Source organism: Zestomonas ipomoeae, from assembly GCF_057128665.1.
The window spans coordinates 1-57,671 of record NZ_JBSKHQ010000015.1 but is presented as its reverse complement, the minus strand read 5'-3'; the positions used below and the strand labels follow the sequence as shown (position 1 = coordinate 57,671).

Below are 57,671 nucleotides of genomic sequence, written 5' to 3'. Positions count from 1 at the left end.
TCCCGTCCGGTCCTGCTGGCTGGGGGCCGAGCATCCGGGCGTAAGCCTGACGGAAGCGCCGAGTATAACAGAGCCATCGGCTTGTGCTGCGGTTCCTTGCTCAATGGTGTGAGCCGGCGTTCCGCGCGTTCATCTGAACGCAGCAGGGGGCGCAAGTTCACCGGCCACGGCAGGGCGACCGGCCCGGCGCGGCCCCGCCCGATGCCGGCAAGGCCGGCCAGCTCGTCGCTTTGACGCTTTCGGCAATTCCCCGGTCGTTTTTGCACCCAGGCAGAACGGTGCCCGGGACTAAGCTGGCCCCGAAGCGTTAACCGAATCCGAGGGACAACCCGTGAGCCCAGCCGAACTGCACGCCGACAGCATCGTCATCGACGGTCTGATCATCGCCAAATGGAACCGAGAACTGTTCGAGGACATGCGCAAGGGCGGCCTGACCGCGGCCAACTGCACCGTGTCCGTCTGGGAGGGCTTCCAGGCCACGGTGAACAACATCGTCGCCAGCAACAATCTGATCCGCGAGAACGGCGACCTGGTGATCCCGGTGCGCAGCACCGCCGATATCCGCAAGGCCAAGCAACTGGGCAAGACCGGCATCCTCTATGGCTTCCAGAACGCCCATGCGTTCGAGGATCAGCTCGGCTACGTCGAGGTGTTCAAGCAGCTCGGCGTGGGCATCGTGCAGATGTGCTACAACACCCAGAACCTGGTCGGCACCGGCTGCTACGAGCGCGACGGCGGGCTGTCGGGTTTCGGTCATGAGGTCGTCGCCGAGATGAACCGCGTCGGCATCATGTGCGACCTGTCCCATGTCGGCTCCAAGACTTCCGAGGAGGTCATCCTCGCCTCGAAGAAGCCGGTCTGCTACTCCCACTGCCTGCCGTCGGGGCTGAAAGAGCACCCGCGCAACAAGTCCGACGCAGAGCTGAAGTTCATCGCCGACCACGGCGGTTTCGTCGGCGTGACCATGTTCGCGCCCTTTCTGGCCAAGGGCATCGACTCGACCATCGACGACTACGCCGAGGCCATCGAGTACGTGATGAATATCGTCGGCGAAGACGCCATCGGCATCGGCACCGACTTCACCCAGGGCCACGGTAAGGACTTCTTCGAGTGGCTGACCCACGACAAGGGTTACGCCCGCCGCCTGACCAACTTCGGCAAGATCGTCAACCCGCTGGGCATCCGCACCGTGGGCGAGTTCCCCAACCTCACCGAGACCCTGCTGGGGCGCGGCATGCCCGAGCGCACCGTGCGCAAGGTGATGGGCGAGAACTGGGTGCGCGTGCTCGCAGACGTCTGGGGCGAATGAGCCAAACACCGACGTAGGGTGGGTTAGCCGCGCAGCGGCGTAACCCACCATTGCTATCAGGCCAATAGATCGCTCGGTGGGTTACGCCTTCGGCTAACCCACCCTACACAAGCGCCAAGCGCACACACGAATTCCGGAGTCTGAACCCATGGCCACACACGCCCCCGAAATGCCCATCCTGGTCGACGACGAAACCGGCGTCTGGACCACCGACGCGCTGCCGATGCTCTACGTGCCGCGGCACTTCTTCGTCAATAACCATATCGGTATCGAGGAAGTCCTGGGCGCCGAGGCCTACGCCGAGATTCTCTACAAGGCCGGCTACAAGTCCGCCTGGCACTGGTGCGAGAAGGAAGCCGAATGCCACGGACTGGTCGGCGTCGAGGTGTTCGAGCACTACATGAAGCGCCTGTCGCAGCGCGGCTGGGGCCTGTTCAAGATCGAGGCGATCGACCTCGATGCCGGTACCTGCCGGGTGCGCCTGGATCACTCGGCCTTCGTCTACGTCTACGGCAAGTGCGGGCGGCCGGTGGATTACATGTTCACCGGCTGGTTCGCCGGCGCCATGGACCAGATTCTCGCCGCCAAGGGCAGCCCGATCCGTACCGTTGCCGAGCAGGTCTACGGCGCCTCGGAAGAAGGCCGCGACCACGGCCTGTTCGTCGTCAAACCGTTGTAGTCGGAGCAGGTAAAAATGGCCTTCGAAGCTATGTTCCAGCCGATCCAGATCGGCAAGCTGACCATCCGTAACCGCGTGCTCTCCACCGCGCACGCCGAGGTCTACGCCACCGACGGCGGCATGACCACCGAGCGCTACGTGAAGTACTACGAGGAGAAGGCCAAGGGCGGTATCGGCCTGGCCATCTGCGGCGGTTCCTCCACCGTGGCCATCGACAGCCCGCAGGGCTGGTGGAAGTCGGTGAACCTGTCCACCGACAAGATCATCCCGCACTTCCAGAACCTGGCCGACGCCATGCACAAGCACGGCGCCAAGATCATGATCCAGATTACCCACATGGGCCGCCGGTCCAGGTGGGATGGGGAGCACTGGCCGACCCTGATGTCGCCGTCCGGCATTCGCGAGCCGGTGCACCGCGCCACCTGCAAGACCATCGAGCCGGAAGAGATCTGGCGGGTGATCGGCAACTACGCCAGCGCCGCGCGTCGGGCGAAGGAGGGCGGGTTGGATGGCGTCGAGCTGTCCGCCGTGCACCAGCACATGATCGACCAGTTCTGGAGCCCGCGGGTCAACAAGCGCGACGACGAGTGGGGCGGCAGCTTCGAGAATCGCATGCGCTTCGGCCTGGAAGTGCTCAAGGCGGTGCGTGCCGAGGTCGGCAACGACTTCTGCGTCGGCATGCGCATCTGCGGCGACGAGTTCCACCCGGACGGTCTGACCCATGACGACATGAAGCAGATCGCCAAGTACTACAGCGACACCGGCATGATCGACTTCATCGGCGTCGTCGGTTCCGGTTGCGACACCCACAACACCCTGGCCAACGTCATCCCGAACATGACCTATCCGCCGGAGCCGTTCCTGCACCTGGCGGCGGGCATCAAGGAAGTGGTCAGCGTGCCGGTGCTGCACGCGCAGAACATCAAGGACCCGAACCAGGCCACGCGCATCCTCGAAGGCGGCTATGTGGACATGGTCGGCATGACCCGCGCGCACATCGCCGACCCGCACCTGATCGCCAAGATCAAGATGGGCCAGGTCGACCAGATCAAGCAGTGCGTCGGCGCCAACTACTGCATCGACCGCCAGTACCAGGGCCTCGACGTGTTGTGCATCCAGAACGCCGCGACGTCCCGCGAGTACATGGGCGTGCCGCATATCATCGAGAAGACCACCGGCGTGAAGCGCAAGGTGGTGGTGGTCGGCGGCGGCCCGGCCGGCATGGAGGCGGCGCGCGTCGCCGCCGAGCGCGGCCACGACGTGACCCTGTTCGAGAAGAAGGACCAGCTGGGCGGCCAGATCACCACCGCCTCGAAAGCCCCGCAGCGCGACCAGATCGCCGGCATCACCCGCTGGTTCCAGCTGGAACTGGCGCGGCTGAACGTCGACCTGCGGCTGGGTACCCCGGCGGATGCCGAGACCATTCTCGACCTCAAGCCGGACGTCATCGTGCTGGCCAACGGCGGCCATCCGTTCCTCGAGCAGAACGAGCACTGGGGCGCGGCCGAGGGGTTGGTGGTGAGCAGTTGGGACATCCTCGACGGCAAGGTGGCGCCCGGCAAGAACGTGCTGGTCTACGACACCATCTGCGAGTTCACCGGCATGTCGGTGGCGGACTACCTCGCCGACAAGGGCGCCCAGGTGGAGATCGTCACCGACGACATCAAGCCCGGCGTGGCCATCGGCGGCACGACCTTCCCGACCTACTACCGCAGCATGTACCCGAAGGAAGTGATCATGACCGGCGACCTGATGCTGGAGAAGGTCTACCGCGAGGGCGACAAGCTGGTGGCGGTGTTGGAGAACGAATACACCGGCGCCAAGGAGGAGCGGGTGGTCGACCAGGTCGTGGTGGAGAACGGCGTGCGTCCGGACGAAACGCTCTACTACGCGCTCAAGCAGGGTTCGCGCAACAAGGGGCAGATCGACGTGGAGGCGCTGTTCGCCATCCAGCCGCAGCCGTGCCTTTCCCAGGGCGGCGACGGCTACCTGCTGTTCCGCATCGGCGACTGCGTGGCCCAGCGCAACACCCACGCGGCGATCTATGACGCGTTGCGGTTGTGCAAGGACTTCTAGCTTGTCTCCCCTCTCCCACCGGGAGAGGGGCCGGGGGTGAGGGTTACGTCGGTCGACTCGGACTCGGCGTTCTCCTCTCCCCAACCCTCTCCCGGAGGGAGAGGGGGCTGTCCTATGCCGCTTTCAGGTCCCGTGAGGAGACCAAACGATGTTGAATATCCTTCTGCCCATCCTGCTGTTCGCCGCCCTGGCCCTGGCCGTGCTCGGCGCCGCGAAGCGCTTCCTCATGTGGCGACGCGGCCGGTCGTCGAAGGTCGACTGGATCGGCGGCCTGCTGAAGATGCCGCGCCGCTACCTGGTGGACCTGCACCATGTGGTCGAGCGCGACAAGTACATGTCCAAGACCCACGTCGCCACGGCTGGCGGCTTCGTCCTGGCGGCGCTGCTGGCGATCGTCGTGCATGGCTTCGGCCTGCACAACCGCATCCTCGGCTTCGCCCTGCTGGCAGCCACACTGCTGATGTTCGTCGGCGCCCTGTTCGTCGCCAAGCGTCGCCTCGATCCCCCGAGCCGCTTGTCGAAGGGCCCGTGGATGCGCCTGCCGAAGAGCCTGCTGATGTTCGCGGCGAGCTTCTTCATTGCCACCCTGCCGGTGGCCGGCATCCTGCCGCAAGGCTTCGGCGGCTGGTTCCTGGCCGGTCTGCTGGCGATTGGCGTGGCTTGGGGCGTGTCCGAGTTGTTCCTCGGCATGACCTGGGGCGGGCCGATGAAGCACGCCTTCGCCGGTGCCCTGCACCTGGCCTGGCACCGCCGCGCCGAGCGCTTCGGCGGCGGCCGTTCGACGGGGCTGAAAGCCCTCGATCTGGACGATCCGCAGGCGCCGCTGGGCGTGGAAAAGCCCACCGACTTCACCTGGAACCAGTTGCTCGGCTTCGACGCCTGCGTGCAGTGCGGCAAGTGCGAGGCGGCCTGCCCGGCCTTCGCCGCCGGCCAGCCGCTGAACCCGAAGAAGCTGATCCAGGACATGGTCATCGGCCTGGCCGGTGGCAGTGACGCTCAGTTCGCCGGCTCTCCTTACCCCGGCATCCCGCTCGGCGAACACGGCGGCGGACCGCACCAGCCCATCGTCGTGCAAGGCGGCAAGGGCCTGGTGGAGGCGGATACCCTGTGGTCCTGCACCACCTGCCGCGCCTGCGTCGAGGAATGCCCGATGATGATCGAGCACGTCGATGCCATCGTCGACATGCGCCGTCATCTCACCCTGGAAAAGGGCTCGACGCCGAACAAGGGCGCCGAGGTGCTGGACAACCTGATCGCCACCGACAACCCTGGCGGTTTCGCCCCCGGCGGTCGTCTGAACTGGGCCGCCGACCTCAACCTGCCGCTGATGAGCGAGAAGGGCGAGGCCGAGGTGCTGTTCTGGGTCGGCGACGGTGCCTTCGACATGCGCAACCAGCGCACCCTGCGCGCCTTCGTGAAGATCCTCAAGGCGGCCCAGGTGGACTTCGCCGTGCTCGGCCTGGAAGAGCGCGACAGCGGTGACGTGGCGCGCCGGCTGGGCGACGAGGCGACCTTCCAGAGCCTGGCCACGCGCAACATTGCCACCCTGGCCCAGTACCGTTTCCAGCGCATCGTCACCTGCGACCCCCACAGCTTCCACGTACTGAAGAATGAGTACGGCGAACTGGGCGGTCGCTACCAAGTGCTGCACCACAGCACCTACATCGCCACCCTGATCGCCCGCGAGCGGCTGGACCTCGGCCGGCACCCTCTTTCTCAACAGCATGGCGGCGGCGTGACCTACCACGATCCCTGCTACCTGGGGCGCTACAACGGCGAGTACGAAGCACCGCGCGCCGTGCTCAAGGCCATCGGCATCGAAGTCAAGGAGATGCAACGCTCCGGCTTCCGTTCGCGCTGCTGCGGCGGTGGCGGCGGCGCACCGATCACCGACATCCCTGGCAAGCAGCGCATCCCCGACATGCGCATGGTCGACATCAAGGAAACCGGCGCCGAGCTGGTGGCCGTGGGCTGCCCGCAGTGCACCGCCATGCTCGAAGGCGTGGTGGCGCCGCGGCCGGAGATCAAGGACATCGCCGAGCTGGTGGCCGAGGTGCTGATCGAGGAAGCGGTGAACGTAAAAAAGCCGTCGGCGGCTAAGACTGCCGAGGAGGTGGCGTGATGACTCGAAGTCCGCATGCTTTCCTCCCCTCGCCCTCTGGGAGAGGGGCCGGGGGTGAGGGAAGCCTCAGGCCACGCGCAATCACCTGCCACCCTCTCCCGCAGGGAGAGGGCGTTGTCCGTGCAGCCCTGGAGACCACGCCATGAGCGACCTTATCCGCCGCGACCCGCGCGCCGAATGGATCGCGCGCAACCGCCTGCACCCGTTGCACGGCAAGCTGCAGCAGGCCGAGGCCCGCTGGATGGGGCCCAACGGCGTGGTCCGCAAGAATCCCCATGCCGTGGGCTTCATCGGGCCCAACGGCATCAAGCGCATCGACCGCTCCGGCGCCCAGCAGGGCGGTAGCGCACGCCAGCGTTCCGCTGCGGTAGAAACCGCGCAGCTGCCGCTGCACATCGTCGCCCAGCCAGCGCACTACATCTGCGTGGTGCCGGACATGGTCGGCGGACGTCTGTCCAGCCACGACAAGGACCTGCTCGGCCTCGCCCGCCAGCTCGCCGGCAGCGGTGGCGCGGTGCTGGCGGTGGTGTTCGGCGAGCACAAGGAAAGCGCTTTCGACACCGCCGGCGTGGACCGCCTGCTGCTGGTCCAGGGCGAGGAATACGAAGGCTACGCGCCGGAGCAACGCATCCAGGCCCTGGCGGCGGTTGAGCGGCAATTCGCGCCGCGCCACTGGCTGCTGCCCGACAGCCGCATGGGCGGCGCCGAGCTGGGTCGCCGGCTGGCCGCCAAGCTGGGCGAGCGCCCGGCCACGCGGGTCTGGCAGGTCGATGGCGAGCGCTGCGTCGGCCGTGCCGGCGCCGGTCGCGAAGACCTGCACCGTGCCTTGCCGCGACTCATCCTGGCCGCTGCCGAATGCGCCGAACCGGTGGGCGAAACCCGCCACGAGGCGTTGCCGCTGGCCCTGGACGCTAGCGTCGCCCGCAGCCTGCCGCGCATCGAGGACCTCGGCCCGGTGGCCGTGGACCCGGCGCAGATTCCCATGGCCGAGGCCGAGTTCATTCTCTCCGGCGGCAACGGCGTGAAGAACTGGGAGCAGTTCCACCGGGCTGCCCAGGTCCTCGGCGCCACCGAGGGTGCCTCCCGCGTGGCGGTGGACGACGGTTTCATGCCGCGCAATCGCCAGGTCGGCGCCACCGGCACCTGGGTTACCGCACGGGTCTACCTGGCGGTGGGCATTTCCGGGGCGATCCAGCATCTGCAGGGCATCGGTGCCTGCGACAAGGTGGTGGCGATCAACCTCGACCCCGGCTGCGACATGATCAAGCGCGCCGACCTGTCGGTGATCGGCGACTCGGCGGCGATCCTCCAGGCACTGATCGAGAAGGTCAGCGCCTGGCGAAAGGGAGGCGCGCGCGATGCGGCCTGACGTAGGGTGGATGCCGCTCCGTGCGTCCACCGTCACCGAGCCTCGGTGGATCGCTAAAGCGCGATCCACCCTACGGGAGTCGTTCCATGTCTGATCTCAACATCGTCACCCTGGTATCGGTGGGCGCCCACCCGACCTCCGGTCGCGCGCGTCGTGCCGAGCAGGACGCCCGTGCGGTGGAGCTGGGTCTGCGCCTGGCCGGCGACAGCCTGCGCGTGGTGCACGCCGGCGCTCCCGACGAGGATGCACTGCGCGCCTACCTCGGCATGGGCCTGCCGGAACTCACCGTGTTGGAGCAGCCGGCCGGCGCCGACGCATTGCCGGTGCTGGCCGATTTCCTGGCGGGAGCCGGTGCCCAGTTGGTGCTCAGCGGCGGCCAGGCGGAGACCGGCGAGGGCTCCGGCATGCTGCCGTACCTGTTGGCCGAGCGGCTTGGCTGGCCGTTGGTGGTGGGCCTGGCCGCTGTGGAAAAGGTGGAGAACGGCCACGCCGAGGTGCTGCAGGCGCTGCCGCGTGGGCAGCGGCGCCGCTTGCGGGTGCGCCTGCCGTTCCTCGCCAGTGTCGACAGCGCCGCCCCGGCGGCGCGCCAGAGCGCCTTCGGTCCTGCCCGCCGCGGGCTGGTCGAGACGCAGCCGGTGGCAGCGGTCGAGGATGCGCTGCTCGTGGCGGCCGATCTACAGCCGGCCAAGCCGAGGCCCAAGCGGCTCAAGGTGATCAAGGCGAAGACCGCCGCCGACCGGTTCAAGGCGGCCACCGCCAAGGCATCCGGCGACGGAGGGCAGGTACTGCGCGACCTGAGCCCAGAGGCCGGCGCCGAGGCGATCTTCAAGCTACTGGTGGAAGAGGGTGTGCTGCGCTAGGGAGTCCTGCGCAGCGGGTAGGAGCGAACTGATTCGCCGGTAGGCAGCGCCAGGCGAATAGATTCGCCCCTGCGGTCCACCGCTCGGAAAGGCGCCCCGTGCCCGTTACGCCCCCTGGCCCCAGTTCATCTCCAGCCCGCCGTCGATGACGAAGCTTTGCCCGGTGACGTAGTCCGCTGACGGACTGACCAGGTACAGCGCCAACTCGGCGACCTCTTCCGGCTGGCCGGGACGCTTCCAGGGAATGCGCGGCAGCTCCTTCTCGCGCGTGTCCCGGTCATCCAGGCGCGACTGGGTCATGGGTGTCTGGATCAACCCCGGAGCAATGGCGTTGACGTTGATCTTCAGCGGTGCCAGCTCCAGCGCCAGGCTGCGGGTGAGTGCCAGCAGGCCGCCCTTGGCCGCGCCGTAGGGGGTATTGCCGGGGCTGGGAATGGAGTCGTGCACGGAGGTGATATTGACGATCTTGCCGCCGCCGCCCTTGGCCTGACGTCGGCGCACGAACTCCTGGGCGCAGTAGAACGGCCCGTGCAGGTCGGTGCGCACGATCCTGTCGAAGTCTTCCGGGCCGATGTCGGTCAACGGTCCGCCGCCACCGACGCCGGCGTTGTTGATCAGGATGTCGGCGCAACCGAGTTCCGCATCCACCGTCTTGAACAGCTCGGCGACGCTGGCCGGCTCGGTGACATCGAGCTGCCTCACCAGGCCCTGGCCACCGGCCTGTCTGATCTTTTCCAGAGCGGCCTGCGCGCCGTCCTGGTCGGTGTGATAGGTCACCGCGACCGCGGCCCCTTCGCGGGCGAAGGCGACGGCCATGGCGTGGCCCATGCCCGAGTCCGATCCGGTGATCACCGCGACTTTACCGCTGAGCGTGCCCATAGGTTTTCTCCGCTGCTTGAATGCCTGACCTTTGGTCTGGTCATCGCACGCGGCGGAAGTTTCCGAGGACTGATGAGCGCGTTGCGCTTGGCGGGGCAGGCTGAAGCGTCGGCGCCCAGCCATTGGCGAAGACCGCTGCTCCGGCAGACGGCCAAAGAAAAGGGTGGCGCCCGGCCGGTACGCCACCCTTCTGTCGTGCACCGCACGGCCCGGCGGGCCATGCGGCTGTTCGCCGCGTGCTTAGTCGCGCGGCGGGCGGGCCAGGCTGGCGCTCGGGTCGAGGCTGCGCTGGCGGGCGGTGGCGTGCTGGTGGCCGTCGTCGCCGTCCATCGGCAGCGCCGCTTGCAGGCTGGCGGCGGTGCGCGGACGGTTCTTCCAGTCGGCGATCAGCTGGTCGCGCCAGGCCGGGTAAAGCGCGCCGTGTACCTGGTTCAGCTCGCCCAGTGCACGCCGGTAGCCGTCCACGTCGTTGCGCTTGAGGTAGCCGGCCAGGGCCAGGTGGCGCTGCGGGTCGCGCTCCTGCAGGTAGCGGTGCAGGGTGTAGGACCAGTGGTAGACCATGCTGCTGCCGCTCTCGTAGGAGAGGTTGGCGATGGCATTGAGGCTCGGCCGCTGGTTCTGCGCCACGTTGCTGATGTCGTTCATGCCGCGCTCGAAGTAGCTGCCCCAGGCCAGGTACTCGGCCAGGCCCTCGGCCCACCAGGTGGTGATGTTCAGCGGGTAGTGGCCGAACGGGCCGTACTGGTTGAAGCGGCCATCGAGGTAGTGCACATACTCGTGGTTGAGGTTCCACACCTGCCAGGTCGGCGTTGCACGCTCGTAGGCGAAGAAGCGCGCCTGGTTGCCCTGGCGATCCGGGCTGCCCTCGATGTACATGCCGCCGTTGTCGGTGCTGATGCCGAACAGCAGGCCGGCGTACTTCTTGTACTGCTCGCTGCTGGAGAACACCACCAGCTCCAGGCTGGTGTTGTTGTCGTCGGCCACCGGCTGCCAGTTGGTCTGCATGATGCGGTGGAAATCCTTCTCCTGGCGCGCCAGGGTCGAGCAGATCTCGCTGAAGCGGTTGCTGGCCAGGGCCTGCGAGCGCACCTTCAGGGTTGGGCCGCAGGTATAGGTCTGCGGCAGCACCTCGTTCACTTCGTAGCGGAAGCAGAGGCCGGGGAAGGTGGTGGCGCAGGTCTCGTCGACCTTGCCTTGGTAGGCGAAGTCCACGTAGTACTCGCGGAAGTTGCTCTTCAGCTCCTGGTCGTCCAGTTTGCCGCGGCCGAGGTGGGCGCTCATGATCCTGCGCACTGCCGCGTCGCCGCGCACGCGCCAGGTGCCGCTGCTGGCCAGGCGTTCCAGCTTGCCCAGGGCTTCGATGGCGTTGTAGACGATGAAGCCGTCATTGTTGCGCCACAGCGCGTTCTTGCCGCTGCCCAGCTCGGCGATCATGTCGAGGAAGCGGGTGTCGCCGAGCAGTGCGCTGCGCAGATTGCCTTCGGCCCAGCCGAAGCGGTCGAACAGGTTGAGCAACTGGAACACGGCGTCGCCGTAGGTGCTCTCCGCACTCAACTGCGGCGTGGTGTTGAAGTGATGCAGGATGTCGATCAGCTTGGGCAGGTGGCGGACCACCAGGGCGCTGCTGTCCTTGCCGGAGGCCAGCCCGCCGAGGGCCACCACGTAGCCTTCGATGATCTTGCCCGAGGCTTTCTGGTAGACCAGCAGGTCCTTCATGCCGGCGACGCGGAACAGCGCGCGCTCGACCATCGCCTGCTGGGCGGCGGTGGTCTTGCCCAGGCCCTGGTAGTAGTTGTAGGCGCGCAGGTAGTAGAGCAGGGTGTCCAGGTCCTTGTCCTGGATGTTCTGCTGGCGGGCGAGGAAGTCCACCGCCGCGGCCACCGCTTCCAGTCGGCCGGCCTTGGCATGGTCGAAATGCTCGACGAAGAACTCGTTGCCGAGCACTTCCTTCACCAGCGGCGAGAAGTCCGCCTTGCTGCGCAGGTTCGGGTCCAGCGGGGCGTCGCCCGGCGGGGTCACCGGCGGCTGTACCGGGGTGGTCGGGTCGGTCGGCGTGGTAGTGCCGCCGACGCGCAGGTCCAGCTTGACCCAGGCGATGGTGGAATTGGCACGGCCGTCGCTGACGCGGTAGCTGAACTGGTCGCTGGCGTTCTCCTTGCGGTAGGGGCGGTAGCTGTACTTGCCGGTCCTGGCGTCCAGTTGCAGCTGGCCCAGGCGCGGCCAGTCGATGATGGTGAAGGTCAGCGCATTGCCGTCGGCATCCTTGCCCCACAGCTGGCCGTTGGCGGTGCTGCCGGCATCGATGCGCAGGCTCTGGTTGGCGGCTTCCGGCGCGCGGTTGCCGCTGCTGCCGTCGGCGGCCAGCATGTTCAGCTGCACGGTGGCCGGAACCGACCAGCCCTTGCTGTCGGTGGCGCGGTATTCGAACTCGTCGTACTTGGCGACCTGGGTGGGCAGGTATTCGAAGCGGCCGGTATTCCAGTCCAGCTTGATGGTGCCGTACTTGGGCTGGCGGGTGATGGCGAAGCTGATGCGGTCGCCTTCGGCATCGCGGGCCCAGATCCAGCTGGCGTAGGGCTTGCCGGCGGCGATGGTCTCGCTATGGCCGCGTACTTCCGGCACCTGGTTGGCTTGGGCGGTGGCGATCGCCAGCGGGCTCAGGGCCAGCAGCAGAGCGGCCTGGGCGAAGGGTAGAGCGGGTTTTCCAGTAGGCATGGGGTTCATTCCCTGGGGTGCGTGAAAGCCGCGCACGGTAGGGGATGCGTTCGTCATGGGCCGCGACTGGCCGCACGTTTAGCGGGTATCTGGCGAGTTTTTGTCCAGGCCGTGGCCTCGGTCGCAGGCGTGGGGAGCAGGGCTGCGCACTAGGGTCGTGATCGAGTTCCGCAACCGTTCGGCGGGTGATGGCGGCGGGCGCCGGATCGGGAACGAAACCTGCACCTACCGCACAATCGCGCCCGCGAGCGCCAACTTATTGATTCAAGCCAGTAAATGCTGGCGAGGTGCCAGGTACTATGCAGTCATCCAGAAGAGGCCAGCGGCGCTCAGTCCATGGCGAAGCCCAGTTGCCGCCAGCCTTCATAGACCGCCACCGCCACGGTGTTGGACAGGTTGAGGCTGCGGCAGCCGGGCCGCATCGGCAGGCGCAGGCGGCGCTCGGCGGGAATCTGCTCCAGCACCTCGGGCGGCAGGCCGCGGCTCTCCGGGCCGAACAGCAGCACGTCGTCAGGCTGGAAGCGGTGTTCGGCGAAATTGCGACTACCCTTAGTGGTAAACGCCAAGATTCTGTCGCTGCCGATTTCTGTGATACAGTCCGACAAGCTATGGTGGCGTTTTAATATCGCGTATTCATGGTAATCCAGCCCTGCACGGCGCAGGCGCTTGTCGTCCAACTCGAACCCCAGGGGTTCGATCAGGTGCAACTGGCACCCGCTGTTGGCGCACAGGCGAATGATATTGCCGGTGTTCGGGGGTATCTCGGGCTGGAACAGGACGACGTGGAACATGACAACAAGGCTCTGCACGGAGGCGGGCGGCACGGCATTCTACAGCCTGCCGACGCGAAGTGCGCCGCCAAGGCGGTAAAGAGCGAGTCGCTGGGCCAGGGGGTAGTGGTTGGCTTTGTTCGCGAGAAAGACATCCTCGGTGGCCGGGCTGGTAGGCATCGAAACCGGGCCGGAAGGCATCGCCCTGGCGCAGGTCACCCGCGAGCCGGGGCAGGCGCCGGAGCTGCAGCACTGCCTGTTCCGCGAGGCTCCGCCCGCCGAGCAACCGGGGCTGCTCAAGACCCTGGCGCACGAACTTGGCCTGGCCGGTGCGCCGGTCAACCTGGTGCTGCACCCTGCCGCCTACCAGATGATGCTGCTCGACTGCCCCGATGTGGCCGGCGACGAGCTGCGCGACGCCATGCGCTGGCGGGTCAAGGACCTGATCAGCGATCCCCTCGACCAGGTGGTGGTGGACGCCTTCGCGTTGCCGCCGGACGCCTATCGCGGCCGTTCGCGCATGGCCTACTGCGCGGTGCTGAACAAGGCCCGCATGCAGGACTGGGCGCAGCAGATGCGCCAGGCCGAGCTGCGCCTGCGCAGCATCGATGTCACCGAAATGGCGTTTCGCAACCTCGGCCTGCTGGCCGGCGCCGAGGGCGTCAACCTGGCGCTGCTGCGGCTGCGTTCCAGCGAAGGGCTGATCTGCGTGCAGCACGGTCCCGACCTGTATATGGCGCGGCGCATCGAACACGGCCTGGACGGCGCTGGCGACCTCGGCGACCTGCAGTTGGAAATCCAACGCTCGCTCGACTATTTCGAAAGCCAGCTCGGCAAGGGCTACATCAATCGCCTGCTGCTGCTGCCGATGAAGCGCGACGGCGAGCAGGTGATGCAGACCCTGGCCGCCGGCCTGGCGGTCAACCTGCAGCGGCTCGATCTGCGGGAACTGTTGCCCGGCCCGGTGAGTGCCGCCCTCTCCGAACGCGAGCAGGCCTATTGCGTCGCGGCGGTGGGCGCGGCGCTGCGTCAGGAGAGCCTCTGATGCAGAACCTCAACCTGTTCCAGCCCGAACGCCGCCAACAAGGCGGTCCGCGCCGCCGCCACATGCTGCTGGGGCTCGCCGGCTTGATCGCGGTGCTGCTGGTGCACGGCACCTGGCAGGGCTGGCAGCTCTATCGCAGCCAGCAGCGGGTGGACCTGATCGAGCAGCGGGTCGCGCTCCAGGAAGCCGAACTGGCCAGCGTGCAGGCCAGTTTCGTCGAGCCGATGCTGGACCCGACGCTGGCACCGCAGCTCGCCGAGCAGGAGGCCGGCAACCGCCAGTTGCGGCGTTTGTCCGATTATCTGACGCAGCTCGACCGCCAGCGCCGCCTCGGTTTTGTCGCGCCGCTCCAGGCCCTGGCCGAGCGCCACCCGCCGAGCGGCCTGTGGCTCACCGCCATTCTGCTCGACGAAGGCGGCGCGCAGGTGCGCCTGGAAGGCTTGAGCCAGACACAGGAACTGCTGCCGCAGTACCTGCAGAGCCTGGGGTTGAGCCCGAGCTTCGCCGGCCGCCGCTTCGCCCGTTTCGAGGTGGAGCGCCAGGACAGCGGCCTGCTGAGCTTCCGTCTCGCCTCGCGTCTCAGCGACCTGGAGAAGGCCGATGAATAGCTTGCTGCAACGCTGGCGCGCGCTGGCCCCGCGCGAACAATGGCTGGGCTACGTGATCGGCCTGGCCGTGCTCGCCGCCCTTTACCTGCTACTGATCGGCGATCCGCTGGCCAGCCGTCGGCAGCGTCTGGAGGCCCAGCACCAGGCCCTGGAAAGCCGCCGGCAGATCGCCGCCGAGGCGTTGGCCGCCCTGGCGGCCCGCCAAGCGGCTGACCCTAACCTGCAATACCGCAGTGCCTTGCAGCTGACCGCCGCCGAGCGCGAGCGGCTGCTGGAAGGCATCGACAACGGCACCGCCGGCCTGGTGCCACCTGAGGCGATGCGCGGCCTGCTGCAAGACCTGCTGCATGACCAGCCGCGCTTGCGCCTGCTCGGCCTGGAGAGCTTCAGTGCCCCCCTGCAGCTGCCCGGCGAGACCGCCGAAGGCGCCGACGGGGCGGCCAAGTCGGCGCCGGTGCTGCTCTATCGCCATGGCCTGCAACTGACCCTGGAGGGCGGCTATTTCGACCTGCTGGCCTACCTGCAGGCGATCCAGAACAGCGAGCGCAAGCTGCACTGGGAACGCCTCGACTACCAGGTCGGCGAGGGCGGCCCGGGCCAGGCGCGCATTGTGCTGGTGCTCTATACCTTGAGTCGCGACGCGGGGTGGATCGGTGTCTAGGTACTGGCTCTTCTGCCTGCTCATGCTGCTGGGCAGCGCCCATGCCGAGCGCGACCCGACGCTGCCGTCGCCGGGCTTCCAGGCCGACGCGCCCGCCGCGGCGACGGCCCAGCCCCTTGCCCTGCAAGCCATCGTGCGCCGCGCCGGCTACCAGCGCGCCATTGTCAATGGCGAGTCCCTGGCGGTCGGCGAGACGCTGGAGGGCGCCACGCTGCTGGCCATCCATGCCCGCTCCGTCGTGATGCAACGCGAGGGTCGACAGGAATACCTGTACCTCGCGCCACCCATAGTGAAACCGAGCCGATGAGGCCCCCGATGTCGAGAATCCTGCCCCGCTTCGGCGTGCTGTGCCTGCTGTGCCTCACTGCCGCCTGCCAGACCTTCGAGGACGGCGACCGGCAACTCTACGAGCAGAGCAATCGGCTGCTGCAAGAGAGCCTCGAGCAAAGCCAGGCCAAGGTCGCTCCCCCTGCCTCGGTGCAAGCCGCCTTGATTCCGCCCCTGGATTTGCAGCGCAGCGCCGTTGCCGGCGGCCCACGCTTCGACGTGGCGGCCAACGACATGCCGGCCCGCGAGTTCTTCCTCAGCCTGATGGATGGGGCCGGACAGAACCTGGTGGTGCATCCGCAGGTCACCGGCAGCATCACCTTCAGCCTGCGCAACGTTACCCTCGAGGAAGTGCTGGCCGCGGTGCGCGACAGCTACGGCTTCGAATACCGGCGCACCAGCTATGGCTACCAGATCCTGCCGAACCAACTGATCACCCGCACCTACGATCTCAACTACCTGAACGTCAGCCGCCACGGCCAGGCCGACACCCGCGTCAGCTCCGGCCAGGTGGTCAGCAACGAGAGCAGCCAGGGCGCCAGCACCACCGGCAATACCGCTACCAACACGTCGGTGAGCACGCTCAACGCCAGCCAGGTGACTACCACCAGCGATGTCGACTTCTGGAAGGAAGTCGGCAACGTGGTGCAGATGATCGTCGGCAACGAGCAGGGCAACAGCGTGGTGGTCAACCCGCAGGCCGGCCTGCTGGTGGTGCGCGCCAACAGCGCCGACCAGCAGAACATCGAGGCCTTCCTCAAGCAGGCGCAGCGCAACCTGCAGCGCCAGGTGATCCTGGAAACCAAGATCCTCGAAGTGGAACTGTCCGACGGCTTCCAGGCCGGGGTCAACTGGAGCTACCTGCAAGGGCAGAAGGGCATCGGACTCGGCGGTTTCACCACCACGGCCAGCGGCCTGAACGTGCCGAACATTCCGTTGAGCGGGCCGACCGGCGTCGGCGGGGTATTCGGCATGACCTTCGACTTCGGCAACTTCGAAGGGGTGATCCAGTTGCTGGAAACCCAGGGCGAGGTGCGCGTGCTGTCCAGCCCGCGCATTTCCACGCTGAACAACCAGAAGGCGGTGATCAAGGTCGGCACCGACGAGTTCTTCGTCACCGACGTGTCCTCCAGCACCACTACGACAACCGCCGCCGGCGTCACCGAGCCGAGCCAGGACATCACCTTGACGCCGTTCTTCTCCGGCATCTCGCTGGATGTCACCCCGCAGATCGACGAGAACGAAACCGTGACCCTGCACGTGCGGCCGACGGTCAGCCGCGTGCGTGATCAGAACAAGACCATCACCCTCGGCGAAGACAACGTCTTCAACCTGCCGCTGGCGCTGTCCACCACCCGCCAGTCCGACTCCATCGTGCGGGCCCGCAGCGGCCAGGTGGTGGTCATAGGCGGGCTGATGCAGAACAGCAACGAGAACACCGACGCCGACCTGCCCTGGGCGTCCCGGCTGCCGATCGTTGGCAACCTGTTCAAGCAGCAGCGCAAGGCGCTGTCGCAGAGCGAGCTGGTGATCCTGTTGCGGCCGCAGGTGGTCAGCGACGAGGTGTGGATCGATGAACTGCACAAGAGCGCGGAAAGCTTCCGCGAGCTGAGGTAAGGATGTACGAGGCGTTCTTCGGCCTGCGCGAGAAGCCCTTCTCGCTGACGCCGAACACCGGTTTCCTGGTGCAGCTGGCCCCCTACCAGGCCTGCCTCAACCTGCTGCGCGTGGCGCTGGACCAGGGCGAGGGCTTCATCAAGGTCACCGGCGAGGTCGGCACCGGCAAGACCCTGCTGTGCCGCACCCTGCTCAACCAGCTGGACACCGATTTCTACCAGCTGGCCTACCTGCCCAATCCGGAGCTGACCCCGCTCGGCCTGCGCCAGGCATTGGCGCGCGAACTGTATATCGGCGGCTGCGAATCGATGGACCCGCAAGCGCTCTTGGAGGCGCTGCATCGCCGGCTGATCGCCCTGTCTCGCGCCGGCAAGAGCATCGTGGTGCTGATCGACGAGGCCCAGGCCCTGCCGGCCGATACCCTCGAGGCGCTGCGCCTGCTGACCAATCTGGAGACCGAGCGGGTCAAGTTGCTGCAGGTGGTGCTGTTCGGCCAGCCGGAGCTGGACGCCACCCTGGAGCGCCACGAATTCCGCCAGTTGCGCCAGCGCATCACCTTCTCCTATCGCCTGCGCCCGCTGGATGTGACCGACACCGCGCGCTACCTGCAGGAGCGCCTGGCGGTGGCCGGCTACCGTGGCGAACCGCTGTTCGCACCCGCCTCTGTGCGCCTGCTGGCGCGGGGCAGCGGCGGCATTCCGCGACTGCTCAACATCCTCGCCAACAAGTCGTTGATGGCTGCCTTCGGCGAAGGTCGGCGCCAGGTCCGTCCGGGCCATGTGCGGCGGGCCCTGGCCGACACCGAGGGCGCCCGGCCGTTCTTGCGCCGCGCGCCACGCTGGCTGGGCCTTGGCCTGGCCGCCGCCGGCCTGTCGCTGGTCCTGCTGATCGGCGCCTGGCCCTGGTGGGGCGAGCTGCTGGAGGCGTTGCCATGAGCCTGGTCAACGACATGCTGCGCGACCTCGAGTCGCGCCGCGCCGCGCCCGCCGACTGGCAGCGGCTGGAAGGGCTGCAGGCGGTCGACGAAGAGGCCATGCGTCGACGCGAACGCTACCTGCGTTTGCGCCGGGGCTTCACCTGGTTGGGCGCGGTGATTCTGCTCGGCCTGCTGGTCGGCCTGATGATCGGCCGCGTGGTACGTGACGAACCGCCGCGGCTGTTTTCCAAGCCAACCGTCGCGCCGACGCCAGCGTCGGTGCAACTGCTCGATGTGCTGCCCCAGGAAGAGCCACAGCGGTTCGTCCTGCAATTGCTGCTGGAGCGTGCCGTGCCCTATCGGCGGGTCGAGCAGAACGGCGCGGTCAGCCTGCTGCTGCCGGGCGTGAGCCTGCCCGGCGAGGTGCGCCAGGGCCGCGTGCAGCGCGGCGGGCGCAGTCTGTCCTGGCGCATCGAGGCGCAGCCCGATGGCTTGCAGGTGCTGTTGGTCGGCCTGGGCGCGGGGCTGGAGGTGCGTGACCGTCTGGAGCCGGCTGGCGACCGCGCGCTGCTCTGGCTGGAAGTGCCCTTCGCCGCCCCGGTCGAGCCCGCGTCCGTGCCGCTGGAGGAACCTCTGCCGGTGGCCGAGCCGGAGGAAACGTCGTTGCCGGCATGGATGACCGAACCGGTGCCAGCTGCCGATTCGCTGCCCGCGCCGCCTGTGGCACCGGTCGAGCCGCCGTCTCTGCCGGTCGAGCCGAGCGGCCCGGCCGAGGTGAAGATATCCAGTCACCGGCCGGACCCGCTGAGCCTGGCCCGCCAGGCCCTGCTGGCCGAAGACTATCCACGCGCCATCGCCGAGCTGGAGGCCCTGCATGGGCAGCACCCGAACGATGCCGAAACCTTGCGCTGGCTGGCCCGTGCCTACCTCGCCGGTGGCCGTCAGGAGCGCCTGCTGGCCTGGTTGCCCGAGCAACTGGCACGGCACCCGCGGGACAGCGAGCTGGCCCTGCTGCTGGCCCGTGCGCAGTTGCAGACCGGCGACAGCGCCGCCGCCGTGGCCAGCCTGACGCGCAACCCGCCGCCGCTGGATCGCGAGCCGGCCTATCACGCCCTGCTCGCCGCCAGCTACCAGCAGACCGACCAGTGGCGCGAGAGCGCGGCGCTCTACGGGCAACTGATCAAGCTGCGGCCGAGCCAGGCCACCTGGCAACTCGGCCTGGCAATCGCCCTGGAGCAACTGGATCAGCCGGCCGCCGCGGCTGGCCATTACCGCCTGGCCCTGCAAGGTCAGGGACTCGACGACAACAGCCGGCGTTTCGCCGCCGAGCGCGCCGCCATCTTGCGAGGTCAGCCATGAACCAGGACGACGCCCGACAGCGCAAACTGCGCCTGGGGGACCTGCTGGTCCAGGCCGGTCTGATCAGCGATGCCCAGCTGCAGTTGGCCTTGCAGGAGCAGAAGCGCACCGGCTCCAAGCTCGGTCGCACCGTGGTCGACCTCGGTTTCGTCGCCGAGGCGCGGCTGCTCAGCGCGCTCTCCGAGCAGTTGAAAATCCCGTTCATCGAGCTGAAGCACTTCAAGTTCGACAACCAACTGGTGCAGAGCCTGCCGGAAGCCGTGGCGCGGCGCTTCCGCGTCATCGTGCTGTCCCGCGAGGGCGGCGGCCTACTGGTGGGCATGGCCGACCCGCTCGACCTGTTCGCCCTCGACGAAATGGAGCGCCTGCTCAAGACCCGCGTGCGGCCGGCGGTGGTGCGCGAGGGCGAGCTGCTGGCCACCCTCGACATGGTGTACCGGCGCACCAGCGAGATCGCCTCGATCGCCGGCGAGCTGGAAGGCGAGCTGCAGGAGAGCGACTTCGACCTTTCGCGCCTGGGCGCCGACAGCAACACCGATGCGCCGGTGGTGCGCCTGCTGCAGACGCTGTTCGAAGACGCGGTGCAGATGAAGGCCTCGGACATCCATATCGAGCCCGACGAAGGCCTGGTGCGCATTCGCCAGCGCATCGACGGCGTGCTCAACGAACAGGTGATGAAGGAGGCACGGGTCGCCTCGGCACTGGTCATGCGCCTGAAGATCATGTCCGGCCTGGATATCTCCGAGAAGCGCCTGCCGCAGGACGGTCGCTTCAATATCCGGGTGAAGAACCGCAGCCTCGACGTACGGGTCTCGACCATGCCGGTGCAATTCGGCGAGTCGGTGGTGATGCGCCTGCTCGACCAGAGCGCCGGGGTCTTCAACCTCAACGGCACCGGCATGCCGCCGGACCTGCTGGAGCGCTTCCGCCGCCTGCTCAACCGCCCCTACGGCATGGTGCTGGTCACCGGCCCCACTGGCTCGGGCAAGACCACCACGCTGTACGCCGGTCTCGCCGAGCTGAACAGCCCGGAAAAGAAGATCATCACCGTCGAGGACCCGGTGGAATACCGCCTGCCGCGCATCAACCAGGTGCAGGTCAACAGCAAGATCGAACTGACCTTCGGCCGCGTGCTGCGCGCCGCCCTGCGCCAGGACCCGGACATCGTGCTGGTGGGCGAGATGCGTGACCAGGAAACCGCCGAGATCGGCCTGCGCGCCGCGCTCACCGGCCACCTGGTGCTGTCCACCCTGCACACCAACGATGCACTGACCTCCGCCATGCGCCTGATCGACATGGGCGCCGAGCCGTTCCTGGTCGCCACCGCGCTCAACGCCGTGCTGGCCCAGCGGCTGGTGCGGCGGGTCTGCGAGAACTGCATGGAAGACGACACGGTGCAGCCGCAGCAACTGCTCTGGCTGGAGAAGCTGCACGGCGCCAGCCTGGCCGGGCGCGCCTTCAAGCGTGGCGCCGGCTGCCACCACTGCCACAACAGCGGCTACCAGGGGCGTATCGGCGTCTACGAGCTGCTGGAACTGGACGAACCGCTGGTGGCCGCGCTGCGCCGCAACGACCCGCAGGAATTCGCCGAGGCGGCCAAGCGCCAGGCCAGCTACCGCCCCCTGGCCGCCTGTGCGCTGGACTACGCCCTGGCCGGGGTGACCAGCGTGGAAGAAGTGCTCAAGGTCTGCGCCACCCTCAGCGACGAGGGGCCGGTATGAGCGGGCGTAGCCTGTCCTCCAGGGGCGACTTCATTCGCCAGACGATGCCGCGCAGGCGAATGAATTCGCCCCTACAGCGGCACGCGCCAGACAGAAGGCGCTGCCCATGACCACCTTCCTCTATACCGGTCGCGACGCCCAGGGCACCAAGGTCAGCGGCAGCGTCGAAGGCGCCCATGCCGACGCGGTGGCCGACGAGCTGCTGGCCCGGCGCATCACCCCGCTGACCATCGAGGCCCAGGCCGAGGAGCAGGGCAGCGACTGGTTCGCCGCGCTGAACGAGCGGTTGCGGCGCAAGCGTGTCGCGCTGGACGAACTGATCATCTTCTGCCGGCAGATGTACAGCCTGAGCAAGGCCGGCGTGCCGATCATCCGCGCCATCGGCGGCCTCGCCGAGTCCAACCGCAACCTGTACTTCCAGGAAGTGCTGCAGGAGGTGCGCAGCGACCTGGAGAGCGGCCTGAGCATGGCGGTGGCGCTGCACGCCCATCCGCGGGTGTTCAGCACGCTATTCATCAGCATGGTCAGCGTCGGCGAGAACACCGGCCAGCTCGACCAGGCGTTCCGCCAACTGTCCAGCTACCTGGAACTTGAGCGCGAGACGCGCAAGCGCATCAAGCAGGCCACCCGCTACCCGCTGTTCGTGCTCAGCGCCATGGGCGTGGCGCTGGTGGTGATCAACCTGCTGGTGATCCCGGCGTTCGCCAAGGTCTTCGAACAGTTCCGCGCCGAACTGCCCTGGGCCACCCGCGTGCTGATCGGTACCTCGCAGTTCTTCCAGCACTACTGGTGGTTGCTGGCGATCGTGCTGGTCGGCGGCATCTATGGCTTTCTCAAGTGGACCAAGACCGAGCCCGGCGCCCTGGCCTGGGATCGCATCAAGTTGCGCCTGCCGATCGTCGGCGGGGTGTTCGAGCGCATCGCCCTGGCGCGCTTCACCCGCACCTTCGCGATGATGTACCGGGCCGGCGTGCCACTGCTGCAAACCCTGTCGATCAACAGCGCCAGCGTCGGCAACCGGTATATCGGCCAGGCCATCCTCGGCATGCGCGATGGCGTCGAGCGTGGCGAGGCGCTGACCCGCACCGCCTCGGCCAGCGGCCTGTTCACCCCGCTGGTGCTGCAGATGATGGCGGTGGGCGAGGAGACCGGCGCGCTGGACGACCTGTTCGTCGAGGTGGCCGACTTCTACGAGCAGGAAGTGGACTACGACCTCAAGCAACTGGCCGACGCCATCGAGCCAATCCTCATCGTCGCCATGGGCGTGATGGTGCTGATCCTTGCGCTCGGCGTGTTCCTGCCGATGTGGGAGCTGGCCTCGGCGGCGAAAGGGCACGCGTGAGGGACGAGTACGACAGCATCCACACCGTGCGCCGCGCGCGGCGCTGGGGCTGGGCGCTGGGTGGGGTCCTGTTTCTGGGCACGGTTCTGGCGCTGGGTCGCACCATTGCCGAGGTCAGCGAACGGCGCGCCATGCAGGCGACCCGCGAATACCTGGCCGCCAGCCTGAACGGGCTGGTGGCCGAGCGAACCGCCGCCGGGCAGGCACTGGCCCCGGACTGGCGGACGCGCAACCCGTTCGTCCTGCTGCGTTGGCGGCAGGACAACTACTGCGGCGAACTCGCCGCAGGTGAACAGCCACGGAGCGGCTGCTGGTACTGGCTCCCGGCTCAGGCCTGGGTGCTGTACCGACCGCGCTTCGGCGACGGATGGACAAGGCAGGGGAGTGAAGTGCATGCCTACCGGCTGTTGGCGGTTCCGGAAAAACCGTTAACTGGATCACGCTCGGTAAGCACTGTCTTCGCTCTCGAACTCGAAGAAGTATCCAGCACGGAACTCACCGCGCTGGGGTGGTTTGGCAACGAGGGAGACTTATGAAAAAGAACCAAGGCTTTACCCTGATCGAGCTGGTGGTGGTGATCGCCATTCTCGGCATTCTCGCGGCGGTGGCGTTGCCGCGGTTCATGGAAGCGACTCGCGATGCCCATCGCTCGGCATTCAACGGTGCGGCAGGCGCCTATGCCTCTGCGGTGCTGCTGGTGCGGGCGCAGCAGGAAATCAATCGCAATGGCGGTGTACAGGGATGCACAGGCAACAACTGCTTCGTCAATGTGGCTGGCTTCGGTAATGGGACTGTCGATGTGAATGCGAACTTCTGGCCGGCGGGCACCGGTTTGGCGGGTAACCCGCCGGCGGTTGGTACGCCTAGCGTTGCGGAATGCCAGAACCTGTGGACGGCCTTGCTGCAGGGTTCCGCTCCGACGGTCACTGGCGCAAACCCCGACTACGTGGCCACCGCAGCTCCAGCAAACAGTTGCACTTATACCTACCAGCGAGATGGTGGCAACGACACCATTATCTACAACGCCTCCACTGGCGACGTAGTGCGTAACTTCAACTGATCGAAATGGGAAGTTCATTTATGAAGAAGCAACAGAGCGGTTTCACCCTGATCGAGCTGATCATGGTGATTGTGATTCTTGGGATTCTGGCGGCGTTTGCGCTGCCGCGGTTTGTCAATCTGGGCGGGGATGCGCGCCGTGCAACCATTCAAGGCGTTGAAGCTTCCATGAAGTCCGCTTCGGCTATTGTTCATTCGGCGTTTCTGGCTAGAGGCGGTACAGCTGCCACAACTACAGTTGCCGTCGAGGGGGCTGATATTGCTGTAACCAACGGCTATCCGTCTTCCTCGGCTGCAGGTATAGAGGCTGCTGCCCAAATATCCAATACCGAGTTTATTGTCACCCACACAGCCACCACCACAACCGTGCAAGCTAGGGGGGCAGGTACTGCAGCTTCTTGCCAGGTTGTGTACACCGCCGCTACTTCCACGGGTACGCCGGCAGTTATTACTCCACCGACGATTACTGCCACCACTGGCGGTTGCTGACACTTGATGCGCTGCTTCACCCTGGTCGAACCGAGAATTGGCGCGCTCGCCACGGTGGCGGCGCCGTGCTTCTTTGATTCCCGTAGCCCGGATAAGCGGCAGCGCAATCCGGGGCCACGTTCCCGGATTGCATCGTGTTTCGCGATTTATCCGGGCTACGGAATGAGCGCCCGCCATTTCTCCGTAGCCCGGACTGGAGTCCGCGCTGCCGCTGGCATGGCGGGCTTCACCCTGGTCGAACTGATCATGGTCATGGTTATCCTCGGCGTGCTGGCCGCGGTGGCTGCGCCGCGCTTCTTCGAGCGGCAGGTGTTCGACGAGCGCCTGTACTACGAGGAAGCCCTCTCCGCCGTGCGCTATGCGCAGAAGCTGGCCCTGGCCAGCGGCTGCCGGGTGCAGGTGGGGTTGGGCGCAGGCGGCTACAGCCTGCGCCGCGCCGCCAACTGTACCTCGGGTGCCTACAGTGCCCAGGTGCTGGGCGCGGATGGCCAGATCTACGCCGATGCCGCGCCGCCCTCTGGCGTCGCGGTGACGGCGACCAATTTTCCGGTGGTGTTCGACTCGCTGGGCACTGCCTCTGGCGCAGCGAGCGCCATCATCGGCGGCTTCACCCTGACGGTGAACGCCGGTACCGGGCTGGTGCAATGAAGCGCCAGCGCGGCATGACCCTGGTCGAGCTGGTGATCGCCATCGTCATCATCGGCATCGCCGCCGCCGCGCTCTATACCAGCATGGCTGCCATCAGCGGGCGCTCGGCCGACCCGATGCTGCGCCAGCAGAGCCTGGCCATCGCCGAGGCCTACCTGGAGGAAATCCTCCTGCAACCCTTTCTCGACCCTGCCAGCGGCAATGTCTGCCCCGCGGCACCGGCCAGTCGCACCAGCTTCGACAACGTTTGCGACTATGCCGGCCTCAATGACAACGGCGCGCGTAATGCCCATGGCCAGGCCATCGCCGCCTTGACCAACTACCGGGTCCAGGCCAGCGTCGCTCCCCAGGCGTGGAACGGCCTGGCCGCCAGCGACGTGCTCTACGTCGAAGTCACCGTCACCGACCCCGCCGGCCAGGCGCTGGTGCTCGGCGGCTACCGGACGCGCTACTGATGGCCAGGCGTGGGAGCGGGCGAGCGGCGGGCTTCACCCTGGTCGAACTGATCATGGTCATCGCCCTGGCCGGCGTGGTCGCGGTGATGATCAGCAGCGTGCTGTCCAACCCCATGCAGGGCTTCGTCGACCAGAGCCGCCGCGCCCAACTGGTGGACAAGGCCGCCGTGGCGATGAACCTGATGAGCCGTGACATCCGCCTTGCGGTGCCCAACTCGGTGCGCCTCTCCAGCGACAACCTGACCGTGGAGATGCTGAATATCCTCAGCGCCGGCCGCTACCGGCCCAATCGCCTGGGGGGCGAGGGGCTGGTCTTCATGCCGGGCACCGCCTCGGTCTGTACCGCGCAGGGCAACCTGTGCAATGCCTTCCAGGTCCTCGACCCCGGGCTGAACCTGTCCGCGGCACGCTGGTTGGTGGTCTACAACATCGGTGCCGTTTCGGGCGGCAACCCGTTGCCCGGCAGCAACCTCTGGGCCGGCGGCAACCCTGGGGTAATCACGCCGACCGGCGTGACCTTCACGGCGCTGGCCAATAGCCCGGTCAACGAAACCCAGGTCCAGCTCGGCAACCTGCCGGCTGGCGGTTTCAGCTTCGCTTTTGCCTCGCCGCAGCGGCGCTTCTACTTTGCCGACCAGGTGATCGGTTACCGCTGCGACCTGCCCAACCGGCGACTGCTGCGCTACACCACGACCAGCCTGGCCGCGACCGCCCCCAACGTTGCACCGGCCGGTGCCCAGGTGGTGGCGGACAACGTGACCGCCTGCGACCTTACCTACGCGCCGGGCAACACTCAGCGTGCGAGCTTGCTCAGCATCGCCCTGAGCCTGACGGACAGCGGCGAGACCGTTCAACTGCTGCAACAGGTACACGTCGACAATGCGCCTTGAATCCCGCCAACGCGGCTTCGCCCTGGTGGCGGCGCTGTTCGTCATGGTCATCATCGCCCTGGTGGTGGTGGCCATGGCGCGCCTGTCGTCCAACCAGCATGGCACCAACAGCCTGGCCATCCAGCAGGCGCGGGCCTACCAGGCGGCGCGGGCCGGGCTGGAGTGGGGCATTACCCGGGCGGTGAACGCCAACGTATGCGCCGCGGCAACGCCCAGTCTGGCCGGCAGCAACCTGGGCGAATTCAGCCTGGCGCTGACCTGCAGCGTGCAGACCTACAGCGTCGACGGAGCCAGCGTACAGATCTTCCGCATCACGGCGACGGCGCAGAACGGCACGCCCGGCGGGCGGCCGGACTATGCCTACCGGCAATTGACCGCAGTGGTGGAGCACTAGCGATGTATCGGCAAGCGAGGGGCGTCAGTCCGAAAGCCATTTCCCTTGACCCGCATGCCAGCCATGCGGGGCAGCCTGACCAGACGGGTATATCTCGATGACGTTCTGCCTGCGCCTCATGCTGCTGGTGCTCTGCTTCAGCCAGAGCGCGATCTTGCTGGCCGCCACCTGCACCTCGGTGTTTCCCGCCGCCACTACGAGCAACAGCGCCAACGCGCTGGACCTGTCCGGCGTGACCTGGCAAAACAGCCCGGCGATTGGCGCTGCCAATCGCAGCCTGGGCGCTGGTGCTCATTACTTCGGGGGGGGCGGTACTTCCAATGGCTGGTCACTGACCACCACGGCTGGCCCCACGACACGGGTATTCGTCAACGGTAGCCTGACATTGGCCAACAACAGCACGCTCAACGCTGGCGGCAATCCGCAGGACCTGATCTTTATCGTCAACGGCTCACTCGTCCTGGGCAACAACGTACAAATCAACGGTTTCGTTTACGCCACCGGCAGCATCCAGTACGGCAATGGCCTGGTGCTCAACGGCGCCCTGACCGCCCTCGGCTCGGTCGCGTCGGGTGGCAGCAGTGCTCTCAACTACGCATCCAATGCACTGTCGCTGGCCCAGTTCGGCTCTCTGTGCGAAGGGAACAGCCCGCCGCTGCTCAGTTGGTCCCTCGACAACTCCGCCTGGACCGGTGCCGCCGACGAGGTGCTCGACAGCTCCGGCAACAACCTGCACGGCACGGTGTTCAACGGCGCGGCCACCAGCAAGCAGAGCCCGGCGCTGCCGACCGTCAACGGCCAGGGCACCTGCGGCTACGGCAATTTCGTCAGCGCCAGCCAGCAATATGTGCAGCGGGCCCACAATAACCTGCTGACCCTGCAGGACAGCTTCACCATCGGCCTATGGGTGAAACCCAACAGCCTGCCGGGCAGCGGGCTGATGAGCATTCTCTCGAAGGACGAGAACTACGAGTTCCACCTCAACCCCAACGGCACCATCAACTGGTGGTGGCAGACCAGCAGCCCCAGCGCTACCCGCGAATTCAACAGCACCAGCGCATTGCAGGTCGGCCAGTGGAGCCATGTGCTGATCCGCTTCGCGCCGAACGATCAGCGCATCTACATCAACGGCAACCTGGCCGGCCAGGCCAGTTTCAGCGGCACGCCGCTGGCCAATACCGATCCCTTGCAACTTGGCCAGGACCAGGGCGCCGCCGGGCGCTACTTCAACGGCAGCCTGGACGAGTTGCGCATCTACAACCGCGCGCTGAGTACCAGCGAAATCAGCGCTCTGGTGGCCGAGCGGCACGCCTGCGCCCTGACGCTGCAATGCCTGAGCGACGACTTTTCCGGCGGCAGCCTGAGCAGCGACTGGGCAGTGACCAGTCGCAGCGGCAGCTTCGGCAACCCGCGCATCGTCAACGGCCGCCTGCGCCTGACCGACAACACCGGCAACGTGGCCACGGCCGCGACCCTGCAACGGCTGCTGCCGGCCGCCGGCAACTACGTGCAGGTGCAGTTCAAGTACTACGCCTACAACGGCAGCGGCGCCGACGGCATCGCGGCGATCTTTTCCGATGCCAGCCAGACACCGCAGCCGGGCGGCTATGGCGGCTCGCTGGGATATGCCCAGCTCAGCGCCACCGGCACCAGCGGTTTCGCCGGCGGCTGGCTGGGCATCGCCCTGGACGAATATGGCAACTTCTCCAACCCCACCGAGGGGCGCCAGGGCGGGCCGGGATTCCGCCAGGATTCGGTATCCATGCGCGGTTCGGGCAGCGGGCTGAGCGGCTATCGCTATCTCGCCGGTACGGCCGCCAACCTCAATCCCGGCGTGGACAGCGCCAACAGCAGCAGCGCCGCACCGGGGCATACCTACCGCATCACCATGGACGGCCGCACCACGGGGGCGGCGAACGTCACCGTGGAGCGCGATACCGGCTCCGGCTTCGTCGTGCTCAGCGGGCTGAATGCGGTCAATGCGCTGGCGGATAGCAACCAGGCAGCCCTGCCGACCAACTTCTTTCTGTCCTTCACGGGCTCGACCGGCGGTTCGAACAACATTCACGAACTGGACGACATGCAGGTCTGCGCGGCGGAAATGTTGCCGGTGGGGCAGCAGATCGACCATTTCGAGTTCATTTACGCGGCCAGCGCGCTGACCTGCAATCCGCAGCCGGTAACCATTCGCGCCTGCCTGAACGCCTCCTGCAGCAGCCTGTATACCGATCCGGTCAGCGTGACCCTGAGCCCGAGCAACTACTGGACGGCGACCGGCCCGGCCAGCGCCAATGGCAATACCATCACCTTCAGCGGCGGCACGGCGGTGGCGCAGCTACGGGTACCCACGGCCGGTACCGTCAGCCTGGCGGTGCAGTCGTCGATACCGGCGGCCAAGCCGCTGAGCAGTAATGTCTGCTCCACCAGCGGCTGCCAGATCAGCTATGCCGACAGCGGCCTGCTGCTGCAGGTGCCGAACCTGCTGGCGGCCAAACCGACGGCGGCCAGCATCAGCGCGGTGCGCAAGTCGAATAATGCCTTGCAGTGTGTGCCGGCGTTCGCCAGCGTGCAGCGCAACGTGGTGTTCACCTCCGCCTATGCGAGTCCGGCCACCGGCACCCAGCCGGTGGTCGTCAACGGCAACAACGTGACGGCGAGCCCGACCAGCGTCAGCCTGAACTTCGACAGCAACGGTACGGCACCGCTGACGGTGCGCTACGACGATGCGGGATCGATGCTGCTGAATGCGACCTATACCGGCAGCGCGGCCAACGGTGATAGCGGGCTGGTACTGAATGGCTCGGACGACTTCGTCAGTAAGCCCTACGGCTTGTGTCTGGAGACGGACTCGACGTGCAGCGTGGCCGGTGTCAGCAGCAATTGCCCTCTGTTTCCCGGTGGCGTTCGGGCCGGCGACAGCTTCCCGCTGCGTATCCGCGCGGTCGCCTGGCAAGTCGATGGCGAGGCATCGACCGCCGCGGCGCTGTGTACCGGCAACCTCACCACGCCGAACTTCCAGCTGGGCAACATCGCCCTGAGCAGCGCCTTGGTGGCGCCAACGCCAGGCAGTGCCGGCAGTACCTCTCCCAGTAGCTACAGCCACGCGCTGGGCAATCAGACCAGCGTCAGCACCTCGGTCTCTGAGGTCGGCGTCTTTCGCTTGACCGCCACACCGGCGGCCAACAGCTATTTCGGGGAAACGGTCGGCGGCGGCGAGAGCGGCCTGGTCGGGCGTTTCGCGCCGGCCTATCTCGCCGTCTCCGGGGCCGCCAGCCTGACCCCCAGTTGCGGCAGCTTCAGCTACCAGGGTCAGCCGATCGGCTTTGCCACCAACCGCGAGCCGCAGTTGACGGTAGAAGGCCGCAATCGCGCCGGGGCGGTGACGCAGAACTACGACCGAGGCACCTTCTGGCGGCTGACAGCGCCAGCGGCGGGGGCAGGGGTGTATGCCTCCAACACGGGCGTAGCGGCCCTCGACACTGGTCGCCTTTCCGCAAGCGGCACCGCCAGCGTGACCACGCTGGGCGCCGATGACGGCGACGGCGCGCGCCGCTACCGCTGGAGCGGCCAGACCCTGAGCTACGCCGCAGCCTCCCTGCCAACGGCGAGCGAATTGCCGTTCATGGCCAAGGTCCGCCAGAGCTTCGCGGCCGCCAGCCTGACCGACCAGGATGGCGCCTGCTACCTCAGCGGCGCCGTCTGCCAGTCCTTCAGCTATGACTTCAGCGACAACCCCGGCAGCCAGGTCCGCCTGGGCCGGCTGCGTATCGGCAATGCCCATGGTTCGGAATTGCAAAGCTTGAGCCTGCCGCTGACCCTGGAAACTTGGCAGAACGTCGCCGGCGGCAGTTTCCAGGTCGAAGGGCTGGACACTTGCACGGTTTTGGGTGCGCCTGCACTGGATCAGTACACCGGCAACCTGGCGGCGGGAGAAACCACCGCGACCTTGAACGGCCCCTCGGCGGGCATCGGTACCCTGCAACTGAGCGCGCCGGGAGCCGGCAACGACGGCTCGGTGCGGGTGACTTTCCCGTCCGCGCCGGCCTGGTTGCAATACCCGTGGGATGGCGCCAACCGCCAGATGGCGTGGGGTCTGGCGAGTTTCGGCATCTACCGCGGCCCGCAGCCGCTGATCTTCCGCCGCGAACTCTATCGCTGAAAGCAGAAAGCCCGAGGGCCGCTAAGTGCGGCCCTCGGGCTTGGCTGTAAAAGAGGGGAATCCCCGGCCTGCCTGTACCAAGGTCCCCAAAACCGGGAGTCACTACATCCTATGCAGGGCGTATGCCAGTTTTGTGACGATGAATTTCCATGGCTGCGGTTTGACCACGCGGCCTGTGGCGGGTTCGAAGACGGACGGAGATATTTCCGGGGAGGCGCCTAGCATTGCGGCACGGAGGCAACTCCGAGCCGCCTGCCCCTGGGCCCCGGCCTTCGCCGGGGCGAAGGGTTTGGGGGAGCGGGCTGGGGTAGCGTTCGCGCGGCTTGTCGGCCGGGTCGTTGGAGGCGACGCCATAGAGGGTAAGACCAAGCGCGCTGCTCTCCACACTCTCTACACTGTCATACCGACGTAGGTCGGTATCCAGGGCAGGCAGCACAAGGGCTGATCAGGGTGGCTGAGGCGACCGGCAGCTCCGAGTCGCCTACCCCTGGGCCCCGGCCTGCGCCGGGGTGACGGGTTTGGGAGAGCGGGGTGTGCAAGGAGAGGCCGCTCAGCTTGTCGGCCAGGTCGTTGGGGGCGATCCCATAGCGGGTAAGACAAAACGCGGTGCTCTCTACCCCGTCATACCGACGCAGGTCGGTATCCAGGGCAGGCGGCAGGCTGATCAGGGTAGCTGAGGCGACCGGCAGCTCCGAGTCGCCTACCCCTGGGCCCCGGCCTTCGCCGGGGTGACGGGTTTGGGGGAGCGGGCTGGGGTAGCGTTCGCGCGGCTTGTCGGCCGGGTCGTTGGAGGCGACGCCATAGAGGGTAAGACTAAGCGCGGTGCTCTCTACACTCTCTACACTGTCATACCGACGTAGGTCGGTATCCAGGGCAGGCAGCACCAGGGCTGATCAGGATGGCTGAGTCGACCGGTGACTCCAAGTTGCCTGCTCCTAGAGCCCGGCCCGCGCCCAGACGCAGTTACCGAGCGGCGAGGGTGTCAGCCCTCGTCGCTCTCGTCATCGTCGCCACCATCGACGTTCATGCCCAGCTCCTTGATCTTGCGGGTCAGCGTATTGCGGCCCCAACCGAGCAGCAGGGCGGCGTCGCGGCGGCGGCCGGCGGTGTGCTTGAGCGCGGTCTCGATCATGATGCGTTCGAAGGTCGGCACGGCGCTGTCCAGCAGGTTGGACTGGCCGCGGGTCAATGCCTGGTCGGCCCACAGGCGCAGCGCCTGTTCCCAGTTGGTCACCGGCGCGGCGTCCTGGGTCTGGGTCAGCAGTTCCGGCGGCAGGTCGTCGACATGCACTTCGCGACCCGAGGCCATCACGGTGATCCAGCGGCAGGTATTCTCCAACTGGCGCACGTTGCCCGGCCAGGGCAGGTTCTTCAGGTAGTCCTCGGTTTCCGCCTTGAGCAGCTTGGGCTCCACCGCCAGTTCCTGGGCGGCGCGGGCCAGGAAGTGGCGGGCGAGGGTGGGGATGTCCTCGCGGCGGTCGGACAGCCGTGGGATATGGATGCGGATGACGTTCAGACGATGGAACAGGTCCTCGCGGAACTTTCCAGCCTGCACCAGGTTTTCCAGGTTCTGGTGGGTGGCGGCGATGATGCGCACATCGACCTTGACTGGGGTATGGCCGCCGACGCGGTAGAACTCGCCGTCGGCCAGCACGCGCAGCAGGCGGGTCTGGGTGTCGGCCGGCATGTCGCCGATCTCGTCGAGGAACAGGGTTCCGCCGTCAGCCTGCTCGAAACGGCCGCGCCGCTGGTTGGCCGCGCCGGTGAAGGCGCCCTTCTCGTGGCCGAACAGCTCGGACTCCATCAGGTCCTTGGGGATCGCCGCCATGTTCAGCGCGATGAACGGCGCCGCGGCGCGCGGGCTGTGGCGGTGCAGGGCATGGGCGACCAGTTCCTTGCCGGTGCCGGACTCGCCGTTGATCAGCACGGTGATATTGGAGTGGCTCAAGCGACCAATCGCGCGGAACACCTCCTGCATCGCCGGCGCTTCGCCGATGATTTCCGGGGTGCGCGCCTGGTGGACCGGTACTTCGAGGCTCTGCTGTTCCTGGGCATGTTGGTTGGCGCGCTTGACCAGCGACACCGCCTCGTCGACGTCGAACGGCTTGGGCAGGTATTCGAAGGCGCCGCCTTGGTAGGAGGCGACCGCACTGTCCAGGTCGGAGTGCGCGGTCATGATGATCACCGGCAGGCGCGGGTACAGCTCGCGGATCTGGGCGAGCAGGTCGAGGCCGCTGGCGCCGGGCATGCGGATATCGGAGATGATCACGTCCGGCTGCTGGCGGTTGAGGCGGCTGAGCACGCCGTCGGCGCTGTCGAAACTCTGGGTTTCGATGCCCTCCTGCTGCAGGGCCTTTTCCAGTACCCAGCGGATGGAGCGGTCGTCGTCGACGATCCAGACGGTTTCGCTACGGCTCATGACGTTGGGGCTCCTTGTTCCAGCGGCAGGAAGATCGAGAACTGCGTGTGGCCGGGATGGCTCTCGCACTCGATCAGGCCCTGGTGCTGGCTGATGATGTTCTGGGTGATGGCCAGGCCCAGCCCGGTGCCGTCCGGACGGCCGCTGACCATGGGATAGAAGATGGTTTCCTGCAGCTCCTGGGGAATGCCCGGGCCGTTGTCGAGGATGTCCACCTTGCACACCAGCCGATGGCGGGTATGGGCGATGGTGAACTGGCGCAGGGTGCGGGTGCGCAGGCTGATCCGTCCGATGCGCAGGTCGCTCTGCGCCGCCAGCGCCTGCATGGCGTTGCGCACGATATTGAGCACTGCCTGGATCATCTGCTCGCGGTCGATGAGCAGGTCGGGAATGCTCGGGTCGTAGTCGCGCACCAAAGTGATGCAGCCCTGGCTCTCCGCTTCCACCAGGCTGCCGACCCGTTCCAGCACCTCGTGGATGTTGGTCATGGCCAGCGACGGCAGCTTGTTCGAGCCGAGCATGCGGTCCACCAGATTACGCAGGCGGTCGGCTTCTTCGATGATGACGTTGGTGTAGTCCTTGAGGTCCTCGCCGGGCAGCTCGCGGGAGAGCAGTTGCGCTGCACCGCGGATGCCGCCCAGGGGATTCTTGATCTCGTGGGCCAGGCCCCGTACCAGCAGCTTGGTGGTTTCCTGCTTGGACAGCTGGGCCTCTTCTTTGGTGATGCGCAACAGGCGATCACGCGGGTGCACTTCCAGCAGCAGCAGGGTGGCACCGCGGTTGAGAATCGGCGTCACCGCGTAGTCCACTGTCAGGCTGTGCCCCGACAGCGAGGTCAGCATGGCCTCGCGCTTGGTGAAGGGATGCGCCTGCTCCACGGCATGGCGCAGCGCGGCCAGGGCCTCGGGTGATTCGGTGAATAGCTCGCTGATGAACTGCCCGTGGCTGCGCTGGCCGCTGACGGCCAGCAGCATCTCCGCCGCCGGGTTCATGTACTCGAGGCGCAGGTCCGCGTTGAGCAGGATGGTCGCGGTGGTCAGGTTGTCCAGCAGCAGGCGATGTAGGGCGTCGTTGATCATAGGTCGGGCATCCGGCGATGGGCTGGAAAATGCAAGAAGCAAACCAAAGCCCCGAAAAGACGCGCGCAATGTGCTGCGCTAGACCCAAAGGCCGCGTTTCGGCGCAGGCGAGCAGGCGGGCGGCGAACCAAAACAGGGAGAGTATAGAAAGCGGTGCAGTCGCAGGCACCAAAATGGTGCAGTGACTTTCGCAATGGGATCGGCGGGCGGGACTGTCAGGGCGCGCGGGTGCGACCAGCCCGAGGGCGGCCGCACGGCGTTCAGATGAAGGGCACGAAGGGGATGTCCTTCTTCTCCGGTGGTTTGTCCTTCAGCGGGCACTCCGGCCGCACGCCGTAGTCGGCCTTCTTGCAGGGGTTGGCCAAGCGTTTCTGCGCCAGTGAAATGCGCTTCATGTGGAAGGGCTGGCTGGGCGTGCGCTCCAGGGTGCGGCCCTGGGCATCGAGGATTTCCACGGCGAGCTGATGGGTGCCGCGGTCCAGGTTTTCCAGCGGGAACACCGGGCTGCGGCCAGGCTCGCTGACCGGCTGGCCGTCGAGGATCAGCCGGTAGTGATGGCCGTCCATCAGGCCGGGCTCGCTGGTGACGCTGACGATCAGGTTGCCCGTGTTGTCGCGAATGGTGGCATCGGGCTCCGGCACCAGGATGCGCAGCACCTGGTAGCTGGGTAGCGGCGGCGGCTCCGCGTAGGGGTCGAAGGTAGCGGGAGGGACCGCCACGGCCGGCATCTCGTTAGACGGCGCCAGCTCGATGCGCTCGGCCTGGCCGGAACGCGGCTGGTCGGTGAAGACGCGGTTTCCCTCTTCGTCGATATAGGTGTAGACCCCGGCGAAAGCCGGCTGCATCAGCAGCAGGCACAACAGCAACAGTGTTCGCATGATCAGGGTGCCGGATTTCCGAGATGGACCCGCTGGATGGTGAAGGTCTCGGCCGGGCTCTGCTGGATCGGCTTGTCGCCAGCCAGCACTTCCACGGCAAGGCTGTGCTCGCCGCGTGCCGCTTCGGTGACCTGCAGGCGTGGCACGTTGCTCGGCTGGCCGTGGGGCTCGCCATCGAGCAGCAGGCGCAAGCTGTGACCGGGGCGCAGGCGCGGTTCGATCTGCACGCCGACGCTGAAGGTGCCGTTGTTGGCGCGCAGGGCTTCGTCGTCGGGAATGCCGGTCAGGGCCAGCGTACTGTAGGGCGCGCCGCCCTGATCCTGGTCCTGCTCCGCAGTGGTGGCCGGCTGTATGTCCGGCGGCGGCTCCACCGTATTGGTCGGCGGCAGCGTGACCTGTTCGGCGCCGACGCCTTCAGGTGGCTGGTTGGTGAACACCGTGTTGCCCTTGGCGTCGGTGTACTTGTAGATCTCGGCGCTGGCCGGCAGGGCCAGGGCAGCGAGCAGGCAGGTAGTGAGCAGGCGCATGGCGCTCTCCGGAGGATGCACGGCGTTAAGCCTTGCACTAGGTGGGCGTGCTGGCAAGTTCGAAGGTGTGGGGCTGTGATCGGTTTTGCCTGGGAGGGGGAGAGAGTGGGGCTTGGAGCCCTTTTGGCGTGGGTGGGTTTGGCAAGCGAATAACTTGCCAGTCCGATATCAATAATCCCTTGTCCGACGCATCCAAAGCCCCAAAAGAAAAGGCCTCCCGAAGGAGGCCTCTCTTTAGGCTGCCGGCTGGCTTAGACGCTGTAGTACAGGTCGTATTCCAGCGGGTGCACGAAGGTGCGCACCTTGATCTCTTCTTCGCTCTTCAGCTCGATGTAGGCATCGATGAAGTCGTCGGAGAACACGCCGCCCTTGGTCAGGAACGCGCGGCCCTTGTCCAGCTCTTCCAGGGCCTCTTTCAGGCTGCCGCAAACCTGCGGGATTTCCTTGGCCTCTTCCGGCGGCAGGTCGTACAGGTTCTTGTCGGCGGCATCGCCGGGGTGGATCTTGTTCTGGATGCCGTCCAGGCCGGCCATCAGCAGGGCGGCGAAGGCCAGGTAGGGGTTGGCCGCCGGGTCCGGGAAGCGCGCTTCGATGCGGCGGGCTTTCGGGCTGTTGACGTACGGGATGCGGATCGAGGCGGAGCGGTTGCGGGCCGAGTAGGCCAGCATGACCGGTGCTTCGAAGCCCGGGACCAGGCGCTTGTAGGAGTTGGTCGACGGGTTGGTGAAGCCGTTCAGGGCCTTACCGTGCTTGATGATGCCGCCGATGAAGTACAGAGCGGTTTCGGACAGGCCGGCATAGCCTTCGCCAGCGAAGGTGTTCTTGCCGTCCTTGCCGATGGACAGGTGCACGTGCATGCCCGAACCGTTGTCGCCGTACAGGGGCTTGGGCATGAAGGTGGCGGTCTTGCCGTAGGCATCGGCCACGTTGTGCACGCAGTACTTGAGGATCTGGACTTCGTCAGCCTTGGCGACCAGGGTGTTGAACTTCACGCCGATCTCGTTCTGGCCGGCAGTCGCCACTTCGTGGTGGTGAACTTCGATGACCAGGCCCATCTCTTCCATGGCGTTGCACATGGCGGTACGGATTTCGTGGTCGTGGTCGACCGGGGCAACCGGGAAGTAGCCGCCCTTGACGCCCGGACGGTGGCCCTTGTTGCCGCCTTCCACGTCCTGGTCGGTCATCCAGGAAGCCTGCTCGGAGTAGATCTTGAACATCGAGCCGGAGATGTCGGACTTGAACTTCACTTCGTCGAAGATGAAGAACTCGGGTTCCGGGCCGACGAACACGGTGTCGCCGATACCGGTGCTCTTCAGGTACTCCTCGGCGCGGCGGGCGATGGCGCGCGGGTCGCGGTCGTAGCCTTGCATGGTGCTCGGCTCGATGATGTCGCAGACCAGGATCAGGGTCGGCTCTTCGGTGAACGGGTCGAGCACGGCGGTGCTGTCGTCCGGCATCAGGATCATGTCGGAGGCTTCGATGCCCTTCCAGCCGGCGATGGAGGAACCGTCGAACATCTTGCCATGCTCGAAGAAATCGTCATCGGCATCGCGGGCGGGCATGGTCACATGCTGCTGCTTGCCTTTGGTATCGGTGAAGCGCAGATCAATCCACTTCACATCGTTATCTTTAATCAGTTGAAGCGACTTCGACATGGTGTCCTCCAGGTGAACGGAAGCAGAATGCTTGCTTCCAAAATAAGGTGAAGCCGGGCCGGAATACTCCGCTTGGGCAACCTGCCTCACAAGGGAGCAAATTGCATGCCACTGCCCCGTAATGGGCAGAAGGGCTAAAACTCAGGCGTAGCGGGGATTGCACGGATATTTTGGTGCACTGTCTGCACGATTTAAGTGCGCCAAGGAAGTGTAGTGCACCAAAATGGTTCGGCTTGGGAGAATGATGCGATTGCTGATTAAACCTTGAGCAATTTCCGCTATAATCCGCGCCCCTGTTTTTCGGCCATCCCGCCGGGCGCTGTCATTCATGAAGCTGATCGTCAAAGTCTTCGCGGAAATCACCATCAAGAGCCGGCCGGTGCGCAAGCATTTCATCCGCCAGTTGTCGAAGAACATCCGCACCGTGCTGCGCGATCTCGACTCGGACCTGGCGGTCGAAGGCGTCTGGGACAACCTCGAGGTGGAAACCGCGGTCACCGAGCCGAAGCTACTGCGCGAGATGATCGAGCGGCTGACCTGCGTGCCCGGCATCGCGCACTTCCTCGAAGTGCACGAGTACCCGCTGGGCGATTTCGACGACATCCTCGCCAAATGCACCGCGCACTTCGCCGACCAGCTGCCCGGCAAGATCTTCGCCGTGCGCTGCAAGCGCGCCGGCAAGCATTCCTTCACCTCCATGGAGGTCGAGCGCTACATCGGTGGCTGCCTGCGCCAACAGTGCGGTGCCGCCGGTATTTCGCTGAAGGCGCCGGAAGTCGAAGTGCGCATGGAGATTCGCGACCAGCGCCTGTTCATCATCCATCACCAGCACGAAGGCCTGGGCGGTTACCCGCTGGGCTCGCTGGAGCAGACCCTGGTGCTGATGTCCGGCGGCTTCGATTCCACCGTGGCCGCCTACCAGATGATGCGCCGCGGGCTGATGACGCATTTCTGCTTCTTCAACCTCGGCGGCCGCGCCCATGAGCTGGGGGTGATGGAAGTCGCCCACTACCTCTGGGAGAAGTTCGGCCGCTCGCAGCGCGTGCTGTTCATCAGCGTGCCGTTCGAGGAAGTGGTCGGCGAGATCCTCGGCAAGGTCGACAACAGCCAGATGGGTGTGGTGCTCAAGCGCATGATGCTGCGTGCCGCCACCCGCATCGCCGAACGCCTGAAACTGGATGCGTTGGTCACCGGCGAGGCGATTTCCCAGGTGTCCAGCCAGACCCTGCCGAATCTCTCGGTGATCGACTCGGCGACCGACATGCTGGTGCTGCGTCCGCTGATCGCCAGCCACAAGCAGGACATCATCGATACCGCTACCCTTATTGGCACCGCCGAGTTCGCCAAGCATATGCCCGAGTACTGCGGGGTGATTTCGGTGAACCCGACCACCCGCGCCAAGCGCCACCGCATCGAGCACGAGGAGTCGCAGTTCGACATGGCGATCCTCGAACGCGCGCTGGAGCGTGCCCGCCAGGTGACTATCGACCGGGTGATCGACGAACTGGGCGAGGACGTGCGGGTCGAGGAAGTGAGCGAGGCCCTGGCGGGCCAGATCGTGCTGGATATTCGCCACCCGGACGCCCAGGAAGACGATCCGCTGGAGTTGCCCGGCGTCGAGGTGCAACCCCTGCCGTTCTACGCGATCAATAGCAAATTCAAGGAACTGGATGCCAATCGCCAGTACTTGTTGTTCTGCGACAAAGGCGTGATGAGTCGCCTGCATGCCCACCACCTGTTGAGTGAGGGACATGCCAATGTACGTGTTTATCGCCCGCATTAAGCGTGCCGGCCTGCTCGGTGGCAGCATTCGCCATCGCCCTCCCGACCTGCTGTAACGGAATCTGCATGAACGACCTGCAGCCTTGCAGCCTGAAGCTTTTCTTTTAAGAGATAGAACCCAGTGATCGAGAATCTCCGCAACATCGCCATCATCGCCCACGTCGACCATGGCAAGACCACCCTCGTCGACAAGCTGCTCAAGCTGTCCGGCACCCTTGACCGCAAGGAAGCCGAAAGCGAACGCGTGATGGATTCCAACGACCAGGAAAAGGAGCGCGGCATTACCATCCTGGCGAAGAACACCGCCATCAAGTGGAACGGCTACAACATCAACATCGTCGACACCCCCGGCCACGCCGACTTCGGTGGCGAGGTGGAGCGCGTGATGTCGATGGTCGACTCGGTGCTGCTGGTGGTCGACGCCCAGGACGGCCCCATGCCGCAGACCCGCTTCGTGACCCAGAAGGCGTTCAAGGCCGGCCTGCGTCCGATCGTGGTGGTGAACAAGATCGACCGCCCCGGCGCGCGTCCGGACTGGGTCATCGACCAGATCTTCGACCTGTTCGACAACCTCGGCGCCACCGACGAGCAGCTGGACTTCCCGATCGTCTACGCCTCGGCCCTGAACGGCATCGCCGGCATGGACCACGAGAAGATGGACGACAACATGGACGCGCTGTTCCAGGCGATCATCGACCACGTGCCGGCGCCGGTCGTCGACGTCGACGGTCCGTTCCAGATGCAGATCTCCCAGCTCGACTACAACAGCTTCCTCGGCGTGATCGGCATCGGCCGCATCACCCGCGGCAAGATCAAGTCCAACACCCCGGTGGTGGCGGTCAGCGACGACGGCAGCCGCCGCAACGGCCGCATCCTGAAGATCATGGGCCACTCCGGCCTGCAGCGCGTCGAAGTCGCCGAGGCCGAAGCCGGCGATATCGTCTGCGTGTCCGGCATGGAAGAGCTGTTCATCTCCGACACCCTGTGCGACCCGCAGAACGTCGAGGCCCTGCCGCCGCTGACCGTCGACCAGCCGACCGTGAGCATGACCTTCCAGGTCAACGACTCGCCGTTCGCCGGCAAGGAAGGCAAGTTCGTCACCAGCCGCAACATCAAGGAGCGCCTCGAGAAGGAGCTGCTGCACAACGTGGCGCTGCGTGTCGAACAGGGCGACAGTCCTGAGAAGTTCAAGGTGTCCGGCCGCGGCGAACTGCACCTGTCGGTACTGATCGAAACCATGCGCCGCGAAGGCTTCGAAATGGCCGTTGGCCGTCCGGAAGTGGTGATCATCGAGAACGAGGCCGGCGAGAAGCAGGAGCCCTACGAGAACGTCACCATCGACATCGAAGAGCAGCACCAGGGCTCGGTGATGGAGCAGATGGGCCTGCGCAAGGGCGATCTCTCCAACATGATCCCCGACGGCAAGGGTCGCGTGCGCCTGGAATACACCATCCCGGCGCGCGGCCTGATCGGCTTCCGCAACAACTTCCTGACCCTGACCTCGGGCACCGGCATCCTGACGTCGACCTTCAGCCACTACGGTCCGATCAAGGCCGGCGAAGTCAGCAACCGCCAGAACGGCGTGTTGGTTTCCATGGCCACCGGCACCGCGCTGACCTACTCGCTGGAAACCCTGCAGAGCCGCGGCAAGCTGTTCCTCGGCCCAGGCGACGAGATCTACGAAGGCCAGCTGGCCGGCATCAACAGCCGTGACAACGACCTGGTGATCAACCCCACCAAGGGCAAGAAGCTCGACAACATGCGCGCTTCCGGCAAGGACGAAGTCATCGCCCTGGTTCCGCCGATCCGCTTCACCCTGGAGCAGGCGCTGGAGTTCATCGCCGACGACGAACTGGTGGAAGTGACGCCGAAGTCGATTCGCCTGCGCAAGAAGCTGCTCAACGAGAACGACCGCAAGCGCTACGAGCGCAGCAAGGTCTAAGCGCTTACCCGCGAAGTGGTGAAATAGGCCCGGCAAGCCACGCTTGCCGGGCTTTTTCATGGCCGCGACAAAGGCCGTCGGGCGGTTTGACGGTTCTGTGATGCACCCCACCTTCGGCCAATTGTCCGGGTCCAATTGGCGGTATCTAATCGCTTCGCTTGAGCAAATTGACAGCACTGCAGGAGGGGCTTTACTCAACAGAAGATTGCCGATGGACGGCAACGACTCCGCTGTCTTGCATTCATTGACTCCCCGCGCCTTGCCGTTCGTGGCGGAGTTCTTTTCCTACCTGCCTATCTTCCACCTGGTTTGGAGAGATCGTCATGCGCATGCGTCATAACGGCAATGTGCTCTGGGGCAGCGTTCTGCTGGCTGCCATCGCTCAGAGCGCCCATGGATTGACCTTTCAAGTCGCCGACCTGGGCAGTCTGGTCAGCAGTTCCTACAGTGTCCCCCATACCCTCAGCGAAAGCGGCCTGGCCACCGGCTACAGCTATGCCGGCACGGCGGCCCATGCCTTCTTCTGGTCACCCAGCACCGGCATGCAGGACCTCGGCGCGCTGGGCAACGGCGCCAGTTACGGCTACGGCGTCAACGACGACGGCACCGTGGTCGGCTACAACAAGATCGGCACCATCGACCGGGCGTTCATCTGGACGTTCGCGGGCGGCATGCAGGATCTCGGTACCCTCGGCGGTAGCGAGAGCCACGCCCGGGAGATCAACAACCTCGGCCAGGTAGTCGGCTACAGCGAAACCGCCGCCGGCCGGTACCGGGCCTACCTGTGGACCGCCAAGGGCGGCATGCAGAACCTCGGCGCGCTCAACGAGCTGGGCAACAGCTATGCCACCGGCATCAACGAAAACGGGCAGGTCACCGGCTTCAGCCTGAGCACCTCCAGCGTGCATGCCTTCCTCTGGCAGCCCGGCAGCGGCATGCAGGACATCGGTAGCCTGGGGGGCGGCAACAGCTACGGCAAGGCGCTCAACAACCTGGGCCAGGTGGTCGGCTACAGCGCCGTTGGCGCGGTCGATCACGCGTTCCTCTGGACGCCCGGCAGCGGCATGCTCGATCTCGGTACCCTCGGCGGCCTCAACAGCTATGCCAAGGGGGTCAACGATGCGGGTGTGGTGGTGGGGCAGAGCGACACCCTGGCCGGACCCCGTGGCTATTTCTGGACGGCGGCGAACGGCATGCTGGACCTCAACCTGCTACTGGTCAACGCCAGCGGCTGGCTGGTCGAGGCGGGCATGAACGTCAACGAGAAGGGCCAGATCCTGGCCATGGCGCGCACACCCAGGGGCAAATACCACGCCGTGCTGCTGGTTCCCAGCGAGCCCTATCCCTGACCCCCGCGGGCCGCGTCAGAATACGATCTTCTGGCCCGGCCCACCGGTCGGGCAGGTGGGGGGGGCCGGCTGAGCTTCTGGCGACGTCGCCTCGTCATCCATCAGCACCTCGACGTAGCAGCCATTGACCAGCGTTGCTTCCATCAACAGGCTCTGTACCGGCAGCAGGTCGCCGCTGAGGATCGGCTGGTTGTCGGTGCCCTGGAACTGGTTGCCGCCGAGCACCAGACTGGTGACGCCCTTGACGCGGATCATCGCCTTGCCGATCTGGCCCAGCTTGTTGTTCACCAGTACCAGGCGGCTCGGTGGCTCGGGTGGGTTGCGCACGCTGATGGCGTATTCCGGGCTGAGGCTGATGCGGTTTTCGGCGATATAGGCCTGGCCGACGTTGACCCCGTCGATACCGCTGGCGCTGCTGTTGGCGATCAGGTTCTTGGCCAGCAGCAGCACATCTTCACCGCCCCCCGGGATATCTCGCAGCAGCACGCCGTTGCGCGTCGAGCCGATCATGTTGTGGGTCAGCGCCAGGTTGCCGCTCTGCTGGCTCACTTCGATGGCGGCCTTGCCGGTGTGCAGGATCACGTTGTGCTCCACCAGGCCCTCGCTCTGCCCGCGCAGGCGAATCCCGCTGTTGTTGCGCACCTGCTCGATGCGGTTGTGGCTGATGCTGACGCGGCTGTCCTGGATGTCCAGCGCATATTGCTGCAGGTTTTGCAGCCGGGAGTTTTCCACCACGGCGAACGCGTGCTGCAGCTCCATGCCGGTGGACAGCTGCTCCACCAGGCTTTCCCGCAGCAGCACCTTGGCCGGGGGCGTCTGGGCCGGTTGCTCGGTGCTGCGGGCGGCGGTCAGGCCGCGGGTCAGGTAGGCGTTGTAGCCGAGCTTGGCAATGTTCGAGCGCTCCACCAGGGTGCTGCTCCCGGCCCAGGCCATGACGAATGGGCGGAACGGATGGTCGCCGTTCTCGGCCTTGTCGCCACTCCAGCTTTCCAGGGTGGCCTGCTTCAGGCTGAGCAGGCCCTGGTTGATCAGCGCGGTGCCCGAGCCGGTATACAGATAGAGCGAGGTGTTCTCCACCAGCAGGGCGCCGCCGGGGGCGATCAGGAGCGGATAGCTGAGCAGGTAGCCATCCTTGTGCTTGCGCAGGATGCGCTGGTCGGCTATCGCCTGGTGCAACTGGGCGAGGGTGATGCTGCCGCCGCTGATGACCAGTGCCCGGGGGTGATGGGCCTGGTAGCGCGCGATGATCTTGAACAGGCCGTTGCGGGCGAAGGGTTCGAACGGCCAGCTGCCGGCCTGCGCCGAGAACAGTGGCTGCAGACCCACCGTGGCACGCCCCGGTGGCGGATCGCTCTGTACGTGCTGGGCGCCAACGTGCTGGCCGGCGCTGGCAAGCAACTGGGCCAGCTGCTCCTGCTGGTCGAGGGTCGACAGGGCATGGATCTGGTGCCGATAGAGCGTCTGCGGCTCGGCGGCCAGGGGCCCGGCCAGCGCCAGGGCGCCGCACAACAGCCAGGCGAGAAGGCCGCTACGCGGGCCGTTTTGCTTGCCGAAGGTATCGCTGTGCTGCGCCATGTGTGCATCTCCCTGCAATCGAGTCATCTCACGCGCGGATAGAGCGGAGCGATCTGTCCGCCGATCTGGCTGTAGTTTTCAACCTTGCCGCGTTGGGTGCTGTAGAGCTTGCGTGCCCAGGCGTGCTGCGGGTAGCTGTTGAGGAAGGGCAGCAGCCAGGACATCTTGTAGGGCGGCACGTCGGCCTGTGGCTGACCCTGCAGCTCCGGCAGGCGACCGGGTTCCAGCGAGATTCGCGCGGCGAAGTTGGCCAGCAGGACCAGCTTGCGCGCTTCTTCGTCGGTCAGCGGCCGGCCGTTGCGCTGGGCGCTTTCGGCCAGCAGCACCAGCGGCACCATGGCGTAGTGGGTGTAGTTGGCCGCCAGTTGGCCGCGTGCCAGCTCCATGGGCAGGTAGCCGTAGTCGCCGTTGGTGGACAGGTTGATCTGCGTCAGGCCGCGCCGCAGGTTGCTGTCGCCCCAGAGCAGGTAGCTGCTGCGGTTGAGCAGCATGCCGGTAGCCGCTACCGCCCAGCCGGCCCAGTAGTCGTGGTTATTGAAGTAGGCGAAGTCCGGGTTCTGCCGCGGCCGGTAGTCCTCGATGACCAGTTGGGCGAGCCGGTCGAGCCAGCCCCGCTGGATGGACGACAATTGCAGGCGGTTGCCGCTCAGCGATTCGACCTTGAGCACGGTGGAGGCGATCGCCGCCAGCGCCCATTTGCGCGTGGCGATACCGGTCTTGCTGGCGTCGCGGCTTTGTATGGCACCGGCCCTGGCCCAGCTTTCCAGCCACTGGTCGAGGCACGCCAGGGCCAGGCTGGCCTGCTCGGGACTGTTCGCATCCTGATAGTAGTCGGCGAACTGCACCAACCTCTTCACGTAGGTGTCCAGATAGCGCTGGACCTTCTTCGACTCCGCCGAGGTGCTGCTGGCCAGTCGCGACTTGCTGATGTCGCTCTGGTCGTACTTGCTGTCCAGTTGCAGGTGCCCGGTATAGGGCTGCATCGGCGTCTTGTGGCAGCTCAGCTCCTGGTAGTTGGCACTCTGGCTGGCCAGCTTGGTGGGATGGTCCGGCCAGATCGAGGTCGCCGAAGCACTGCCGGCGGCCAGCACGCCGAGCAGGAATGCGAGACGCTGCCCAAGGGAGATTACAGGCACAGTTGCACCTCCAGATCGGTAGGGGATTCCAGCGGCTCGCTGGGTTCGAAGAAGACCGAGAGCAGGTTGGCGTCGTGGAACTCGCTGGCGCGGCTCAGCTCCAGGTAGTACTGGCCGCCATCGACCACGGCGTCGCGGCGATACCACACCTTGTCGCGGGCGCCGTTGTCGTAGTAGGTGATGATGTAGAAGTCCTTGACGTTCTTGTCGGCGATCTTGATGTCGAGAAAGCCCTGGCGGGCTCCCAGCTGGTGGCGCTGCGCACCGGCATTGCTGAGGATCTCGACGCGCTGGTCGACCGCCAGTTTCGGTAGCTTCACGCTGTTGGCGAGAACCTTGTCGGCCTTGCCGCAGCCGCCGGCGATGGCCGGCAGCAGTTGCCGGTACATCAAGGGGTCTTCCAGGCGGAAGCTGGCCGGCAGTTCCCAGACGATCATCTTCGGCGGCGCGTCCGGAGAGTAGTTCTCCGACTGCAGGTACTGCAGCAGCGAACCGTCCTGGCCGGCACCGGGCAGGGCGTAGTTGAGGATGTCGACGCTCAGGTACTCCTTGAGGTAACCGTCGAAGTTGTAGTTCTTGGTCTCGTCGTCGCGGTTGGCCGAATTGCTGGTACCCACCAGCACCACCTCCGGGTCGGCGGCCTCCTCGAACAGCGCGTCGGCGCCGGAGTCCGCCGGCAGGGTCTGGAAGCCGCGCACGTACTGGTTGCCGTAGTTGTTGCCGCAGATCTTGCGCATCGCCCGGCTCATGGTGCCGTCCTTGGGCAGCATCACCCCCTCCTCGGTGACGTAGGCCTTCTTCGCCAGGTTGGCGTAGAACGGCTGGCGCAGGACCTCGTCGGCCACCACCCGCGCCGTGACCCGTGCCCCGGTGGGCGTCCAGTGGTGGTCGCGGCGGAAGAAGTAGTCGCTCTGGGGCGGGTTATCCACCAGCGGCAGGATGTCCGGCACGATGGCGCCGCCCGCACGCAGCTGATCGAGAAAGGACGCCAGGTTGCGCCGGGCGGTGACGAAGTCGAAGCCGTAGGCCTTGTCCGGACGCACCTTGTCGCGATGCATGATGCCGCGGGTCGGCTGCACGGCGATGACCACCCGGGTGCCCTTAGCGGCGAAGGCCGCCATCAGCCGGGCGAACTCCGGGCGCATGGCCGGCGGGATGCCGAAGTCGTTGCTCAGGTCCACCTCCGAGCGGAACAACCAGCGATCCGTGCCCGGGGCGATGGTCTTCATCGACTTCATGATGCCTTCGGCATAGCGCTCGGGCTCGTCCAGGGCCGGGCAGATCAGGCACTCGAGGTTGCAGTCTTCCTTGAACCCACCGACGATCGGGCGCGCGTCGGCGCCCGGGGGCTGCGCCTGCACCGCGCCGGCAAGCAGCAGGCCGGCGCCGAGGGCGACGAGGTGGTGGTGCAGAGCGATCTTCATGTCCGCCGGCCTCCCTGTAAGTGTCTTATTCAATGCTGTCCAGGCTGTTGGCCAGGCTGATGGTGCGGTACTGGCCGCCGTCCTCGATCACCATGTAGCTGTAGGAGCGGCCTTTCTTCAGCAACTGCTCGTCGAACTTGGCGATGCTCTGGTCGCCGTCGAAGGCGGCGAAGCCGATCTTCAGCTCGTTCACCTGGCGGGTGCCGGACTGGTAGCCGGCGATGTCCTCGACGATGGCGTGCTTGCCGTCCAGGGTTTTCAGTGCCAGCGGCTTGTCGGTGAGGTTGTAGAAGGCGACCAGGGCTTTCTTCGGGTCTTCGCTGAAGGTCTCGTTGATCGGCTGCAGCTTGCTGCCGTCGTAGACCAGGGTGAGTGCCGAGTTGGCGGCCAGGGTGCTTTCCATGCCGGTCTGGTTGACGGTGATCTTGCGCTCGCCAGGGGCGACGAACAGGTAGGCGCCGAGCTGGCCGCCGCTGACTTTCTGGGCGCGCGACTTGCCGCTGATGGTCAGCTCGGCGGGGGCGGCGCTGAGATTGAGGACGCGCACGTAGGCCGAGTCGGCAGGCGCCTGTGCGCCATACAGGCCGGCGTTGCCGTCGTTCTGGGCGAAGGCGGCGAGGGGGGCGAGCAGCAGGCTGAGCAGTAGGCTTCGGGTAACGTTGAGCATGATCTATCTCCTTGTGGCGGTTAGAAAAACTGGTCCATGGTGTTTGCCCAGCTGTTCGAGCTGGATTTCTGCGAAAGCAGGGTGCGTACCGGGAACTCCCAGATCACGGTCTTGATGCTGTCGTTCTTCAACTGCTCGCCGGCGAGGAAGTTGTCCATGGCGTAGAACGGACCGCGCGCTTCCACGGCGGTGGTCAGCAGGTCGTTCTGCAGGGCCTCCTTGAGAAAGCCGGGGAAGTTCCAGTCGTCGATCTTGGTGTAGCTGGAGCCGACCAGCATGATCGGCTGGTCGGCTTCGCCGAACAGCTGGGAGTCGTCGATCTGCTGATCGGCGCTGACGGTTTCGAACAGCGGAATGCGCGTCGGCTTGAACAGCTCGGGGTTGAGTTGCTTGTTGAACTGCACGTAGTTCATCAGGTCGCCGGCCAGCGCCTTCTCCTGTACGGCGCGCGACAGGTAGCGGCGTTCGCCCTTCAGCTCCGGGTACTGGCGAGCGATTTCCTGGGCGGCGAGACGGGACCCGTAGGGCGTCCAGTGGGTGTCGCGTTCCAGGTAGAGCAATTCCTTGCGCTTGCCTTCGAAAAAGGCGTCGCGCACCGGCGCCACGGCGATCTGCTGTTGCTGGAGGCGGGAGAGGAAATCGCTGTACAGCTCCTGGGCGCGGTGGTCGAAGGGCTTGCTGGCGTATTCGGAGTACACGTCCAGCTTCATCGGCAGCGGCACCATGATCAGCCGCTTGTTGTGCTGGCTCAGGCGCTGGCGGACCTCGGCGATCTTTGCCATGTGCTGGTCGAGCACGGCCTGGTAGGTGTTCGGCACGAGGTATTCCTCATTGGTGAACAGCCAGCCGTCCTTGCCCATCACCACGCCGCTGCTGCCCTCGTTGAACAGCAGGTACTGCACGTTGGCCCATAGCTCGACCGAGGGTTGGCGCAGGATGAAGTTCTTGTCGTAGAACTCTTCGAAATCGCGCAGCAACTCGCCGTCGCTGAGCATCTCGAACGTGGGCTCCTGGGTCTTGCCGAAGCTGATGATCTTCGGCACGGAATACAGCAGCAATGCGGCCAACAGAATGCAGAACCCGATTCCATTGATGCGGCTGGCGGAACTCATCACAGGGAACATGGCGACCTCCTTAGAATTGGAAATACAGGAATGGGGAAAACGAGTTGGCGGCCAGGCGGGTCAGCGATAGACCGAACCCGGCCCACAGCAGCGCAGCGCTGAAGCCGTTGACGTTCTGCATGAAGTAGCCGTCGGCCTTGCCGTTGTCGTAGTAGCGCCGGTTGATCACCCCGGCGATCACCACCCAGGCGATCGCCACCACGGTGAAGGACACCGTCAGGGACGAGGTGCCGAGGAAATACAGGTCCATCGAGCCGAGGCCGTGCAGGCCGAACATGCCGGAGTAGATGCGCAGGGCATGGCTGAGATCGCCGGAGATGAACAGCGGCATGCAGCACACCACCCCGGTGAACGCGATGATGTTGCGCCAGAACTTGTACGGGTCGGTGATCTTGGTGGTCAGCCCGAGCTTGCGCTCGATCACCATGCCGATGGCGAAATACAGCCCGAAACAAATGAAGGCGAAGCTTGCCCCGTGCCAGAAGCCGGACAGCAGCATGGTCAGGAACAGCGCGCCGTTGCCGCTGACCTTGCGGCTGCGCACCAGCGGCAGGTAGACGTAGTCGCGCAGGAAATCGGCCAGGGTCAGGTGCCAGCGTCGCCAGAATTCGGTGAGGCTCTGGCAGAGGAAGGGCTGGTTGAAGTTCTCCGGGAAGCGGAAGCCCATCATCATTCCCAGGCCGATGGCCATGTCGCTGTAGCCGGAGAAGTCGAAGTACAGCTGCACCAGGGAAATGAACACGCCGAACCAGGCGTCGACCATCTCCGGCTGCGCCTCGCCCATCAGCAGGGTGTTCATCGGCGCCAGGGAGTCGGCGATCAGCACCTTCTTGATGAAGCCGAGCATGAAGCGGCAGGCGCCGAGGGAGAACAGCTCCATCGAATGGGTGCGTTGGCGCAACTGCTGGTCCACCAGGCTGTAGCGCAGGATGGGACCGGCGATCAGCTGCGGGAACAACGCGATGTAGGCGGCGAAGTCGACGAAGCGCTGGGTCGGCTCGGCCTGCTTGCGGTAGATGTCGACGATGTAGCTGATCGCCTGGAACACATAGAAGGAGATGCCCAGCGGCAGGATGATGTGTTCCAGGGTAAAGGTGTTGATGCCCAGCGGCTGCAGCACACTGGCGATCACGTCGACGCCGAAGTTCATGTACTTGAAGTAGCCGAGCGCCGCCAGGTCGCCGACCACGCCGATGGTCAGCAGGCGGAAGGCACCGCGCTTGTCGCCCTGTTCCAGGCGGTGCTTGATGCGCGGCCCGAACCAGTAGTTCCAGTAGGAAATGGCGATGAACAGCAGCAAAAAGTCCGGCCGCCACCAGGCATAGAAGGCATAGCTGCCCAACACGATGACATGGGAACGCCAGGATGCCTTGGTCAGGTAGTAGACCAGCAGGAACAGCGGCAGAAACATGCAAAGGAACAGATTCGATGTGAAGACCATGGCTGCACCTTGAGGGTCAGTAGCGCAGGACGGCGCCGAAGGAGAGCTGGTAATCGTCATCCAGCCCGCGCACGGCATCGCCCGCCCAGAAGTAACCTGCGCTGAGCAGGAGGTTGAGATGGACCTGGTCGCCCTGGAACGCAAAGGGGAACATCTTCCAGTAGTAATTCAGGTCCAGGACTTGCCCGACCGACTTGTCCCCGGTAGTGCTCAGTTCCGGGGAAACCCGCAGCGGCAGGCCCTGGTCGGCGTCGCGCAGGTACAGGTCGGAGAGGCGGATATCGAAGTAATGGCGTGGCCGCGGCTGGGTCTCGACGGTGACACCGTAGTACGCCAGGTTGTGCAGGTTGAGCGAGATGAAGGTGCCCAGCAGGCCGGTGTTGTAGGTTTCCTCGTCGATCACCCGGTCGGACTGGATGGCATTGAGGGAAAACCCGTCGTTGGCGTTGGACGGCTTGTCGGTGAGCCCGGCGCGCAGCGCCAGGCGCGGCGTCCAGTCCCAGTCGTCGAAGCGCTTGCCGACCTCGCCGAGCACCGCCCAGCCGCTGCTGTTCTCGCTGCTGGTACCGCCGAGGGCATCGGTCAGCTCGACGCGGCCCCTGAGCGCTGCCAGCTCCAGGCGATAGTCGCTGAACAGCGGCAAAACCGTCAGGTTGTCGCCGTAGAAGAACAGGCCGGCGCGCCCGCCCTTGAAGTCGCTGGGATCATCCGGGTCGTCGCCGGAATGGTCGTTCTCCAGCAGCAGGTGCACGCCGGCCCAGTTGTTGGCACTCCAGCGCACGGCGTATTCGCCCATGCCGTAGGTGATGCCGCGCTCGTTCTGCTCCAGCGCGTTGTCGTCGCTGTTGTAGTGGTAGAACTTCTGGGCGATGGCGACGAAGCCGCGGGCGAAGGTGTCGTCGTAGCTCAGGCGTAGCGACTCGATGCTGTCATCCCACCAGATACCGTAGTGGTCGGAGTACTTCTGCCGGCCCACCGACAGCGAGAAGCGCGGATCGCCGCCGAGCAGGTTGCGGCGCAGGTAGAACTCGCGCAGCTCGGCATTGAAGCCTTTCACCTGCTGGGTCTGTTCTTCCTGCAGCGGCGTCGAGGCCTGGCTCGAGCTGTAGTTGATCCAGGCACGGGTGAAGCCTTGCCAGGTCGACCACTGGCGATCCGGGGCATACCAGGACAGCGAAGGTTCGTAGCGCAGCCCATAGAACTCTTCGTGCTCGGCATCGAGCGTCGAGTTGGCGGGGCCGTAGCCGCCCTGCACCGTCAGCTTGTGGTCGATCTCCAGGGTGCTGGGCGGTGCCGCCGCGTGCAGCGGGCCGGCGGTGCCAGCCGTCAGGCCGAGGCAGAGCAGCGGGAAGGCGATATGACGTGCAGTCTTCATAGCTGGGCCTTGGTCTCTTTGAGAATGTCGTTACGGGCTTGCAAGGCATGGGAGACCGCCTCCGGGCCGATCTCCTTCTCCAGGTCCTTGAGCAGGCGGCGCGCGCCCAGTTCGCCCAGGTCCACCGCGATCTTGGCGTAGGCATAGGCCTTGACCTTGTCGTTGCACATGCCGCGGCCGCTGGCGTAGATGTTGGCGATGCGATAGAAGGCCGAGGCCAGGCCCTGGCTGGCGAGGTGCTGGTAGGCCTCGAGGGCCTTGAGCTGGTCCACTTCGTCCAGCCCGCCCATGCTGTAAAGCTCGCCGAGGTTGAGATAGGCGTTGTCGTAGCCGTCGGCGAGCAGTTCGTCGATCAGTGCCTTGGCCTTGAACGGGTCCAGCGTCCGCCAGGTGCGCACGATGTAGGCCGAGGCACGCAGGGCCTTTGCATGGCGTGGGCGGGTTTCCGCAATGCGGTCGATCAGCGCGAAGACGTCATCGGCGCTGTAGTTGCTGGACATGCTCATCATGTAGCTGGCCTTGCCGACCATCGCGGTCACGGCGCCGCGCTCGATGGCGTTGTCGAGCCACACCACCACGTCCGGGTCGTGCTCGCGAGCGATGCTGCTGAGGTGGTTGCCGATGCTCTGCACCACGTCCAGGGGCAAGTCGTCGATGCGCGGCAGCAAGGTCTTGGCGTGGGCGCTGAACAACTCGTCCTGCTGTTCGCCGAGCAGCCGGTAATAGCGCTCCACTGCTCGCGCCTCGCTGACCATGGCCCGCTCGTACAACGCCTTGGCCTGCTCGGTGCGGCCCTCGGACTCGGCCAGCGCGCCTTCGTAGAGCAGGCCGTGGCACTCCTGCGCGCAGCCGCGCTGGTAGAGCTCGAGCAGCTCCTTGGCCTGGGCGCCGCCGAAGGCATCCGGGTAGGCGAGGAAGACATCCAGCGTGGTGCTCAGCGTCATGAAGTCGCGGGTATGCGGATAGCGTGTCAGGCCCTCGAGCACGAAGCCGCGCAGCGCGTCGTGGCGTTGCGGGTTGCGCTCGGCCAGCGCGGCGAGCGCCGACAGCGCGCTCAGCTCGCCGCGGCCGTTGGCGAAGGCGCTCTTGTACAGCTCGATTGACTCCTCCACCTGCTTGCGGTCGGACGAGCCGGACAGCACTTCCGCCAGCAGCGCCCGCGAAGCGTTGTCGCCCCGCTCGGCGAGGATGCGCAGGTCGTCCTCGACTTCCGCCTGGTTGTCCAGGTAGAGCCGGTACTTCACCTGCGCCAGGCTGGCCGCCAGGCTCGCGGTGGCCGGCACCAGTGCGAGGGCCAGCCCCAGCAGCAGAGGCCGGATGGCATTCGACAGCATGGTTGGCCTCCCTAGAGCAGTCCGCTGAATGGCAGCGCGAGGAACAGGTCAACCGAGACCGGCTGCTGGTAGGTCGACAGCGGCAGCTTCTGCTCCGGCTGGATGGTCAGCACCAGGCTCTGGGTGGCGCTGTCGAGCGCCTGGTTGAGGATGCGGCCGGCGACCGGCTGTTCCATGCCCGGCACGTTGAGCTCCACGCTGTTGACGCGGTTGATGTCCTTGAGCTTGGCGAAGGGCACGCTGGCCTTGACGAAGATGTCCTCGTTGGCCGGGATCAGGTGCACCAGCTCGTCGTACTTGTAGGCGTAGCTGTCCAGGCGCTTGCCGGGGAAGTACACGTAGCAGTCGCACGGGCTGGAGATCACCGTCTCGATCAGGGCGCGGCCGAGCACGGTCTGCAGGTCGTTCGGCGACAGGTTGGACAGCGCTTCGAGATCCGACGGCGTGTTGAAGCTGGCGGTCAGCTGGGTGGACACCGTGGCGATCGGCTCACCCACCGAGACCCGCGGCTTGCTGCGGTCGATCATGTACTTGATGTAGCCGTTCTCCGGCATGCTGATCACGTAGGCGTCGGCACTCACCAGGGCCTGGTTGGCCGGCACGTGGAAGAAGAACAGGTACAGCTTGTAGACCAGCAACCCGGCGATCAGCAGCCCGGCGAACAGGAACAGCAGGCTGCCGCCGGCGGCCTTCAGGCGTTCCGCCGCGCCGCGGGTGGTGTTGCTCTTCTGCTTGCGCTGCTTGATGTAGTTCTCCCGCTGCATCACGTGCAGCAGGCCGTTGACGTCGGCGATCTCCCCCGCCATGTAGGCGCTGATCAGGTAGCGCAGGATGTCGCGCTTCTGGCTGTCCAGTTCGATGAACTGAGCGCCGATCAGCGGGCCGACCTGGTTGACCACCTTGATGCGTGCATCGATGTTCAGCGCCACCTTGCCCAGTTGCAGATGGATCGATACACCAAGCAGGCTGCCGGGCTTCAGCGGCTGGCTGCAGCGCAGGCCGATGCCGCCGAGGGAGATATCCTCGATCTCGCACTCGACCGGCTGGCCGGCGCCGCTGAGGGTCACCCGGGCCGGGATCTTGGTGCGAACGTACTGGCGCTCGTCGATGGCCTCATGGACTACTTCTGCGGCTGCCAGGTTGGAAGTGGCGGTATTCATAACGTTCGCCTCGCGTCTAATGTTGGGAAAGTTCGAGCAACAGGGCCACGGCTCCGAAGAACAGCGTGATCGAGGAAGCCAGCATGGTTTTCGAAGACCAGCGGTTGAGCCTCACGTCGAAGTCGGCACTGCCGTTGCTGAGAGTGGTTTTCTGGCGGGTCCAGCTTTGTTGGTCCATGTGGAAAAGGGCGTAGACCTTCATCAGCGAGCCGAGGATCTGGTTGTAATACAGAGCCAGCGGGTAGATGGGGTCGACGCGGTGCCCGGCGAATAGGTAGAGCAGGGTCACCAGACTGCGGGTGATGAGAATCCAGAACAGGTACACCAGCAGAAACTCGAAGCCGAACAGCAGCGCGGCCACCACCGAGGCGGTGAGGCCGAGCAGACAGGTCCACATGGACACGCGTTGGTCGTACAGCACGTACATGGTGAACAGTCCCAGCTGACGGAAACCGAGCAAACGGGTGGCGCGGAAGTTCTGCCGCAGTGAGTTGCCATACCAGCGGAACATCAGCTGGCGAGTCGCGCGGAAGAAGTTGTCATCCGGCGGATGCTCGACGGTGAGGGTGTTGCTGTCGGGCACGTAGAAGGTGTCCCAGCCGGCGCGCATCAGGCTGAACCAGGATGACTTGTCGTCGCCGGTGAGGAACTGGAAGCGACCGAGGCGCCAGTGCTGCAGGAAGTCGGCCTCGACGTCGCGGATGAACTCGGGGTCGAGCATGACCTCGGCACGGAAGAACGACAGCCGCCCGGTCATGGTCAGCACGCGCTTGGACAGCGCCATCGAGCACATGTTGACGTGGCGCTGGACGAAGCGCAGCGAGTGCCACTCGCGGATCATCTTGCCGCCTTCCACCTCGCAGAATTCGTTGGTGGTGATGCCGCCGACGGTGGGCAGGTAGGCGAAGAACTTCACGGCGTTTTCCACGCAGCCGGGCAACATCATGGTGTCGCCGTCGACCACGCCGACCACCGCATCCTGCGCCGGCATCTGCCGCGACATGGCGCGGAAGGCATGGGCCAGGCCGTCGCGCTTGCCGGTGCCGCGGGCCCGCACGATGACCAGGCGGATGTCGCTGCGGCCCTGGACCTCCTGGCGCATGATCTGCTTGATGAAGTCCTCGTCGCCCTTCTCGACGATGGAGGCGATCACCGTGCAGGGCACCGGCAGCCGCTGCACTTCCTGGAACACCGAGCGGTAGACCTTGAAGGTGGTATGGGTCGGAATGCGGAAGCTGGTGACCACCATGTACAGCTCGGAGGGCAATGCCGCCTCGCCCATGCGCTCCACCGCCTTGCGCATGCGCGGGAACTTCCAGTGCAGGAAGTACATGCCGCGCAGGTAGTGGTTGATGGCGTTGCCGTAACGCCAGGCGCCGAGGATGCCGACCAGGAAGATGAACTTCTTGTGGCTCGGGTCGAGCAGCACCGGGTCCACCAGTTCGGCGAACAGGGCAATCACGCCGAACAGGCAGGTCCAGCCGAAAAAGCGGGCGCAGGCATTGCCCCCGCTCGCAGGGGTCTGCATGGAACTGGCCATCCCTAGCCCCCTTCGGTTACGCGTTGCGCATGGATTCCGAGATCATACGATGCGGCCCCTGTCGCGCAGGGCCGCACCGGAGGGTGGGCAGACATGGTGCCCGCGCCGCGTGGCGGCGGGGTCACGGTGGGAGGGTGCAGGCAGGTGCGCGCCGGAGCGGCTGCCAATCCTTGCCGGGTCATCGACGCCAGGCAGAATGCCCCGCGTCGCCCCATGACATTTGTTCCAGTAATGCCGACTTCCATAGCTACACCCTCGTCCGAAAGGGTTGATCGTGGCGAGATCCAGGCAGCTACAACTTTGAAGAAAGTGCATCCCTACCTGCTCAAGGTGCCCCTTCTTGGGGTCGGTCGGACGCGGGAAAAAGGTCGCGCCTGTCGATGAGCGTTGCGGACTTCAGCGATGCGATTAAGGTCTTTGCAAGCTGCGGGCCAGGCTTCCTAGAAATCTGGTACTTCCCTGCGCCTTAATGTGTTTCTCCGAGCTGCCATTCCCGATGTGTTTGAAATCCCTGCGTAAAGATGGCTCAGCGCCATGACGGAAATTTGACACTTTTTATTTGTTTCGGTTTTTTACTACATAACCTTTTGTTACTGCAATGAAATTTGCTGCAACTGTGAAGCTGTTCTGCGCCTTTTTGGGCCTGGCTCGCCCCGTTGTGCTTCTCGATTGGGCGGCACTGCGTCTATCTCGCGATTGCCAGCCCGAAAGCGTGTTCCGACGGGCGGCAAGCCCCGGCGGGCTGGCCAATGGCCGCCGGGGAGCTTCTAGACCGGAGGCGCCTCCAGGGGTTCCCTTTTTCTCCGGGAGCCGACGAAATGCACGCCGGCCGGTGCGCCTGCATCGGCATCATGCCGGTACCGTGCGCCCGTAGACGTCTTCCAGTCGCTCGATGTCGTCTTCGCCCAGGTAGCTGCCGGACTGCACCTCGATGATTTCCAGCGGGATCTTGCCGGGGTTGGCCAGGCGGTGTACCGAGGCCACGGGGATGTAGGTCGACTGGTTCTCGGTGAGCAGGAAGGTCTTCTCGCCACAGGTCACCTGGGCGGTGCCGGAGACGACGATCCAGTGCTCGGCGCGGTGGTGGTGCATCTGCAGCGACAGGCTGGCGCCGGGCTTCACGGTGATGCGCTTGACCTGGAAGCGGCTGCCCATGTCCACCGAGTCGTAGGCGCCCCAGGGACGGTAGACCTGGCGGTGGGTCAGTGCCTCCGGACGCTCCTCGGCGGACAGTTGGTTGACCAGTTGCTTGACCTGCTGCACCTGGTCCTTGTGCGCCACCAGCAGCGCATCCTGGGTTTCCACCACCACCACGTCGTCCAGACCGATCAGGCTGACCAGTTTGTGGCTGCTGTGCACGAAGCAGTTGCGGCTGTCCTGCAGCACCACGTCGCCCTTGCTCACGTTGCCGGCGGCGTCCTTGGCCTGCACGTCCCACAGCGAGGACCAGGAGCCGATGTCGCTCCAGCCGGCATGCAGCGGCAGCACCCAGGCCTGGCGGGTCTTTTCCATTACCGCATAGTCGATGGAGTTGTCCGGGCAGCAGGCGAAGCTGTCGGCGTCGAGGCGTAAATAGTCGCCGTCGCGCTTGCTGCGTTCGAGGGTCAGTCGGCAGGTGTCGTAGATGTCCGGGTCGTGCTCCTTCAGTTCTTCGAGGAAGCGGCTGGCGCGGAACAGGAACATGCCGCTGTTCCAGAAATAGTCGCCACTCTCGACGAACTCACTGGCGGTGGCCAGGTCCGGTTTCTCGACGAAGCGCTCGACCGTCAGCACGGTTTCCAGTGCGCCGCCACCGAAAGCGCCGCACTTGATGTAGCCATAGCCGGTTTCCGGGCGGTCGGCCGGGACGCCGAACAGCACCAGGGCTCCGCTTTCGGCGGCCTGGCGGGCCTGGCCCAGCGCCTGGCGGAAGGCCTGGCCGTCAGTCAGCAGGTGGTCCGCCGGCAGTACCAGCAGCAATTCGTCGCGGCCGTCGGCGAGCAGTTGCAGAGCGGCGATGGCGATCGCCGGCGCGGTGTTGCGGCCGAAGGGTTCGAGCAGCACGCTCTGGGCCGTGCGCTCGATGGCGGCCAACTGCTCGTCGACGATGAAGCGGTGCTCGCCGTTGCACACCACGATGGGGCTTTCCATGCCGTCCATGTCCAGGCGTTGCAGGGTCTGCTGGAACAGGGTGTGCTCGCCGGCGAGTGCGAGGAATTGCTTCGGATGGGACTTGCGCGATAGCGGCCATAACCGCGAACCGCTGCCGCCCGACAGAATGACTGGAATCATCTTGATCTCTCCTTTGTGCTTGGACTCGGCTAACGGCAGTCAAGGGGCGCCAGCCCGGAGCCTGGGCTACGGGCTGGGCGTCCGGTTCACCAGCAGATGCCCTGCTGGCCGGTTGTGCTGGCGCGCGGCATGAAGCCCACCAGATCGATGATTTCCTTGTCCTGCGGTGCTTGGCGCACCAGTTCCGCGAACTGCGGGTCGTTGTTACCCAGCACGATGACATCGGCGCGCTCGACCACGGCGTCGAAGTCGGAGTCGAGCAGCGAGGATACGTGGGGGATCTTCGATTCGATGTAGTCCTTGTTCGCCCCGTGCATGCGGGCGTACTCGACGTTGCGGTCGAAGATCGACAGGTCGTAGCCCTTGCCGATCAGCATCTCGGCCAGCTCGACCAGCGGGCTTTCGCGCAGGTCGTCGGTGCCGGCCTTGAACGACAGCCCGAGCATGGCGACCTTGCGCTTGTCGTAGCTGGCGATCATGTCGAAGGCCTTTTGCACCTGGTAGGCGTTGCTGCGCATCAGCGC

General features: G+C 65.7%; 46 protein-coding genes. 26 read left to right on the top strand and 20 right to left on the bottom strand.

The genetic code is table 11. From position 1 onward, the window contains the following. Positions 1 to 331: 331 nt before the first annotated feature. From ACWKV7_RS16280 to etfB, 6 genes are all read left to right on the top strand, one after another. Positions 332 to 1,309 (top strand): dipeptidase, encoded by a 978-nt coding sequence (locus tag ACWKV7_RS16280; RefSeq protein ID WP_483858739.1) that lies wholly within the window; start codon positions 332 to 334, stop codon positions 1,307 to 1,309. A 148-nt stretch (positions 1,310 to 1,457) separates the two neighbouring features. Further along, the gene (locus ACWKV7_RS16275; RefSeq protein ID WP_483858738.1) at positions 1,458 to 1,988 is read left to right on the top strand and encodes a DUF5943 domain-containing protein; all 531 of its coding nucleotides are present in this window, start codon (positions 1,458 to 1,460) and stop codon (positions 1,986 to 1,988) included. 15 nt (positions 1,989 to 2,003) lie between these two features. After that, positions 2,004 to 4,064: a dimethylglycine demethylation protein DgcA gene (dgcA, locus tag ACWKV7_RS16270; protein WP_483858737.1), complete on the top strand. Its 2,061-nt coding sequence runs from the start codon at positions 2,004 to 2,006 to the stop codon at positions 4,062 to 4,064. 148 nt (positions 4,065 to 4,212) lie between these two features. Beyond that, complete coding sequence (gene dgcB / locus ACWKV7_RS16265) at positions 4,213 to 6,186, top strand: dimethylglycine demethylation protein DgcB (RefSeq protein WP_483858736.1); 1,974 nt, start codon at positions 4,213 to 4,215, stop codon at positions 6,184 to 6,186. Between the two features lie 142 nt (positions 6,187 to 6,328). Continuing rightward, on the top strand, positions 6,329 to 7,555 hold the full coding sequence (gene etfA / locus ACWKV7_RS16260) for an electron transfer flavoprotein subunit alpha (RefSeq protein ID WP_483858735.1): 1,227 nt from the start codon (positions 6,329 to 6,331) through the stop codon (positions 7,553 to 7,555). Positions 7,556 to 7,641: 86 nt separating this feature from the next. Further along, entirely contained in the window at positions 7,642 to 8,415 is a 774-nt protein-coding gene (etfB, locus tag ACWKV7_RS16255) for an electron transfer flavoprotein subunit beta (protein ID WP_483858734.1), read from the top strand. A gap of 105 nt (positions 8,416 to 8,520) precedes the next feature. On the opposite strand, the gene ACWKV7_RS16250 is transcribed toward etfB, so the two are convergent. The 3 genes from ACWKV7_RS16250 to trmL form a co-directional block, all read right to left on the bottom strand. Next, entirely contained in the window at positions 8,521 to 9,294 is a 774-nt protein-coding gene (locus tag ACWKV7_RS16250) for an SDR family oxidoreductase (RefSeq protein WP_483858733.1), read from the bottom strand. Positions 9,295 to 9,534: 240 nt separating this feature from the next. Then, positions 9,535 to 12,009, bottom strand: a complete 2,475-nt coding sequence (locus tag ACWKV7_RS16245; RefSeq protein ID WP_483858732.1) for a collagenase — start codon at positions 12,007 to 12,009, stop codon at positions 9,535 to 9,537. A gap of 329 nt (positions 12,010 to 12,338) precedes the next feature. Continuing rightward, the gene (trmL, locus tag ACWKV7_RS16240) at positions 12,339 to 12,800 is read right to left on the bottom strand and encodes a tRNA (uridine(34)/cytosine(34)/5-carboxymethylaminomethyluridine(34)-2'-O)-methyltransferase TrmL (RefSeq protein WP_483858731.1); all 462 of its coding nucleotides are present in this window, start codon (positions 12,798 to 12,800) and stop codon (positions 12,339 to 12,341) included. 139 nt (positions 12,801 to 12,939) lie between these two features. On the opposite strand from trmL, the gene ACWKV7_RS16235 reads away from it, so the two are divergent. The 17 genes from ACWKV7_RS16235 (at position 12,940) to ACWKV7_RS16155 (ending at position 30,469) form a co-directional block, all read left to right on the top strand. Next, positions 12,940 to 13,824 (top strand): MSHA biogenesis protein MshI, encoded by an 885-nt coding sequence (locus tag ACWKV7_RS16235; RefSeq protein ID WP_483858730.1) that lies wholly within the window; start codon positions 12,940 to 12,942, stop codon positions 13,822 to 13,824. Continuing rightward, entirely contained in the window at positions 13,824 to 14,432 is a 609-nt protein-coding gene (locus ACWKV7_RS16230) for a PilN domain-containing protein (protein ID WP_483858729.1), read from the top strand. The genes ACWKV7_RS16235 and ACWKV7_RS16230 overlap by 1 nt, the downstream gene beginning before the upstream one ends. After that, positions 14,425 to 15,093, top strand: coding sequence for a type II secretion system protein GspM (gene gspM / locus ACWKV7_RS16225; RefSeq protein ID WP_483858728.1), 669 nt, complete (start codon positions 14,425 to 14,427; stop codon positions 15,091 to 15,093). The genes ACWKV7_RS16230 and gspM overlap by 8 nt, the downstream gene beginning before the upstream one ends. Then, complete coding sequence (locus ACWKV7_RS16220; protein WP_483858727.1) at positions 15,086 to 15,400, top strand: Type II secretory pathway component; 315 nt, start codon at positions 15,086 to 15,088, stop codon at positions 15,398 to 15,400. Before gspM ends, ACWKV7_RS16220 begins: the two co-directional genes overlap by 8 nt. 8 nt (positions 15,401 to 15,408) lie before the next feature. After that, positions 15,409 to 17,037 carry a pilus (MSHA type) biogenesis protein MshL gene (gene mshL, locus ACWKV7_RS16215; protein ID WP_483858726.1) on the top strand — a complete coding sequence of 543 codons (1,629 nt, stop codon included), beginning with the start codon at positions 15,409 to 15,411 and terminating at the stop codon, positions 17,035 to 17,037. Positions 17,038 to 17,039: 2 nt separating this feature from the next. Continuing rightward, on the top strand, positions 17,040 to 17,972 hold the full coding sequence (locus ACWKV7_RS16210; RefSeq protein ID WP_483858725.1) for an ExeA family protein: 933 nt from the start codon (positions 17,040 to 17,042) through the stop codon (positions 17,970 to 17,972). Beyond that, positions 17,969 to 19,312: a tetratricopeptide repeat protein gene (locus tag ACWKV7_RS16205; RefSeq protein WP_483858724.1), complete on the top strand. Its 1,344-nt coding sequence runs from the start codon at positions 17,969 to 17,971 to the stop codon at positions 19,310 to 19,312. Before ACWKV7_RS16210 ends, ACWKV7_RS16205 begins: the two co-directional genes overlap by 4 nt. Beyond that, on the top strand, positions 19,309 to 21,033 hold the full coding sequence (locus ACWKV7_RS16200; RefSeq protein ID WP_483858723.1) for a GspE/PulE family protein: 1,725 nt from the start codon (positions 19,309 to 19,311) through the stop codon (positions 21,031 to 21,033). The genes ACWKV7_RS16205 and ACWKV7_RS16200 overlap by 4 nt, the downstream gene beginning before the upstream one ends. A gap of 106 nt (positions 21,034 to 21,139) precedes the next feature. Continuing rightward, entirely contained in the window at positions 21,140 to 22,375 is a 1,236-nt protein-coding gene (locus tag ACWKV7_RS16195) for a type II secretion system F family protein (protein ID WP_483858722.1), read from the top strand. Next, complete coding sequence (locus ACWKV7_RS16190; RefSeq protein WP_483858721.1) at positions 22,372 to 22,911, top strand: hypothetical protein; 540 nt, start codon at positions 22,372 to 22,374, stop codon at positions 22,909 to 22,911. Before ACWKV7_RS16195 ends, ACWKV7_RS16190 begins: the two co-directional genes overlap by 4 nt. Then, complete coding sequence (locus ACWKV7_RS16185; protein WP_483858720.1) at positions 22,908 to 23,435, top strand: prepilin-type N-terminal cleavage/methylation domain-containing protein; 528 nt, start codon at positions 22,908 to 22,910, stop codon at positions 23,433 to 23,435. The genes ACWKV7_RS16190 and ACWKV7_RS16185 overlap by 4 nt, the downstream gene beginning before the upstream one ends. A gap of 20 nt (positions 23,436 to 23,455) precedes the next feature. Continuing rightward, a complete protein-coding gene (locus ACWKV7_RS16180) occupies positions 23,456 to 23,923 on the top strand; it encodes a type II secretion system protein (RefSeq protein ID WP_483858719.1) in 468 nt (155 codons plus the stop codon). A gap of 162 nt (positions 23,924 to 24,085) precedes the next feature. After that, a complete protein-coding gene (locus ACWKV7_RS16175) occupies positions 24,086 to 24,571 on the top strand; it encodes a pilus assembly FimT family protein (protein ID WP_483858718.1) in 486 nt (161 codons plus the stop codon). Further along, positions 24,568 to 25,026, top strand: a complete 459-nt coding sequence (locus ACWKV7_RS16170) for a prepilin-type N-terminal cleavage/methylation domain-containing protein (protein WP_483858717.1) — start codon at positions 24,568 to 24,570, stop codon at positions 25,024 to 25,026. The genes ACWKV7_RS16175 and ACWKV7_RS16170 overlap by 4 nt, the downstream gene beginning before the upstream one ends. Further along, positions 25,026 to 25,916, top strand: coding sequence for a PulJ/GspJ family protein (locus ACWKV7_RS16165; RefSeq protein ID WP_483858716.1), 891 nt, complete (start codon positions 25,026 to 25,028; stop codon positions 25,914 to 25,916). The genes ACWKV7_RS16170 and ACWKV7_RS16165 overlap by 1 nt, the downstream gene beginning before the upstream one ends. Then, a complete protein-coding gene (locus tag ACWKV7_RS16160; protein WP_483858715.1) occupies positions 25,906 to 26,310 on the top strand; it encodes a hypothetical protein in 405 nt (134 codons plus the stop codon). Before ACWKV7_RS16165 ends, ACWKV7_RS16160 begins: the two co-directional genes overlap by 11 nt. A gap of 97 nt (positions 26,311 to 26,407) precedes the next feature. After that, positions 26,408 to 30,469, top strand: coding sequence for a DUF6701 domain-containing protein (locus tag ACWKV7_RS16155; protein ID WP_483858714.1), 4,062 nt, complete (start codon positions 26,408 to 26,410; stop codon positions 30,467 to 30,469). Between the two features lie 982 nt (positions 30,470 to 31,451). On the opposite strand, the gene ntrC is transcribed toward ACWKV7_RS16155, so the two are convergent. The 5 genes from ntrC to glnA form a co-directional block, all read right to left on the bottom strand. Further along, the gene (gene ntrC / locus ACWKV7_RS16150) at positions 31,452 to 32,888 is read right to left on the bottom strand and encodes a nitrogen regulation protein NR(I) (RefSeq protein WP_483858713.1); all 1,437 of its coding nucleotides are present in this window, start codon (positions 32,886 to 32,888) and stop codon (positions 31,452 to 31,454) included. Further along, complete coding sequence (glnL, locus tag ACWKV7_RS16145; RefSeq protein WP_483858712.1) at positions 32,885 to 33,967, bottom strand: nitrogen regulation protein NR(II); 1,083 nt, start codon at positions 33,965 to 33,967, stop codon at positions 32,885 to 32,887. Before glnL ends, ntrC begins: the two co-directional genes overlap by 4 nt. A 260-nt stretch (positions 33,968 to 34,227) precedes the next feature. Then, positions 34,228 to 34,845 carry a DUF4124 domain-containing protein gene (locus tag ACWKV7_RS16140; protein ID WP_483858711.1) on the bottom strand — a complete coding sequence of 206 codons (618 nt, stop codon included), beginning with the start codon at positions 34,843 to 34,845 and terminating at the stop codon, positions 34,228 to 34,230. 2 nt (positions 34,846 to 34,847) lie between these two features. Beyond that, positions 34,848 to 35,372, bottom strand: a complete 525-nt coding sequence (locus ACWKV7_RS16135) for a DUF4124 domain-containing protein (protein WP_483858710.1) — start codon at positions 35,370 to 35,372, stop codon at positions 34,848 to 34,850. 251 nt (positions 35,373 to 35,623) lie between these two features. Then, entirely contained in the window at positions 35,624 to 37,027 is a 1,404-nt protein-coding gene (glnA, locus tag ACWKV7_RS16130) for a glutamate--ammonia ligase (protein ID WP_483858709.1), read from the bottom strand. A 328-nt stretch (positions 37,028 to 37,355) separates the two neighbouring features. Here glnA and thiI point away from each other — a divergent pair, with 328 nt between their 5' ends. From thiI to ACWKV7_RS16115, 3 genes are all read left to right on the top strand, one after another. Continuing rightward, on the top strand, positions 37,356 to 38,810 hold the full coding sequence (thiI, locus tag ACWKV7_RS16125; protein ID WP_483858708.1) for a tRNA uracil 4-sulfurtransferase ThiI: 1,455 nt from the start codon (positions 37,356 to 37,358) through the stop codon (positions 38,808 to 38,810). Positions 38,811 to 38,930: 120 nt separating this feature from the next. Beyond that, positions 38,931 to 40,751, top strand: coding sequence for a translational GTPase TypA (gene typA / locus ACWKV7_RS16120; RefSeq protein ID WP_483858707.1), 1,821 nt, complete (start codon positions 38,931 to 38,933; stop codon positions 40,749 to 40,751). 323 nt (positions 40,752 to 41,074) lie between these two features. Next, positions 41,075 to 42,100 (top strand): hypothetical protein, encoded by a 1,026-nt coding sequence (locus tag ACWKV7_RS16115; protein ID WP_483858706.1) that lies wholly within the window; start codon positions 41,075 to 41,077, stop codon positions 42,098 to 42,100. A 15-nt stretch (positions 42,101 to 42,115) separates the two neighbouring features. Here the strand turns inward: ACWKV7_RS16115 and ACWKV7_RS16110 are convergent, their stop codons facing one another. From ACWKV7_RS16110 to ACWKV7_RS16055, 12 genes are all read right to left on the bottom strand, one after another. Next, entirely contained in the window at positions 42,116 to 43,675 is a 1,560-nt protein-coding gene (locus ACWKV7_RS16110; RefSeq protein ID WP_483858705.1) for a right-handed parallel beta-helix repeat-containing protein, read from the bottom strand. A 23-nt stretch (positions 43,676 to 43,698) separates the two neighbouring features. Beyond that, a complete protein-coding gene (locus ACWKV7_RS16105) occupies positions 43,699 to 44,811 on the bottom strand; it encodes a polysaccharide lyase (RefSeq protein WP_483858704.1) in 1,113 nt (370 codons plus the stop codon). Beyond that, entirely contained in the window at positions 44,802 to 46,235 is a 1,434-nt protein-coding gene (locus ACWKV7_RS16100) for an alginate O-acetyltransferase AlgX-related protein (RefSeq protein ID WP_483858703.1), read from the bottom strand. Before ACWKV7_RS16100 ends, ACWKV7_RS16105 begins: the two co-directional genes overlap by 10 nt. A 25-nt stretch (positions 46,236 to 46,260) precedes the next feature. Beyond that, positions 46,261 to 46,902, bottom strand: a complete 642-nt coding sequence (locus tag ACWKV7_RS16095; RefSeq protein WP_483858702.1) for an alginate O-acetyltransferase AlgF — start codon at positions 46,900 to 46,902, stop codon at positions 46,261 to 46,263. 20 nt (positions 46,903 to 46,922) lie between these two features. Beyond that, entirely contained in the window at positions 46,923 to 48,026 is a 1,104-nt protein-coding gene (locus tag ACWKV7_RS16090) for an alginate O-acetyltransferase (RefSeq protein WP_483858701.1), read from the bottom strand. 10 nt (positions 48,027 to 48,036) lie between these two features. Next, a complete protein-coding gene (locus ACWKV7_RS16085; RefSeq protein ID WP_483858700.1) occupies positions 48,037 to 49,467 on the bottom strand; it encodes an MBOAT family O-acyltransferase in 1,431 nt (476 codons plus the stop codon). A 16-nt stretch (positions 49,468 to 49,483) separates the two neighbouring features. After that, positions 49,484 to 50,842: an alginate export family protein gene (locus tag ACWKV7_RS16080; protein WP_483858699.1), complete on the bottom strand. Its 1,359-nt coding sequence runs from the start codon at positions 50,840 to 50,842 to the stop codon at positions 49,484 to 49,486. Next, complete coding sequence (locus ACWKV7_RS16075) at positions 50,839 to 52,176, bottom strand: tetratricopeptide repeat protein (RefSeq protein ID WP_483858698.1); 1,338 nt, start codon at positions 52,174 to 52,176, stop codon at positions 50,839 to 50,841. The genes ACWKV7_RS16080 and ACWKV7_RS16075 overlap by 4 nt, the downstream gene beginning before the upstream one ends. Positions 52,177 to 52,187: 11 nt before the next feature. Then, positions 52,188 to 53,336, bottom strand: coding sequence for a PilZ domain-containing protein (locus ACWKV7_RS16070; RefSeq protein ID WP_483858697.1), 1,149 nt, complete (start codon positions 53,334 to 53,336; stop codon positions 52,188 to 52,190). 16 nt (positions 53,337 to 53,352) lie between these two features. Continuing rightward, complete coding sequence (locus tag ACWKV7_RS16065; RefSeq protein ID WP_483858696.1) at positions 53,353 to 54,864, bottom strand: glycosyltransferase; 1,512 nt, start codon at positions 54,862 to 54,864, stop codon at positions 53,353 to 53,355. An 861-nt stretch (positions 54,865 to 55,725) separates the two neighbouring features. Continuing rightward, positions 55,726 to 57,147, bottom strand: coding sequence for a mannose-1-phosphate guanylyltransferase/mannose-6-phosphate isomerase (locus ACWKV7_RS16060; RefSeq protein WP_483858695.1), 1,422 nt, complete (start codon positions 57,145 to 57,147; stop codon positions 55,726 to 55,728). Between the two features lie 86 nt (positions 57,148 to 57,233). After that, a partial coding sequence (locus ACWKV7_RS16055) for a UDP binding domain-containing protein (RefSeq protein ID WP_483858694.1) occupies positions 57,234 to 57,671 on the bottom strand: 438 nt, incomplete at its 5' end.

Bases quoted from the DNA above. Each gene is read 5' to 3' on its own strand.
- ACWKV7_RS16140 (WP_483858711.1), bottom strand. From the start codon at position 34,845: ATGCGAACACTGTTGCTGTTGTGCCTGCTGCTGATGCAGCCGGCTTTC.
- ACWKV7_RS16110 (WP_483858705.1), bottom strand. From the start codon at position 43,675: ATGGCGCAGCACAGCGATACCTTCGGCAAGCAAAACGGCCCGCGTAGC.
- etfA (WP_483858735.1), top strand. From the start codon at position 6,329: ATGAGCGACCTTATCCGCCGCGACCCGCGCGCCGAATGGATCGCGCGC.
- glnA (WP_483858709.1), bottom strand. From the start codon at position 37,027: ATGTCGAAGTCGCTTCAACTGATTAAAGATAACGATGTGAAGTGGATT.
- glnL (WP_483858712.1), bottom strand. From the start codon at position 33,967: ATGATCAACGACGCCCTACATCGCCTGCTGCTGGACAACCTGACCACC.
- ACWKV7_RS16185 (WP_483858720.1), top strand. From the start codon at position 22,908: ATGAAAAAGAACCAAGGCTTTACCCTGATCGAGCTGGTGGTGGTGATC.
- ACWKV7_RS16245 (WP_483858732.1), bottom strand. From the start codon at position 12,009: ATGCCTACTGGAAAACCCGCTCTACCCTTCGCCCAGGCCGCTCTGCTG.
- mshL (WP_483858726.1), top strand. From the start codon at position 15,409: ATGTCGAGAATCCTGCCCCGCTTCGGCGTGCTGTGCCTGCTGTGCCTC.
- ACWKV7_RS16065 (WP_483858696.1), bottom strand. From the start codon at position 54,864: ATGCAGACCCCTGCGAGCGGGGGCAATGCCTGCGCCCGCTTTTTCGGC.
- ACWKV7_RS16160 (WP_483858715.1), top strand. From the start codon at position 25,906: ATGCGCCTTGAATCCCGCCAACGCGGCTTCGCCCTGGTGGCGGCGCTG.
- ACWKV7_RS16230 (WP_483858729.1), top strand. From the start codon at position 13,824: ATGCAGAACCTCAACCTGTTCCAGCCCGAACGCCGCCAACAAGGCGGT.
- gspM (WP_483858728.1), top strand. From the start codon at position 14,425: ATGAATAGCTTGCTGCAACGCTGGCGCGCGCTGGCCCCGCGCGAACAA.
- ACWKV7_RS16250 (WP_483858733.1), bottom strand. From the start codon at position 9,294: ATGGGCACGCTCAGCGGTAAAGTCGCGGTGATCACCGGATCGGACTCG.
- trmL (WP_483858731.1), bottom strand. From the start codon at position 12,800: ATGTTCCACGTCGTCCTGTTCCAGCCCGAGATACCCCCGAACACCGGC.
- etfB (WP_483858734.1), top strand. From the start codon at position 7,642: ATGTCTGATCTCAACATCGTCACCCTGGTATCGGTGGGCGCCCACCCG.
- ACWKV7_RS16095 (WP_483858702.1), bottom strand. From the start codon at position 46,902: ATGCTCAACGTTACCCGAAGCCTACTGCTCAGCCTGCTGCTCGCCCCC.
- ACWKV7_RS16165 (WP_483858716.1), top strand. From the start codon at position 25,026: ATGGCCAGGCGTGGGAGCGGGCGAGCGGCGGGCTTCACCCTGGTCGAA.
- ACWKV7_RS16090 (WP_483858701.1), bottom strand. From the start codon at position 48,026: ATGTTCCCTGTGATGAGTTCCGCCAGCCGCATCAATGGAATCGGGTTC.
- ACWKV7_RS16100 (WP_483858703.1), bottom strand. From the start codon at position 46,235: ATGAAGATCGCTCTGCACCACCACCTCGTCGCCCTCGGCGCCGGCCTG.
- ACWKV7_RS16080 (WP_483858699.1), bottom strand. From the start codon at position 50,842: ATGAAGACTGCACGTCATATCGCCTTCCCGCTGCTCTGCCTCGGCCTG.
- ACWKV7_RS16060 (WP_483858695.1), bottom strand. From the start codon at position 57,147: ATGATTCCAGTCATTCTGTCGGGCGGCAGCGGTTCGCGGTTATGGCCG.
- ACWKV7_RS16155 (WP_483858714.1), top strand. From the start codon at position 26,408: ATGACGTTCTGCCTGCGCCTCATGCTGCTGGTGCTCTGCTTCAGCCAG.
- dgcB (WP_483858736.1), top strand. From the start codon at position 4,213: ATGTTGAATATCCTTCTGCCCATCCTGCTGTTCGCCGCCCTGGCCCTG.
- ACWKV7_RS16085 (WP_483858700.1), bottom strand. From the start codon at position 49,467: ATGGTCTTCACATCGAATCTGTTCCTTTGCATGTTTCTGCCGCTGTTC.
- dgcA (WP_483858737.1), top strand. From the start codon at position 2,004: ATGGCCTTCGAAGCTATGTTCCAGCCGATCCAGATCGGCAAGCTGACC.
- ACWKV7_RS16175 (WP_483858718.1), top strand. From the start codon at position 24,086: ATGAGCGCCCGCCATTTCTCCGTAGCCCGGACTGGAGTCCGCGCTGCC.
- ACWKV7_RS16075 (WP_483858698.1), bottom strand. From the start codon at position 52,176: ATGCTGTCGAATGCCATCCGGCCTCTGCTGCTGGGGCTGGCCCTCGCA.
- ACWKV7_RS16070 (WP_483858697.1), bottom strand. From the start codon at position 53,336: ATGAATACCGCCACTTCCAACCTGGCAGCCGCAGAAGTAGTCCATGAG.
- ACWKV7_RS16135 (WP_483858710.1), bottom strand. From the start codon at position 35,372: ATGCGCCTGCTCACTACCTGCCTGCTCGCTGCCCTGGCCCTGCCGGCC.
- thiI (WP_483858708.1), top strand. From the start codon at position 37,356: ATGAAGCTGATCGTCAAAGTCTTCGCGGAAATCACCATCAAGAGCCGG.
- ACWKV7_RS16170 (WP_483858717.1), top strand. From the start codon at position 24,568: ATGAAGCGCCAGCGCGGCATGACCCTGGTCGAGCTGGTGATCGCCATC.
- ACWKV7_RS16195 (WP_483858722.1), top strand. From the start codon at position 21,140: ATGACCACCTTCCTCTATACCGGTCGCGACGCCCAGGGCACCAAGGTC.
- ACWKV7_RS16180 (WP_483858719.1), top strand. From the start codon at position 23,456: ATGAAGAAGCAACAGAGCGGTTTCACCCTGATCGAGCTGATCATGGTG.
- ACWKV7_RS16205 (WP_483858724.1), top strand. From the start codon at position 17,969: ATGAGCCTGGTCAACGACATGCTGCGCGACCTCGAGTCGCGCCGCGCC.
- ACWKV7_RS16200 (WP_483858723.1), top strand. From the start codon at position 19,309: ATGAACCAGGACGACGCCCGACAGCGCAAACTGCGCCTGGGGGACCTG.
- ACWKV7_RS16275 (WP_483858738.1), top strand. From the start codon at position 1,458: ATGGCCACACACGCCCCCGAAATGCCCATCCTGGTCGACGACGAAACC.
- ACWKV7_RS16210 (WP_483858725.1), top strand. From the start codon at position 17,040: ATGTACGAGGCGTTCTTCGGCCTGCGCGAGAAGCCCTTCTCGCTGACG.
- ACWKV7_RS16115 (WP_483858706.1), top strand. From the start codon at position 41,075: ATGCGCATGCGTCATAACGGCAATGTGCTCTGGGGCAGCGTTCTGCTG.
- ntrC (WP_483858713.1), bottom strand. From the start codon at position 32,888: ATGAGCCGTAGCGAAACCGTCTGGATCGTCGACGACGACCGCTCCATC.